The sequence below is a fragment of the Luteimonas panaciterrae genome (assembly GCF_020511115.1).
GTDB classification, from domain to species: Bacteria; Pseudomonadota; Gammaproteobacteria; order Xanthomonadales; family Xanthomonadaceae; genus Luteimonas; species Luteimonas panaciterrae.
The window spans coordinates 576,170-633,840 of record NZ_JAJAVH010000007.1; the positions used below are offsets into that span (position 1 = coordinate 576,170).

At 65.7% G+C, this 57,671-nt stretch carries 49 protein-coding genes and 1 tRNA gene (2 of these 50 running past the window's edge); 30 read left to right on the forward strand and 20 right to left on the reverse strand.

All coding sequences use genetic code 11. The features are described 5' to 3' along the window. Positions 1-523 carry the 5' portion of a bifunctional [glutamate--ammonia ligase]-adenylyl-L-tyrosine phosphorylase/[glutamate--ammonia-ligase] adenylyltransferase gene (gene glnE, locus LG367_RS10590; RefSeq protein ID WP_226469196.1) on the reverse strand. 2,270 nt of this gene lie to the left of the window's left edge, so only the first 523 of its 2,793 coding nucleotides appear in the window; it begins with the start codon at positions 521-523; the stop codon falls past the left edge of the window. Between the two features lie 205 nt (positions 524-728). Between glnE and LG367_RS10595 the strand changes: the two genes are divergently transcribed. From LG367_RS10595 to LG367_RS10615, 5 genes are all read left to right on the forward strand, one after another. After that, the gene (locus tag LG367_RS10595) at positions 729-2,834 is read left to right on the forward strand and encodes a TonB-dependent receptor (protein WP_226469197.1); all 2,106 of its coding nucleotides are present in this window, start codon (positions 729-731) and stop codon (positions 2,832-2,834) included. Positions 2,835-2,836: 2 nt separating this feature from the next. Next, positions 2,837-3,991: a PepSY-associated TM helix domain-containing protein gene (locus tag LG367_RS10600; protein ID WP_226469198.1), complete on the forward strand. Its 1,155-nt coding sequence runs from the start codon at positions 2,837-2,839 to the stop codon at positions 3,989-3,991. After that, on the forward strand, positions 3,988-4,188 hold the full coding sequence (locus LG367_RS10605; RefSeq protein ID WP_226469199.1) for a hypothetical protein: 201 nt from the start codon (positions 3,988-3,990) through the stop codon (positions 4,186-4,188). Before LG367_RS10600 ends, LG367_RS10605 begins: the two co-directional genes overlap by 4 nt. A 622-nt stretch (positions 4,189-4,810) precedes the next feature. Next, complete coding sequence (locus LG367_RS10610; protein ID WP_226469200.1) at positions 4,811-6,055, forward strand: DUF4331 family protein; 1,245 nt, start codon at positions 4,811-4,813, stop codon at positions 6,053-6,055. Next, the gene (locus LG367_RS10615) at positions 6,052-7,176 is read left to right on the forward strand and encodes a hypothetical protein (RefSeq protein ID WP_226469201.1); all 1,125 of its coding nucleotides are present in this window, start codon (positions 6,052-6,054) and stop codon (positions 7,174-7,176) included. Before LG367_RS10610 ends, LG367_RS10615 begins: the two co-directional genes overlap by 4 nt. Before the next feature lie 24 nt (positions 7,177-7,200). Here LG367_RS10615 and LG367_RS10620 read toward each other — a convergent pair whose 3' ends face one another. Then, positions 7,201-8,835: a phytoene desaturase family protein gene (locus LG367_RS10620; protein WP_226469202.1), complete on the reverse strand. Its 1,635-nt coding sequence runs from the start codon at positions 8,833-8,835 to the stop codon at positions 7,201-7,203. After that, entirely contained in the window at positions 8,832-9,965 is a 1,134-nt protein-coding gene (locus LG367_RS10625) for a UDP-N-acetylglucosamine--N-acetylmuramyl-(pentapeptide) pyrophosphoryl-undecaprenol N-acetylglucosamine transferase (protein ID WP_226469203.1), read from the reverse strand. The genes LG367_RS10620 and LG367_RS10625 overlap by 4 nt, the downstream gene beginning before the upstream one ends. Positions 9,966-10,399: 434 nt before the next feature. Here LG367_RS10625 and LG367_RS10630 point away from each other — a divergent pair, with 434 nt between their 5' ends. Then, positions 10,400-11,767, forward strand: a complete 1,368-nt coding sequence (locus tag LG367_RS10630) for an alkaline phosphatase PhoX (RefSeq protein ID WP_226469204.1) — start codon at positions 10,400-10,402, stop codon at positions 11,765-11,767. An 81-nt stretch (positions 11,768-11,848) separates the two neighbouring features. On the opposite strand, the gene groL is transcribed toward LG367_RS10630, so the two are convergent. From groL to LG367_RS10650, 4 genes are all read right to left on the reverse strand, one after another. Further along, the gene (groL, locus tag LG367_RS10635) at positions 11,849-13,489 is read right to left on the reverse strand and encodes a chaperonin GroEL (RefSeq protein ID WP_226469205.1); all 1,641 of its coding nucleotides are present in this window, start codon (positions 13,487-13,489) and stop codon (positions 11,849-11,851) included. A gap of 57 nt (positions 13,490-13,546) precedes the next feature. After that, positions 13,547-13,834 (reverse strand): co-chaperone GroES, encoded by a 288-nt coding sequence (groES, locus tag LG367_RS10640; protein ID WP_226469206.1) that lies wholly within the window; start codon positions 13,832-13,834, stop codon positions 13,547-13,549. Between the two features lie 213 nt (positions 13,835-14,047). Next, positions 14,048-14,806 (reverse strand): SDR family NAD(P)-dependent oxidoreductase, encoded by a 759-nt coding sequence (locus LG367_RS10645; RefSeq protein ID WP_226469207.1) that lies wholly within the window; start codon positions 14,804-14,806, stop codon positions 14,048-14,050. A gap of 76 nt (positions 14,807-14,882) precedes the next feature. After that, complete coding sequence (locus LG367_RS10650; protein WP_226469208.1) at positions 14,883-15,893, reverse strand: zinc-dependent alcohol dehydrogenase family protein; 1,011 nt, start codon at positions 15,891-15,893, stop codon at positions 14,883-14,885. 95 nt (positions 15,894-15,988) lie between these two features. Between LG367_RS10650 and LG367_RS10655 the strand changes: the two genes are divergently transcribed. Beyond that, positions 15,989-16,924 carry a LysR family transcriptional regulator gene (locus LG367_RS10655; protein WP_226469209.1) on the forward strand — a complete coding sequence of 312 codons (936 nt, stop codon included), beginning with the start codon at positions 15,989-15,991 and terminating at the stop codon, positions 16,922-16,924. A 53-nt stretch (positions 16,925-16,977) separates the two neighbouring features. Here the strand turns inward: LG367_RS10655 and LG367_RS10660 are convergent, their stop codons facing one another. After that, positions 16,978-17,481, reverse strand: a complete 504-nt coding sequence (locus LG367_RS10660; protein WP_226469210.1) for an acyloxyacyl hydrolase — start codon at positions 17,479-17,481, stop codon at positions 16,978-16,980. Positions 17,482-17,650: 169 nt separating this feature from the next. Between LG367_RS10660 and cutA the strand changes: the two genes are divergently transcribed. Further along, entirely contained in the window at positions 17,651-17,977 is a 327-nt protein-coding gene (gene cutA / locus LG367_RS10665) for a divalent-cation tolerance protein CutA (protein ID WP_226469211.1), read from the forward strand. A 41-nt stretch (positions 17,978-18,018) separates the two neighbouring features. Here the strand turns inward: cutA and LG367_RS10670 are convergent, their stop codons facing one another. After that, positions 18,019-18,984: an alpha/beta fold hydrolase gene (locus LG367_RS10670; protein ID WP_226469212.1), complete on the reverse strand. Its 966-nt coding sequence runs from the start codon at positions 18,982-18,984 to the stop codon at positions 18,019-18,021. A 487-nt stretch (positions 18,985-19,471) separates the two neighbouring features. Here LG367_RS10670 and LG367_RS10675 point away from each other — a divergent pair, with 487 nt between their 5' ends. The 14 genes from LG367_RS10675 (at position 19,472) to LG367_RS10740 (ending at position 36,562) form a co-directional block, all read left to right on the forward strand. Next, positions 19,472-21,916, forward strand: a complete 2,445-nt coding sequence (locus LG367_RS10675; RefSeq protein WP_226469281.1) for a protein-disulfide reductase DsbD — start codon at positions 19,472-19,474, stop codon at positions 21,914-21,916. Further along, complete coding sequence (locus tag LG367_RS10680) at positions 21,916-22,509, forward strand: TlpA disulfide reductase family protein (protein WP_226469213.1); 594 nt, start codon at positions 21,916-21,918, stop codon at positions 22,507-22,509. The genes LG367_RS10675 and LG367_RS10680 overlap by 1 nt, the downstream gene beginning before the upstream one ends. Before the next feature lie 227 nt (positions 22,510-22,736). Beyond that, positions 22,737-23,186: a type II 3-dehydroquinate dehydratase gene (gene aroQ, locus LG367_RS10685; protein WP_226469214.1), complete on the forward strand. Its 450-nt coding sequence runs from the start codon at positions 22,737-22,739 to the stop codon at positions 23,184-23,186. Between the two features lie 173 nt (positions 23,187-23,359). After that, positions 23,360-23,854, forward strand: coding sequence for an acetyl-CoA carboxylase biotin carboxyl carrier protein (accB, locus tag LG367_RS10690; RefSeq protein WP_226469215.1), 495 nt, complete (start codon positions 23,360-23,362; stop codon positions 23,852-23,854). An 87-nt stretch (positions 23,855-23,941) separates the two neighbouring features. Next, positions 23,942-25,309 carry an acetyl-CoA carboxylase biotin carboxylase subunit gene (gene accC / locus LG367_RS10695; protein WP_226469216.1) on the forward strand — a complete coding sequence of 456 codons (1,368 nt, stop codon included), beginning with the start codon at positions 23,942-23,944 and terminating at the stop codon, positions 25,307-25,309. Between the two features lie 449 nt (positions 25,310-25,758). Beyond that, positions 25,759-27,705 carry a hypothetical protein gene (locus LG367_RS10700; RefSeq protein WP_226469217.1) on the forward strand — a complete coding sequence of 649 codons (1,947 nt, stop codon included), beginning with the start codon at positions 25,759-25,761 and terminating at the stop codon, positions 27,703-27,705. Between the two features lie 51 nt (positions 27,706-27,756). Then, entirely contained in the window at positions 27,757-28,683 is a 927-nt protein-coding gene (gene prmA, locus LG367_RS10705; protein ID WP_226469218.1) for a 50S ribosomal protein L11 methyltransferase, read from the forward strand. Between the two features lie 68 nt (positions 28,684-28,751). Then, a complete protein-coding gene (locus LG367_RS10710; RefSeq protein WP_226469219.1) occupies positions 28,752-29,867 on the forward strand; it encodes a DUF3426 domain-containing protein in 1,116 nt (371 codons plus the stop codon). A gap of 107 nt (positions 29,868-29,974) precedes the next feature. Next, complete coding sequence (fis, locus tag LG367_RS10715) at positions 29,975-30,244, forward strand: DNA-binding transcriptional regulator Fis (protein ID WP_226469220.1); 270 nt, start codon at positions 29,975-29,977, stop codon at positions 30,242-30,244. A gap of 132 nt (positions 30,245-30,376) precedes the next feature. Continuing rightward, on the forward strand, positions 30,377-31,996 hold the full coding sequence (gene purH, locus LG367_RS10720) for a bifunctional phosphoribosylaminoimidazolecarboxamide formyltransferase/IMP cyclohydrolase (protein ID WP_226469221.1): 1,620 nt from the start codon (positions 30,377-30,379) through the stop codon (positions 31,994-31,996). A gap of 307 nt (positions 31,997-32,303) precedes the next feature. Further along, positions 32,304-33,590, forward strand: a complete 1,287-nt coding sequence (purD, locus tag LG367_RS10725) for a phosphoribosylamine--glycine ligase (protein WP_226469222.1) — start codon at positions 32,304-32,306, stop codon at positions 33,588-33,590. Positions 33,591-33,676: 86 nt separating this feature from the next. Next, complete coding sequence (locus LG367_RS10730) at positions 33,677-35,620, forward strand: MFS transporter (protein WP_226469223.1); 1,944 nt, start codon at positions 33,677-33,679, stop codon at positions 35,618-35,620. A 163-nt stretch (positions 35,621-35,783) separates the two neighbouring features. Further along, positions 35,784-36,155, forward strand: a complete 372-nt coding sequence (locus tag LG367_RS10735) for a CD225/dispanin family protein (RefSeq protein ID WP_226469224.1) — start codon at positions 35,784-35,786, stop codon at positions 36,153-36,155. After that, positions 36,155-36,562: a DUF2752 domain-containing protein gene (locus LG367_RS10740; protein WP_226469282.1), complete on the forward strand. Its 408-nt coding sequence runs from the start codon at positions 36,155-36,157 to the stop codon at positions 36,560-36,562. The genes LG367_RS10735 and LG367_RS10740 overlap by 1 nt, the downstream gene beginning before the upstream one ends. A gap of 431 nt (positions 36,563-36,993) precedes the next feature. Here the strand turns inward: LG367_RS10740 and LG367_RS10745 are convergent, their stop codons facing one another. Genes LG367_RS10745 through LG367_RS10760 form a run of 4 tightly spaced genes read right to left on the reverse strand, consistent with a single transcriptional unit; the run spans position 36,994 to position 40,113 of the window. Continuing rightward, complete coding sequence (locus tag LG367_RS10745) at positions 36,994-37,911, reverse strand: hypothetical protein (RefSeq protein ID WP_226469225.1); 918 nt, start codon at positions 37,909-37,911, stop codon at positions 36,994-36,996. Positions 37,912-37,952: 41 nt separating this feature from the next. Next, a complete protein-coding gene (nudC, locus tag LG367_RS10750; RefSeq protein WP_226469226.1) occupies positions 37,953-38,873 on the reverse strand; it encodes an NAD(+) diphosphatase in 921 nt (306 codons plus the stop codon). Between the two features lie 51 nt (positions 38,874-38,924). Next, the gene (gene erpA, locus LG367_RS10755) at positions 38,925-39,305 is read right to left on the reverse strand and encodes an iron-sulfur cluster insertion protein ErpA (protein WP_226469227.1); all 381 of its coding nucleotides are present in this window, start codon (positions 39,303-39,305) and stop codon (positions 38,925-38,927) included. Positions 39,306-39,336: 31 nt separating this feature from the next. Further along, positions 39,337-40,113 carry a DUF6776 family protein gene (locus LG367_RS10760; protein WP_226469228.1) on the reverse strand — a complete coding sequence of 259 codons (777 nt, stop codon included), beginning with the start codon at positions 40,111-40,113 and terminating at the stop codon, positions 39,337-39,339. Positions 40,114-40,245: 132 nt separating this feature from the next. On the opposite strand from LG367_RS10760, the gene LG367_RS10765 reads away from it, so the two are divergent. From LG367_RS10765 to LG367_RS10775, 3 genes are all read left to right on the forward strand, one after another. Further along, positions 40,246-40,842 carry a DUF4126 domain-containing protein gene (locus tag LG367_RS10765; RefSeq protein WP_226469229.1) on the forward strand — a complete coding sequence of 199 codons (597 nt, stop codon included), beginning with the start codon at positions 40,246-40,248 and terminating at the stop codon, positions 40,840-40,842. Between the two features lie 179 nt (positions 40,843-41,021). Next, the gene (locus LG367_RS10770; protein ID WP_226469230.1) at positions 41,022-42,878 is read left to right on the forward strand and encodes an EAL domain-containing protein; all 1,857 of its coding nucleotides are present in this window, start codon (positions 41,022-41,024) and stop codon (positions 42,876-42,878) included. Between the two features lie 10 nt (positions 42,879-42,888). After that, a complete protein-coding gene (locus tag LG367_RS10775; RefSeq protein WP_425490942.1) occupies positions 42,889-45,318 on the forward strand; it encodes a hybrid sensor histidine kinase/response regulator in 2,430 nt (809 codons plus the stop codon). 83 nt (positions 45,319-45,401) lie between these two features. On the opposite strand, the gene bfr is transcribed toward LG367_RS10775, so the two are convergent. The 3 genes from bfr to LG367_RS10790 form a co-directional block, all read right to left on the reverse strand. Then, positions 45,402-45,872: a bacterioferritin gene (bfr, locus tag LG367_RS10780; protein WP_226469231.1), complete on the reverse strand. Its 471-nt coding sequence runs from the start codon at positions 45,870-45,872 to the stop codon at positions 45,402-45,404. Between the two features lie 126 nt (positions 45,873-45,998). Continuing rightward, the gene (locus LG367_RS10785; RefSeq protein WP_226469232.1) at positions 45,999-46,220 is read right to left on the reverse strand and encodes a (2Fe-2S)-binding protein; all 222 of its coding nucleotides are present in this window, start codon (positions 46,218-46,220) and stop codon (positions 45,999-46,001) included. Positions 46,221-46,304: 84 nt separating this feature from the next. After that, positions 46,305-46,916, reverse strand: a complete 612-nt coding sequence (locus tag LG367_RS10790) for an RNA pyrophosphohydrolase (protein ID WP_425490943.1) — start codon at positions 46,914-46,916, stop codon at positions 46,305-46,307. A 167-nt stretch (positions 46,917-47,083) separates the two neighbouring features. On the opposite strand from LG367_RS10790, the gene LG367_RS10795 reads away from it, so the two are divergent. From LG367_RS10795 to LG367_RS10810, 4 genes are all read left to right on the forward strand, one after another. Then, positions 47,084-47,160: transfer RNA gene (locus tag LG367_RS10795), tRNA-Met, on the forward strand. Positions 47,161-47,178: 18 nt separating this feature from the next. Beyond that, entirely contained in the window at positions 47,179-47,535 is a 357-nt protein-coding gene (gene queD / locus LG367_RS10800) for a 6-carboxytetrahydropterin synthase QueD (RefSeq protein ID WP_226469233.1), read from the forward strand. 136 nt (positions 47,536-47,671) lie between these two features. After that, positions 47,672-48,070, forward strand: coding sequence for a phasin family protein (locus LG367_RS10805; protein WP_226469234.1), 399 nt, complete (start codon positions 47,672-47,674; stop codon positions 48,068-48,070). 261 nt (positions 48,071-48,331) lie between these two features. After that, positions 48,332-49,054, forward strand: a complete 723-nt coding sequence (locus LG367_RS10810; protein ID WP_226469235.1) for a hypothetical protein — start codon at positions 48,332-48,334, stop codon at positions 49,052-49,054. On the opposite strand, the gene LG367_RS10815 is transcribed toward LG367_RS10810, so the two are convergent. Continuing rightward, on the reverse strand, positions 49,048-51,726 hold the full coding sequence (locus LG367_RS10815) for a serine/threonine-protein kinase (RefSeq protein WP_226469236.1): 2,679 nt from the start codon (positions 51,724-51,726) through the stop codon (positions 49,048-49,050). The genes LG367_RS10810 and LG367_RS10815 overlap by 7 nt on opposite strands. Positions 51,727-51,744: 18 nt before the next feature. Then, complete coding sequence (locus tag LG367_RS10820; protein WP_226469237.1) at positions 51,745-52,308, reverse strand: ECF-type sigma factor; 564 nt, start codon at positions 52,306-52,308, stop codon at positions 51,745-51,747. A gap of 241 nt (positions 52,309-52,549) precedes the next feature. Here LG367_RS10820 and LG367_RS10825 point away from each other — a divergent pair, with 241 nt between their 5' ends. Then, complete coding sequence (locus LG367_RS10825; protein WP_226469238.1) at positions 52,550-52,894, forward strand: hypothetical protein; 345 nt, start codon at positions 52,550-52,552, stop codon at positions 52,892-52,894. Positions 52,895-53,021: 127 nt separating this feature from the next. On the opposite strand, the gene LG367_RS10830 is transcribed toward LG367_RS10825, so the two are convergent. Both LG367_RS10830 and LG367_RS10835 read right to left on the reverse strand, forming a co-directional pair. Further along, positions 53,022-54,566, reverse strand: coding sequence for an alpha/beta hydrolase (locus tag LG367_RS10830; RefSeq protein WP_226469239.1), 1,545 nt, complete (start codon positions 54,564-54,566; stop codon positions 53,022-53,024). Between the two features lie 102 nt (positions 54,567-54,668). Further along, positions 54,669-57,671, reverse strand: the 3' portion of a protein-coding gene (locus tag LG367_RS10835) for a multidrug efflux RND transporter permease subunit (protein WP_226469240.1). 147 nt of this gene lie beyond the right edge of the window; 3,003 of the gene's 3,150 nt are visible here — the last part of the coding sequence; the start codon falls outside the window, past its right edge — the gene reads right to left on this strand; the stop codon is at positions 54,669-54,671.

The following is a 57,671-nucleotide window of genomic DNA, read 5'->3' on the forward strand; positions in this document are numbered from 1 at the left end:
CGTAGGCGTAAACCAGATCGATGTCGGAACTGAAATTCAATTCGCCGCCGCCGAGCTTGCCGAGCCCGAACACGACCAGTCGCTGCGCACGGCCATCGCTTGCGCGCACATGGCCATGACGTTGCGCGAATTCCTGTTCGATCGCGGCGAGCGCCGTCTGCAGGCAGACTTCCGCCAGGCGCGTGCTACCCGCGAGCGTGGCCTCGACCGTGTCGTGGCCGAGCACGTCGCGCCAGATCAGCCGTACCGATTCGTTCTGGCGATAGCGCCGCAGCAGCGCGGGCCAATCTCCGCGATTGTCGGCATCGAGCACCGGTGGCGGTGATGCCTGCGCGCCGTCGTCGGCGGCCAGGCGTTCGAGCAGTTCGGGCCGTTTGGCCAACACGCCCGCCGCGAAGTCGCTGGCGATGACGACGCGCCGCAGCTTGTCCGCGAGCGCGGAATCCTTGCCGACATCCACCAGTGGCGCGGCGGCACGCTGCACCAGGGCATCCAACGAAGCGGGGAGGTTATGTTCGTTCACCCCGCGATTGTGGCATCGCCACGCGCCGCCCGGATCGCTTGGAAACCCCTGAGCACCGTATTAACATGCCGTGGCGGAGCCGCCTCGCCGCTGCTTCGAACTCCTCTTTCCGTCGCCAGCACGCCGGCCCTGCCGCATCGCCAGCTTACGCATCCTCCCGGATGCGCGGTCGAGGCACGAACAATTTTTTGTTGGTGTCCATCCGATGCTTGCGACTTCCCGTCGTTCCGTTGCCGCGCCCGCGGCTCGTTCTCCCCTCGCGCTCGCGCTGAACGTAGTGCTCGGCGTGCTCATCTCCGATCAGGTCGCCGCGGAGGAAGCGCCGCCACCGTCGGCGACCACGCTCGACACGGTTACCGTCATCGCCGACAAGCAGGGCCGTTCGCAGCGCGACACCGGCACTAGCCTCACGGTCGTGGACGGCCAGACGCTGCAGGCGCGCGGCCTGGACGACAGCCGCGCCGCGCTCGGCAACCTGGCCAATGTCACCAGCGCCGGTGTCGGCAATATCGCGCCGGCGGTACGTGGCGTGGATGGAACCGGGCCCGCCACCGGCTCCGACGCCTTCTTCGCCGGTACGCGCCCGCGTCTGAGCCTGAGCATCGACGGACGCCCGGCCAGCTACAACGAGATCGTGTTCGGCGGCGACTCGCTCTGGGACGTGCAACAGATCGAACTGCTACGCGGCCCGCAAAGCCTGCTGCAGGGCCGCAACGCCATCGCCGGCACGCTGGCGATCAAGACCCGCGATCCCAGCTGGGAATCCGAGGGCAGCGTGCGCGTGCTTGCCGGCAATCGCGATCGGCGCCAGGCCGCGTTCGCGGTCTCCGGACCGCTGGCCGGCGATCAGATCGCCTTCCGCATCGTCGGCGACGTGCAGCGCCAGCATAGCTATCTCGATTTCACGCCGATCCCCGGCGCCTCCGATCCAGGCGAATTCGAGACCCGCACGCTGCGAGGCAAGCTCCTGTTCAAGCCGGATGCGCTGCCGGACTTCAGCGCCCTGCTCACCTTCCAGCACGCGCAATCGCGCGCGCCGCAGTTGGAGTCGGTCTCGCGGCCGTTCGACGAGGACCGTACGAGCACGCCGGACATGCCGGTCTTCGACAACCGCAGCAACGTGCTGATCGCGGATACGCAGTGGCGCCTGAGCGATCGTCTGCGCTGGGACAACCTGATCTCGGCCACCGATCTGCACGTGAAGCGCGACGCGCCGGTGGGCACCGGCATCGCCACCATCGACAACCGCGAGTACGTGCTGGAACCAAAGCTGGTGCTCGAAAAGGGAGATGCGCGCACCAGCGGCATCTTCGGCGCCTACTTCTTCCGCGCCAAGCAGCACGAGATCATCGATTTTCCGACCAATGAACGCTTCCGCGACGAGATTCACACCGCCGCGCTCTACGGCGAGACCCAGATCGCGCTCCGCGACGATCTGGAACTGAGCCTGGGCGCGCGATACGAACGCGAAACCCATCGTCGCGTCGGTGGCGACGGCGCGGTGGTCAATATCGATATGGACAAGACCTACAGCGCCTTCCTGCCCAAGCTCGGCCTGAGCTGGCGCGCCAATGAGCACTGGACATTCGGAGGCCTGGTCTCGCGCGGCTACAACGCCGGTGGCGGTGGCGTCGTGGCGGCCTACGTGCCTCCCTTGTTCACGTTCCGGAACTACAGCTACGACCCGGAATACGTCGTCAACTACGAACTGTTCTTCCGCGGCGAACTGGCCGACGGCCGTGTGCAGCTCACCGGCAACATCTTCTACGGCGACTATCGCGACATGCAGTTGCCGTTCGATCTCGATCCGAGGCCGGGCGTATGGTCGGTCGAGGTGCGCAATGCCGATCGTGCCCGCAACTACGGCGCGGAATTCGGCGTGCGCTGGCAGGCGATGCCGTCGCTGGAACTGTATTCCGACATCGGCCTGTTGCGGACCAAGGTGACCGAATATCCGAACTCGGGCATCGAAGGCAACGAATTCGCCAACGCGCCCACGTTCACCTCCAACTTCGGATTTCTGTGGCGCGGCATTGGCGGCGGCGAATTCGGCCTCAACGCGCGGCATTCCAACGCCTACTACTCCGACATCGAGAACCGGCCGCTGGGCCGCACCGATTCCTACTGGCTCGTCAACGCCAAGGGCGGCTATCGTTTCGGCAAGACCTATTTCTTCGCGGGCGTCGACAATCTCTTCGACGACCGCTCCGCGCTGCAGATCTACACCTACAGCATCGACCCCAGCCCCTTCGACTCGGCCACGCTGATCCGCCCGCGTAGCTGGTACGTCGGCGTGCAATACGACTGGTGATCATGGACACGCGCAACGGTTCCCGCTGGTTCCGCCTCAACCTCTGGCTGCATCGCTGGACCAGCCTGGTGGCGACGCTGCCATTTCTGGTGCTGTGCCTGACCGGCACCGTGTTGATCTTCCACGAAGAAATCGACGCGGCGATGGGCGTGGTACCCACGGCCGAGGGCCTGGAAGCAGCACCGCACCGGCCGTTGGCCGAGTCGGTGAACAACATCCTCGCCGTCTCGCCCGGCGAGCGTGTGCTCAGCCTCGGCATCGATCCGAAGGATCATCCCGGCGTGCTGTTGCTCGTGACCGCGGCGAGCACCGAGAACACGTTCGACAACGCCAAACTACGCTTCACGCGCCTGGCCGATGCCAAGCCGACCGACGAACAGGCGCTGGACGCTGACAAGACATTGACCGGTTTTCTGCTGGAGCTGCATGCGCAATGGTTTCTCGGTCCGATCGGTGAACTCGTCGGCGCGTTGATCGCGCTGCTGGTGCTGCTGTCGTTGCTATCGGGCCTGGTGGTCTACGCGCCCTACGTCAAGCGTGTGGTGTTCGGCGTGTTGCGGCGCGGGCGTGGTCCGCGCTTGCTGCAACTGGACCTGCACAACTTCATCGGCGCGATCGTGCTCGGCTGGGCGCTGGCGGTCACCATCACCGGCTTTCTGCTCGGTTTCGGCAGCATCGCCACCGGCTTGTGGGCAAAGACCGAACTGGCGGAAGTGCGCCGCATGAGCGATGCGCGCACGGTCGATCGTCGCCATCCGCCGCTCGATACCGACGGCGCCTATCGCGCCGCGCTCGCGGCGGCGCCACGCGGCTGGCACGTCAACTCGATCATCTTTCCGGGCACCGATTTCTCCACCGATCGCCACTACACCGTGCTGATCAACGGCGACGGCCTGGATGAGCGCCTGTTCCGCGTGGCGCTGGTGGATGCGGTCGACGGCAGTGTCGCCGCGGTCAAGGAACTGCCGCTGTACATGAAGGCGATCGTGTTCTCGCAACCGCTGCACTTCGGCGATTACGGCGGGTTGGCGTTGAAGCTGTTGTGGACGGCATGCACCTGGCTGACGTTGTTCATCACCGGCAACGGTGCCTGGCTGTGGTGGAACCGCAGACGCAAGCGTCCGCGCGCCTTGACATCGGTTGGAGCACAGGCATGAACGGTCGACGGACGTTGTCACTCGTTCTCGTGCTCGCATTGATCTGCATCGCCGGCATCGTCGGCATGCTGCTGAGCGAGAGTGCTCTGGACTGGCTGTTCTTCGCGATGACGGCGGCGCCGTTGTTGATCGGCGCGTGGCGCTGGTGGGCATCGCGCGGCGACGGGATACCGCAGCGACAGAGAAGCGCGCGCTGACGCGCGAACTCGAAGGCGCGAACGCAGCCGCAAGAACGCCCTGAGCGCATCGCATTCGCCATCGATGCGCCCCTCATCGACCGGCCTCATTGCCGGCGATTTCAGGGAAGAACGCCGCATCGCAACATGCAAGCAAAAAAAAGCCCGGAGCGGCGGACCGCTTCGGGCTTTTGCTCCCTCCCCCACGTCGGGTGCGAGCGAATCGTGAAGGAGACGTTACCCACGATGCACGCTGCACTGCAAAAAAATACTGACGGGTTCAGGAAACCGCATCGGCCGTACATGCGATTTTTATCGTTCTAAACCGCGCCATTTCGCCATTTGCGGGTGCCCGCTCGACGGCCGCCGAGCGCCGCGACAAGCCGCGAATCACGCACGAAAACACCGCGTCGCAGACACCGCTGCGCAACGGTGTGCGCTGCACTCGGTTCTTGCGGCTTTCTGAAAACGGTTCCGACCGATCGGCGCGATCAACGCCTCGTCTCCGCCGAGCCATGCCGATCGCTAAAGATTTCGACAGCCAAAGAGGCGCCGATCCGTTGTCATTGCATACGACAGCAGCATCCACCGTATGGACGCTACTCCCGCCGGCGACGGCAGCCCCTCTTGCGCGCATCCTCCCATGACAACATCACTCATCAAGACCATCGGCTCCTGTGCGTTCGCGCTCGCCGGTCTGTCACCCGCGCTCTCCGCGCGATGCTCCGACCATCTGGACACACCCACCGTCATCGCGGATCCAGCCGCCGACATCGGTGATCTTTATGCCTGGATGTCACCGGATGGCAAACGCCTCAACCTGGTGATGGACATCGTCGGACGCGAGTTCTCCGACAAGCTCCAATACGTTTTCAGCATCGACAGCGGCAAACGTTTCGGCAAGACCACATCAACGACCACCATCGTCTGTCGCTTCGATACCGCCAAGACGGTCGAATGCCAAGGCGGCGATGCGGATCATGTGCGCGGCGACGCCGGCAAGGACGGCGGCATCACCAGCGCGGATGGACGTCTGCGCGTGTTCGCCGGATTGCGCGACGATCCCTTCTTCAACAACGTCAAGGGCACGCGCGAGGCCTACGATGTCGCGTTCGCGGCGCTCAAGAGCGGAGTCGCGAGTGATGCCGCGGGATGCCCGCAGTTCGACGCCACGACCGCATCTCGAATCCTCGACCGCTGGCACCATACCAGCGGCGGACCGGCGCGCGACTTCCTGGCCGGATGGACGGCGGCGGCACTGGTGGTCTCGGTCGACATTCGTGCGGTGAACCGTGGCGGCCCGCTGCTGGCGATCTGGAGCAGCACGCGCGCCACGCCCGCCTCCGAGCCGGCGCTGCGCACGGGCGCGAAACGACATCCAGCGCTCGGCGCTCCGATCGACCGCGTTGGACGCACGCTCACGGGCAATGCACTGATCGGCCCATTGGATCCGGAAGAAGTCAGCGACCGTCGCAAGGAGCAGTACAACCGTGCCGCGCAATCCGATTGGCCGCAGTTCGTCGCCGATATCCGCCGCACACTCGGGCTCTACGACGCATTCGACGGGGTCTGTGGCAATCAACGCCTCGCCAACCGTCGCACGCATGCGCCGCGGCGCTACGAGGCGATGGCGCGGTTGCTGGTCGACGATCGGCTTTGGGTGAACAGCGCCACGGGAGCATGCACGCGCTACATGGCGGTCGAACTCAATGCCAACGGCACGAAGAACGCGGATTGCGGCGGACGCACACCCAACTACGACGCCATCGACGTCTATCGCTCCCTGCTGGTGACAGGCCAGGAGCGCGGTGTCGATGACGGCGTGGATCGTGACGACCGGACGCACTCCAGCACCGAATTCCCATTCCTGGCGGCGCCCTCTCCATGAAAACGCATCCCTTCTCTCTCGTTCTCGGCGGACTGCTGACACTGGTCGCCCCGCTGGCACTCGCATCCGAAACCATGCGCGCCACGACAGCCGGCGCGATCGCCATCGCCAATCTGGACCATCTCATCGCTCGCCAGGGCAGCGACGCGGCGGTTGTCGATTTGCTGCTCGAACGCGCGCGATTCCTCGGCGACCACGACGCGCTGCAACGCGCGACCGTCCTGGCGGAAGCCCACTCGACGACCGCCGCCGATCTTCTGCACCGCGCGCAAGCCCGTGCGGCCGCGCATCGTTTCACTTCGGCGCTCGCGGATCTCGCTGCAGCCGAACGCATGGGCGCCGACACCGGAACCGTCGCCAATGCACGCGCCGCGATCCAGATCGCGACCGGACACGCGCGCGAGGCCGTGGAATCTCTGCACGCACGGACCACTTCGCATCCCGGATATGCTTCATACGCCATGCTCGCCGCCGCCTATGCGGAACTGGGACGCTATGAGGAAGCCGATAGGCTCTATGCCAGGGCCGAGGCCGAACTCGACACCACGTCACCCTTCCCGCACGCGTGGCTGTCGTTCGCACGCGGATTGATGTGGTCGGAGCAGGCGGGCGATGCCGAGCGTGGTGAGATTTTCTACGTGCAAGCGTTGCACTACCTTCCGCAATTCGCCACGGCCAACATCCACATGGCCGAGATCGAATACGCGCGTGGCGATCATGCTGCTGCGGCGGCAAGGTTGCGACGCGTACTCGCCATCACGCCGGAACCCGAAGCGCTCGGACTGCTCGGCGACATCCTTGTCGGCACCGGCGAGCATGAGCAGGGCCATCGCGCGATCGACGCCGCGCGCGCCGGTTACGAGGCACTGCTGCGCGATCAGCCACTCGCCTATGCCGACCATGCGGCCGAGTTCTATCTCGGTCCCGGCCAGGATTACACGCGCGCCTGGCAACTGGCGCGGCAGAATCTCGACAATCGGCCGACGCCGCGTGCCTACGAGCTGGCGATCGATGCCGCGCGCGCATCGGGGAATGCCGACACGGCGTGCGAGCTGCTCGCGCGTGATCGCGCCCGCTATGGGCGCGAAGCACTCCCCGCGAATGGGGGCTGCGGAACGTGAATCATCACGTCAACGCTCCGCGATTTAGCTTGGACGCGGACTGCGTCCAAGATCGCGCAGGATTTCACGCGCCGCGTTGCGTCCCGGCAAACCGGTGACACCACCACCGGGATGGGTGCCGGAGCCGCACAGGTAGAGACTGCGCAAGGCACCACGGTAATTGCCCTGGCCGAGCAGCGGGCGCGCGGAGAACAGCTGATCGAGTCCGAGCGAACCGTGGAAGATATCGCCGCCGATCAGGCCGAAACGCCGTTCGAGATCCAGCGGCGAAAGTGCTTCATAGCCCAGCACGCTGCGCTTGAAATTCGGCGCGTAGGCGTCGACGGTTTCGATCATCAGTTGCGCGACGGTGTCGCGGTGCGCGCCCCAGCCGCCGCCGACTTCACTGCTGTCGGACAACTCCGGACTCACGTGCTGGCAGAACAGGCTGGCGACATGCTGCCCAGCCGGTGCGAGCGTGTCGTCGAGCGTGGAAGAGATCACTACTTCGACGATCGGCGCACGCGCCCAGCCGGCGTTGTATTGCTTCGATTTCGCGTCGAAGTAGGCCTGCTCGAAATAACGCAGCGACGGCCCGATCAGGATGCCACTCTGGTGGTGCGGTTGCAGCTGTGTTCCCGGCGCGGCGGTGAAATCCGGCAATTCCGACAAGGCGACGTTCATGCGGAACGTACCCGATCCGCAGCGATAGCGCGCGATGCGCTCGGCGGTGTCGTCGTCGAGCGCGTTGCGCTCGACGAGCTTCGTGTAGAGCAGCTTCGGATTGAGATTGGACACGACGGTGCGGGCGCGGAATTCGCGTCCATCCGCCAGCCTCGCGCCAACCGCACCACCGTTCTCGACCAGCACGGATGCCACATCGGCATCGGTTTCGACGATGACGCCGCGCGCGGCACATTCCTTCGCCATCGCCTGCGTGATCGCGCCCATGCCGCCGATGGCGTGTCCCCATACGCCGCTCTTGCCGTTGACCTCGCCGAAGACGTGATGCAACAACACGTAGGCGGAGCCGGGCGTGTACGGGCTGGCGAAATTGCCCACCACCGAATCCCAGCCGAGCACGGCCTTCAGCGGTTCGGACTCGAACCACTGGTCGAGCATTTCTCCTGCCGACTTGGTGAACAGGTCGAGCAGATCGCGGCGACCGCGCATGTCCAGATGCTTGAGCTGCTTCGCCACCGCATACGAGGACAGCCAGTCGGCGAGCACGAAACGATCGCTCACGTTCGGCGGCGTGCGCGTCATCAACTCGCGCAGCACGACGACGATGCGGTCGAGCATGTCGTAGTACGCGGGCAACCGTTCCGCGTCACGCTGCGACCAGCGCGCGACCTCCGCCTGCGTGCCGGCTCCGCCGAGACGGAACGCGCGCCCGTCCGGCAGCGGCAGGAAATTCGCGTAAGGCCGCTCCACCACGCGCAGACCGTGTTCGGCTAGGCGCAGTTCGCGGATCACTTTCGGATTGAGCAGGCTGACCGTGTAGCTGGCGACCGAATTGCGGAATCCAGGATGGAATTCCTCGGTGACCGCGGCACCGCCGACGATGCCGCGCCGCTCCAGCACGCGCACGCGCAATCCGGCGGCGGCGAGATAAGCGGCACAGACCAGGCCGTTATGGCCGCCGCCGATGATCAATACGTCGGAAGTCTGTTCGCTCATTTCGCACCTCGCGCGGCCAGCATGCGCTCGACCTGATCGGCCAGATTGGCCGCCGCTTGCGGACGCGCCATCGTGCTGGCCACCGCGGCCGCTTGCGGGAGTTTCGTGTCGGAGGCGAACAGTTCCGCCAGCAACGCGGTCAAGGCTTCGACGCTGAGGTCCGGTTCCATCACGCACCAGCCGGCGCCGGCCGCGGCCATCGTTTCGGCGTTGCGGCGCTGTTCTTCGCGCGAACCACCTTGCGGGATCGGCACGAAGATCGCGGGACGACCGACCGTGAGCAGATCGGCGGCGGTACTCGCGCCCGCGCGCGTGATGACCAGATGCGCCTGCGCCAGACGCGCGCCCATGTCCTCGAAGAACGGGCGGATCGTGGCTTCCACGCCTGCTTCGCGCAATCGTGCAGTGATGGCGTCGGTGTCGTCACCTTTGTATTGCAGCGACACGTGCAAGCGTCGACGGATCTGCTCCGGCAACGCCAACAGCGCTGGCGGTACCGTTTCGCCGAAGACGCGCGCACTCTGGCTACCGCCGACGACCAGCAGATGCAATGGGGTTTCCATCGAGAGCGCGGGATACGGCGCGCGCGCGGCAAGGATGTCGCGCCGCACCGGATTGCCGGTCTCGACGATGTTCGCGGCATCGAAGCCACCGGCGCCGGACACACGCGGAAACGAGATGGCAAGCGCATCGGCGAAGCGCAGCAGCTGCCGGTTCGCCATGCTGAGTTGGGTCGCCTGTTCGTGCAGCAGCAGCGGCAGGCCGCGGATCTTCGCCGCCACTGCTGGCGCGAAGCTCGGATAACCACCGAAACCGGCCACCAAGGCGACACCTCGACGCTTCATGTCGCGCCGCGCCTGCCAGGCCGCGCGTGCGATCGTCAGCGCGGCGGCGAGCTTGCCGATCAAACCGCCAGCCAGACTGCGCGCGGGCAGCACCACGTAGGGCAGCCCTTCCAGCGCCTTCGTGTAGGCGGCACCGCGGCGCTCCGTGTAGATCACCACCTGGTGCCCACGCGCGAGCAGTTCGCGCGCCAGCGCTTCCGCCGGGAACAGGTGTCCGCCGGTGCCGCCCGCGGCGAGCCCGATCGTGCGTGAAGTGACGTCTGGATTGCGTGCCGGCTGCGTCATGGAAGGCATCGAATGGGAAGCCGGGCACTATAGCGGCGGGCGGCGCCGGCAGCCAGAAACAGGGGCTGCAGCGGCCATGCGGCACATGCTGGACGATCGATCATCAATCCTCGACACGCGGGCATTCCGTGCGTCTTCCCGCGCGACCACAGCGGCGGCCAGGCAATCCCGCCGCGCTCACGAGGTATGGACGCACAGCTAGCGCTGTTCACTTAAAAGCATGAACAGCGAAGCCCCGCATATCGCGAGGTTTCGTATTGAACAGTTCGCCCTCCGCTCGCCGAGGCGTTCACAAACATTGGCTTCACGAGCACGGGTGCTGCCACCCGACTGTCATGGTTGCGGAATACGGTCAGCCTTCCCCCAGGCAGCCCGGAGCACCCATGTCTCGGCAACCCAACCCTCCTGTTCTCAACGCACCTGTCCCCCTCGATATGCCCCGCCGGCGCGAATTCCTGCGCCAAACCTTCATTACCGCCGGCGCGATCAGCCTCGGCAGCTTCCTCGCCGACGACAGCGCCGCCGCCGTCTTGAAGCCCGAACACGGGCACGGACATGGCCACTGGCCGTGGCCCGGCGGCCGTTTCAGCCCCTTCTCGAAATTCTCGGAACTGCAGCCGCCCAACGCCGACGGCGTGATGCTGCCGCGGGGGTTCCACGCGCGCGTCGTGGCGCGTTCGAGCCAGCGCCCGAGCGCGGCCAGCACCTATTCGTGGCACGGCGCGCCCGATGGCGGCGCCACCTTCGCCACGCGCGGCGGTGGCTGGGTCTATGTGAGCAATGCCGAACTGCACGATGGCGCGGGCGGCGTCGGCGCGCTGCGCTTCGATCGCTTCGGAACGGTGATCGATGCATATCCGATCCTGCTCGGCACGTCGGTCAATTGCGCGGGCGGTCCGACGCCCTGGAACACCTGGCTGTCCTGCGAGGAGCATGCCAGCGGCCTGGTGTGGGAATGCGATCCCTACGTCGCCAACGGCCATCGTCCGGGCCGCTATCCGGACACCGACGGCCGCAGCCTGCCCGCGCTCGGCCTGTTCGAACACGAAGCGGTGGCGGTCGATCCGTTCCAGCGCGTTCTGTACATGACCGAGGATGCCGGTTCCGGTGGCGGCGGACGTGTCTATCGCTTCGTTCCCACGCATCGCGATTGGCCGCCGGGCCGTGGCGTGCGCCCCAAGTTGCGCGACGGGCGACTGCAGGTGCTACGGATCAAGACGTTCGCGGACGATGTCGATCCGAGCGCCCTCGACCTGGCCGGGCGCATCACGGTCGACACACCGCCGCAGCCGGTGGAATGGGTCGATGCGCTGGAACCGAATCAACCGCAGAGAGCCGTGCGCGACAGCTATCGCGCTGCGGGAACCACACCGCCCGGCCAGCATTTCCCCAAGGCCGAGGGCATGTGGTTCTTCAACGGCATCGTCTACTTCGTTACCTCGTTCAATCAGCGCATCTGGGCCTACGACACGCATCATTCGACGCTAGAGCTGATCTACGACGGCAATGTGGGCGACAAGAGCAAGCATTCGATCGACGAGCCGGACAACCTGATCGTCTCGCCGCTGGGCGACATCCTGGTGGCCGAGGATTCGGGCAATCTCGAGATCGGCGTGCTGCGATTGCACGACGGCACCTCGCAGCCGCTGATGCGGCTGATCGGGCATGACGACAGCGAGGTCACCGGCCTGGCGTTGTCGCCGGACGGGCGGCGCCTGTATTTCAGTTCGCAGCGCGGCGAGACCGGTCACGACGAGGATGGCATCACGTTCGAGGTCACCCTGCCGTTCCCGGCCAAATAATTCGATTCGGAAACGGCACAGGCAACAAAAAAGCCCCGCATCGCTGCGGGGCTTTTCTTGTGCTTCGCGGGAAGCAGCGGCTTAGAAATCCATACCGCCCATGCCGCCCATGCCACCGCCGGCCGGCATCGCCGGCTCGTCCTTCTTCGGCAGCTCGGCCACCATCGCTTCGGTGGTGATCATCAGGCCGGCGATCGAGGACGCGTTCTGCAGCGCGGTGCGGGTGACCTTGGTCGGATCCAGGATGCCGAACTCGACCATGTCGCCGAACTCGCCGTTGGCGGCGTTGTAGCCGAAGTTGCCACTGCCGTCCTTCACCTTGTTGAGGATGACGGAGGGTTCTTCACCGGCGTTGGTGACGATCTCGCGCAGCGGCGCTTCCATCGCGCGCAGGGCGATCTGGATGCCGTGGTTCTGGTCTTCGTTGGCACCCTTCAGGCCGCTGATGGCCGACAGCGCGCGGATCAGCGCGACGCCACCACCCGGGACCACGCCTTCTTCCACCGCCGCACGCGTGGCGTGCAGGGCGTCTTCGACGCGGGCCTTCTTTTCCTTCATTTCGATTTCGGTCGAGGCGCCGACCTTGATCACCGCCACGCCGCCGGCGAGCTTGGCCACGCGCTCCTGCAGCTTCTCACGGTCGTAGTCGGAGGAGGTTTCCTCGATCTGCGCCTTGATCTGCTTGATGCGGCCTTCGATGCCGGAGGTTTCGCCGGCGCCGTCGATGATCGTGGTGTTTTCCTTGCTGACCTGGATCTTCTTGGCGCGGCCGAGATCCTTGATGGTCGCCTTCTCGAGCGAGAGGCCGACTTCCTCGGAGATCACGGTGCCGCCGGTGAGGATCGCCATGTCTTCCAGCATCGCCTTGCGACGGTCGCCGAAGCCCGGCGCCTTGACGGCGCAAACCTTGACGATGCCACGGATGGTGTTGACCACCAGCGTCGCCAGCGCTTCGCCTTCCACTTCCTCGGCGACGATCAGCAGCGGCTTGCCGGCCTTGGCCACGCCCTCGAGGACGGGCAGCAGGTCGCGCACGTTGGAGATCTTCTTGTCGTGCAGCAGGATGTACGGGTCATCCAGCTCGGCCGACATCGACTGCTGGTTGTTGACGAAGTAGGCGGACAGGTAGCCGCGGTCGAATTGCATGCCCTCGACGACGTCGAGTTCGTTTTCCAGGCCCGAACCTTCCTCAACGGTGATCACGCCTTCCTTGCCGACCTTCTTCATCGCGTCGGCGATGATGTTGCCGATCGACTCGTCACTGTTGGCGGAGATCGTGCCGACCTGGGCAATGGCCTTGTCGTCGGCGGTGGGCTTGGAGAGCTTCTTCAGCTCTTCGACGGCGGCCACGACGGCCTTGTCGATGCCGCGCTTGAGGTCCATCGGGTTCATGCCGGCGGCGACCGCCTTGGAACCTTCGCGGATCAGCGCCTGCGCCAGCACGGTGGCGGTGGTGGTGCCGTCACCGGCGTTGTCGGAGGTCTTGGAAGCGACTTCCTTCACCATCTGCGCGCCCATGTTCTCGAACTTGTCGGCCAGTTCGATTTCCTTGGCGACGGAGACGCCGTCCTTGGTGATGGTCGGGGCGCCGAAGCTCTTCTCGAGCACGACGTTGCGGCCCTTCGGGCCGAGGGTGGCCTTGACGGCGTTGGCGAGCACGTTGACGCCGCGCACCATCTTCGCGCGCGCATCCTCACCGAAACGGATTTCTTTGGCAGCCATGGTTCAAAACTCCAGGGGATTTTTCAGATTTCGAAATTGGGGTGTGACGCGGCGCGATCAGCCGACGATGGCGAGGATGTCGTCTTCGCGCACGATCTTGTATTCGACGCCGTCCTGCTTGTAGGACGAGCCCGAGTACTGGCCGTAGATGACCTTGTCACCGACCTTGACCTTCGGGGCGCGCAGGCTGCCGTTGTCGAGCGCCTTGCCCTCACCGACGGCGACCACTTCGCCCTTGGTCGGCTTTTCCTTGGCGTTGTCGGGGATGAGGATGCCACCGGCGGTGACTTCGTCGGCTTCAACGGGTTTCACGACCACGCGGTCGTAGAGCGGCTTGAGATTCATTGCAACCCTCGCAAATGATTGAAAGAAAAGAATAAATTGACGAAACAAACGCAAATTTTAGCAGTCGAATGTGACGAGTGCCAAACTCGCGGGCAAGAAAACCCGGCGAGGCCGGGATGGCGTTGACATGAGGAGGGCGCCCCGGCTTTTCAAGGGGCGGGAGTCGTCGGCGACGCCGGGATGGTCCTATGCCGTCCTGGCGCACTCACGGGCTCAATGGGCGAAGTAGTGCATGCCGCCGTCGACGGGGATGACCGCCCCGGTGACGTAGTGGGCCAGGGGCGAAGCCAGGAAGGCGGCCACGCGGCCGATGTCTTCGGGATCGCCAAAATCGCCGGCCGGAATGTTGCGCGCGATGAATTCCTGGCGCTCGGCTTCGGTGGCATGCAGGCGAGCCAGGGTCTGCGCGCTCCTGATCCGCCCCGGCGCGATGCAGTTGACCGTGATTCCTTCGGACGCCACATCGCAGGACAGCCCCTTGGACCACAGGTGCAAGGCGCCTTTGGCGGCGCTGGCGGCATTGAGGCGGCGAGGCTCCATCGAACCGCTGATATTGATCACACGTCCCCAGCGGTGGGCGAGCATGCCGGGGAGCAGTAGCTGGGTCAGACGGCGTGCCGAGGCGAAGTTCAAGGCAAAGGCTTCCTCCCAGACCGTCTCGTCGCTCTGGAAGTCGGTGGGCCGGGAACCACCCGCGCAGTTGGCCAGGATGTGGATCGAGCCGAGCGCCGCGTGGGCCTGTGCCGCCACGCGAATGATCTGTTCGTGATCGGTGAGATCACCTTCCAGCACAACCGGCTCGGGATGACCGGCCGCGCGCAGCTCATCCGCCAAGTCCCGCAGGCCGTCGACGTCGCGTGCGGTGAGCGCGAGACGCACGCCCTCGCCCGCCAGCACGCGCGCCACTCCGGCACCGATACCGGAACTGGCACCCGTCACCAATGCCGCGCGTCCTGTCAGTTGCAGATCCATGATTCAAATTCCTCGTACAAAAAAGTCGTGATGTGTGAAATAGCGAAGGCATCGCGTCATCGCTTTCCATCGGCGATCAATCCATCCGGATCACTGGCTTGCCGATCGCACGGTTGCTGCCGATCGAGGCGATCGCCGCCACGGCGTCATCGAATCCATGCACGGCGCCGACCACCGGCTCGATGCGATGCCGTTCGACCGCGGCGAGAAAATCCTCGAGATCGCGGCGGCCGCCGACGCTGACGCCGTGCACGTTGAGCTGGCGCGACATGATCGGTGCGATCAGGTTGCCGTTGACCTCGAAGCCCTGCAGGAAGCCGACGATCGCGATATGCGCGTTGTCGGCCGCCGCATCGAGCAGAGCAAGCAGCGCATTACCGCCGACGACATCGACGATGCCGTCGACACCGCGGCCATCCGTCAGATCGCGCACGACCGCGGCCAGGTCCGGCGTGCGCTTGTAGTCGATCACGGCGCGCGCGCCGAGCGTGCGCAGCAACTCTGCTTTCGCTTCGTCGCTGGTGGTGGCGATCACGTCGATGCCGTCGGCGACGGCGAGTTGCAGCGCCATCAGCGAGACGCTTCCCGTGCCTTGCACCAGCAGATGCGCTCCGGGCCGCAGCTGCAACCGTCGCAGCGCCGTCCACGCGGTCAGGCCGGACACCGGCAATACCGACACCTGTTCGACATCCAGGAATTCCGGCGCCCGCAGCGCGGCGTTCGCCGGCAGGCGGATGTATTGCGCGAGCCAGCCATCGAGCGGGCCACCGAGCTTGCTGGCGTGATAGGCCGAACGAAAAGGGCCGTCCTGCCACGCGGTGGCATACAGCCCGACCACGCGATCGCCGATGCGCAGATCCTCGACGCCCTCCCCGACCGCCTCGATCCGGCCGACACCGTCCGACAAGGGCACGAACGGCCGCGGCAGCGACGACTGATAACGCCCGGTGGCGAGCGCGTAATCCCGGTAATTGACCGAGGCGGCCTCGACCCGGACCACGACCTCACCGGGGCCCGGCGACGGGGTGGGCAGCAGCAGCCGGCGCAGACTGTCCAAGGTATGGCCTTGGAGTTCGTAGGCATCCATGAGCGACCTCCGGGAAGTGAGGTGCGCAGCCTATTATTGAATCATTCGCTGATATACGATCATTAAATCAAATAATCATTGCTTAAAACTCAACAATGCTCGGCGGACTGTACGCGGAACTGGAAGCCTTCGAGACGATCCTCCAGCAGGGGAGCTTCACCGCGGCCGCGCGCCAGCTCGGCATCACCACCGGCGCGGTGACGCGCCGACTGCGGACGCTCGAAACCCGGCTGGGCATCCAGTTGTTGCATCGCTCGACGCGGCGGCTGAGCCTCACCGAACCCGGCCGCCACTACTACGCCGAGATCGCGCCGGCGCTGGCACAGATCGCCGCCGCCGCGGAACGCGCGCGCGATCTGTCGGCGCAGCCGCGCGGCGAACTGCGCGTGTCGCTGCCGATGAACTTCGGGCGGCTGTACGTGATGCCGCATCTGTCCGACTTCCTGCAACGATGGCCGGGCATCGAAGTCGACGCGCGCTTCGACGATCGCCTCGTCGACCTGGTCGGTGAAGGCTTCGATCTGGCGATCCGCATCGGCGCGTTGACCGATTCGCGCCTGGTCGCGCGGCGCCTCGCCGACACGCGACGCATCCTGGTCGCCGCGCCCGACTACCTGGAGCGTCGCGGCACGCCGAAGACGCCGGGCGATCTGGTCGAACACGACTGCCTGCACTACACCTTCTTCGACGCGACTTCGACCTGGACTTTCCATCGCGGCACCGAGCCCATACGCGTGCCCGTGCACGGCCGCCTGAAGTCGAACTACGGCATGCCGCTGGTCGACGCCGCGGTGCAAGGCCACGGCATCCTGCAGAGCGCCACCTTCGCGGTCGCGGAGGAGCTCGCCGACGGCCGCCTGCGCGAAGTGCTGCCGGACTGGAATCTGGTGCCGATCGGCATCTACGCCGTCTATCCCGGTCGCGAGTATCGGCCACGCAAGGTCGATGTCTTCATCGATTTCCTGCAGGAAACGATCGGCACGCCGCCGCGCTGGGATCGTCTCCTCGGCGCGGCGACGGCGCGCGGCTGATACAGGCGTTTCAGAAAGGCAATTTCAGAAACGTCATTTCATAAGCCGTCGTTTCAGAAACGCCAACCGGCCAACAGCATCGTCTCGCCACCATTCGGCTCGTGCAGCCTGGCGTTGGAGACGTGACGCACGATCAGCGAGAAGCGATCGTGACGCCACCCCGCACTGCTCACGAACTGCGGAGAGCCCGACAAGGCGTCGGTATGACCGGATTGCCCACCGACGCCGAATCCCAGCAGCCAGCCTCTGTCGAACTCGAGCCGCGCGCCGAGATAGCCGACCGTGACACCTTCGTTGAGGTCACGGTCGCCACGCACATGGCGGCCGTCGAAGTACATCGCGCCGACCTCGGCACGCAGCGTGGCGTATTCGAACCGGCGCCATTCGGGAACCCAAGCCACCGCGACGACGCTGGTCGCCTCGCCGCCGGTGGTGACGGAAACGCCGCCGTGGGCCTCGAACTGCGCGAAGGCGGCGGGACTGATCAAAGCGGAGCTCAGCAAAAGCAACAGCAGCGCCGCCGGTCGCCATTGTCTGGCGATGAGCTTGCGAATCACGGATGCCTCGATGGGGGAGGAGGATCACGCCGCGGTATCTGGGTGTGTGGGGCGCGCGATTAAAGCGATTCGCGGGCGTGTGACACTGAACACACTGTTCCATGCCGAGGGTTCGGGTTCGCTAGACTCACGCTGTTCTAGAACCGTGCTGCTCTTCAAGAGGCGCGCCATGTCCGACATACGCATCGTGTTCTGCACCTGCCCCGACAACGACAGTGCATCGCGCATCGCCGAGGCGCTGGTCGGCGAGCGGCTGGCGGCGTGCGTGAACATCTTGCCTGCCATTGATTCCGTGTATCGCTGGCAGGGCGCGATCGAGCGCGCCAGTGAAGTACAACTGATCATCAAGACGGTGGAAGCGCGCATGGATGCGCTCACCACCCGCATTCGCGCGCTGCATCCCTACGAATTACCCGAAGTCGTCGCGATCGAAGCCGCGAGCGGATTGCCGGCGTATCTGGACTGGGTGCGCGCGGAAACGACGCCCGAATCGTGATGCCTGATGCGGCGCCGGCCGTGGCCGGCGCCGCCACGGATTCAAGGACTGTAGAACGGCACCACGTCGCAAGGCGGGTCCACCGCATGCGCCGGATCGAGCGCGTTGCCGATCATCGCGACCGCCCTGCGCGTGTAGGGAATGGCGAAATGCGTGGAGAAATCCGCCAGGCACGGCACCCATTCCCCCAACTGCGCGTCTTGCACGTAGTAGGTACGCGCATTGCTCGCGCCAACGGGCGGCGTGGTGCCGGCGAGCAGATACATCTCGTCCCACTTCGAGGTGATCTGCACGAAGTCGACCTGATGCGCGAGGCCGTGATCGACGGCATTGAGCGAATCCCAGAAATAAGGCGTGAAGATTTCAACGAGCGAGGGAATCGGCGCGATGTCCGCCAGCAGTTGATAGGCCTCGGGCCGCACCAGCTTGAGCAGACGATACAGCAGGTCCTCGTACTCATCACCGAATCCGGCGGCGTCGATCCGGAAAGGCGACGACAGCAGCACCATCCTGTGCACGTCATCGGCGCCACCAAGATGCTGCATCACGTATCGCGGCAACACACCGCCCTGGGAATGGCCGACGATGTCCACCTTCCGCGCACCGGTGGCGGCGAGCACGCGCTCGATGAAGGTCTTCGTCTCCTGGGCACTGTCCGCCACCGGTCCGATGCCGTTGATGCCCGGCGGGATGTCATACGGAGGCTGGCGCCCGTAGTTGAAGGCGAACACGCAATGGCCACGATTGCGCAGATAGGGCGAGACGCTGGTCCAGTTCACCGACGCGGTGAGGAAGGTCGAATTGACCAGCACCACCGGATACGGGTGCTCGGCACTGGGTTTGCAATTCCAGTCGTTGGCGCCTGCGGGATCGCCGTTCCAGTTCGTCGCGGCGACGAGGGTGAAGGGATAGAGGGTGCCGTAAGGCGCCGGCAGGCGCGCGGCCGCGCCTCCCGGAAAAACCAAGGACGCGAACAGCAGGATCAAGGCTGTGATTTGCCTATGCATGTTGCCCTCCCGAGGCAATGTTGCGAATTGTTTTTTTGACCTGACTAGGTATTCACCACGCATCGACATGAAGCAGCGGCATCGTGATGCGGTGGCGCGCGATCGGATGCGATCGCGCGTTTGGATCATGCATCGCCTGCGAGAGAGCCGATTAGCGTGAGATGTCAGCGCACATAGCCTTTCAGGCCATCCGTCATGTCCCGTCTGTCCTATCCCGAAGCACACGCGGAACGGCCGGCGCTACCGCCCGAATCCGGCGCCGGCCGGAACATCGGCTCATGACAGCAGGCAGGCGCATGAGTAGGCTTGCAGGCCCGCCCGTCCCGATCATGCCGAACTTGCCTGCTCCGAATCGGCCAATTCCCCGCCCTCGCCCTTCCTCCGGCCGAACTCCCGCTCGCGTCGACGGTCGAAGCGTGGAGCCGCGCACGGACGTCTTGCAGCCGGGCCGCCATATATCCCGTTCCGGAGCCGAGATTTGAAGCCGATGTCGTGGCGTTTGCGACGTTTTGTCGCCCTGGTCGCTCTTGCCCTCTCCCTGCTGCCGATCGCCGCCTGGGCCGCGATCGACGAGAAGGATCTGCTGCCCGTCGACGAGGCCTTCGCGCTCACGGCGAAGGCGACCGAGGACGGCCGCATCGAATTCAGCTGGAAAATCGCCGACGGCTATTACCTCTACCGGCATCGCATCAAGGTCTCGGCAACCGACGGTGCCAAACTCGGCGCGATCGCGGTGCCGAACGGCGAACCGCACGAGGACGAGTTCTTCGGGCGCGTCGAAACCTATCGCAAGCAGCTGACGGGTCATGTGCCGGTCGTGTCCGCCGGCGGCTCTATAAAAGATGGCGGCAGCATCGCGCTGAAGATCGGCTACCAGGGCTGCGCCGATGCCGGTGTGTGCTATCCGCCGCAGACACGCACGTTGACCGTCGCGCTGCCTGCGGCCTCGAACGCCGCCAGCGACACCGCCGGAACCAACAACACGGGCGATGGCAGCTTCGCCGCGCTCGGCGCTGCGCTGGGCGGACGCCGCCCGCTCACTCCCGCCGCGGACGCTGTCGCCGGCAGCGATCCGCTGCCCTTGCCGCCGGAACAGGCATTCGGCTTTGAAGCCATCGCCGATGGCGGCGACACGCTGCTGCTGCGCTTCACGCCGGCACGCGGCTATTACCTGTATCGCGACAAGACGCAGCTCAAGCTCGCCGCCGACGGCATCACGCTCGGTGCGCCGCGCTGGCCGAAGGGCGTACTGCATCGCGACGAGCACTTCGGCAATGTCGTGGTGTATTTCAATCAGGTCGAAGTGCCGCTGCCGCTGCGTCGCACGAAGGCTGGCGCGCAACAAGTGGTGCTCACCGCGAGTTTCCAGGGATGCCAGGACGAGGGCATCTGTTATCCGCTGATGACGCGGAAGATTTCGGTGGCGTTGCCGGCGGGCACCGTCACCGCTACGGAAGAAATCCCGACGGCATCCGCGACCGCGACGAGCCAGCCCGACGCAAGCAATGATCCATCCGCGGCAACTGCGGTCGCATCGTCATCCGCCGAAGCAGCGACTGCTTCCCCAGAGCTCGCGACAACATCCACGCAGACGAACGCGCAGGATGCCGTCGGCGCCGAACAAGCCGAGGACGTCAGACTCGCGGCGGGCCTCGCCGGCGACAATCGCTGGCTCACGCTGCTCTGGTTCTTCCTCGGCGGCCTCGGCCTCGCCTTCACGCCCTGCGTGCTGCCGATGATCCCGATCCTGTCCGGCCTGATCGCGGGCCAGGGCACGCGCCTGGGCACCTCACGCGCGCTGTGGCTGTCGTTCGTCTACGTGCTGGCCAATGCACTGGTGTTCACGGTGGCCGGCGTGATCGCGGGCCTCGTCGGCGCGAATTTGCAGGCCGCCTTCCAGACCCCCTGGGTGCTCATCCTGTTCGCCCTGCTGTTCGTGGCGCTGGCGCTGTCCTCGTTCGGCCTTTACGAGCTGCAGCTGCCGGCGTCGCTGCGCGCGAAGCTCGGCAACATCAGCGACAAGCAGCGCGGCGGTTCGATGCTTGGCGTCGCCGCGATGGGCGCGCTGTCGGCGTTGATCGTCGGTCCGTGCGTGGCTCCGCCCTTGGCGGCGAGCGTGCTCTACATCAGCCAGACCCACGATCCGGTGCTTGGCGGTACCGCGCTATTCCTGCTGGCGATGGGCATGGGCGTGCCGCTGCTCGCTTTCGGCGCGGCCGCCGGTCGCGGCATGCCGACCAGCGGGCCGTGGATGACGACGGTGCAGCGCGTCTTCGGCTTCGTGTTTCTCGCGCTCGCCGCATGGATGCTCTCGCGCATCCTGCCCGAGCCGGTGACGCTCGCCCTGTACGGATTGATCGCGCTGGCGGCAGCGGCGTGGGCGTTCGCGGGCACGCGTCACGACAGCGAGCGTGTGCGTTGGCTCGCCCGCTTCGCCGGGTTGGTGCTGGCGATCTTCGGCGCGGCGCAATTGCTCGGCGCGCTCAGTGGCGGACGCGATCCGTTGCAACCACTGGCCGGCGCGCCTTTCATCGGCACGCCCGGCGGCGGCGCGCAGCATCGCGAACTTGCCTTCCGCACCATCAAGTCCACGCAGGATCTCGACCGCGAACTCGCCGCCGCGCAAGCCGCCGGCAGGCCGTTGATGTTCGACTTCTATGCCGACTGGTGCGTATCGTGCAAGGAAATGGAGAAGTACACCTTCACCGATCCCGCGGTGCAGTCGGCGCTGGCCGACTTCGTGCTGCTGAAGGCCGACGTCACCGCCAACGACGAAGTCGACCAGGCGCTGATGAAGCGCTTCGGCATCATCGGACCGCCGGGCACGTTGTTCTTCGCGGATGCGACCGAGAAGCGCGGTCTGCGCCTGGTGGGTTTCGAAAAAGCCGAGGCCTTCGTCGCGCGCGTGCAGCGCGCGCACGGGGCGAAGTGATGCGTTCGGGCACGAAAATCGTGCTCGTGGCGCTGGCCGCGGGCACGCTCGGCGCCATCGCCAGCCTCGCCATGAACGGGCCCGGCCCCTTCCTCGGCAGCGAACTCGGCCAGCGCCTCCTGCAATCCTCGATGGACGCGAGCGCGCCGCCCGTGCCGGCCGGCATCAGCATCGCCAAGCGCGGCGAACCGATCGCGGGCTTCATCGTGCCGTCACTCGATGGCCGTAAGGTCGAGGTTCCCGCCGCCTATGCCGGCCGACCCGTGCTGATCAACGTCTGGGCCAGCTGGTGCGGTCCCTGCATCGAGGAAATGCCGGAACTGCAACGCTTCCATGCACAACAGGGCGACAACGGTACGCAAGTGGTCGGTATCGCCCTGGACGAGGCCGCCGCCGTGCGCGACTTCCTCGGCCGCGTCCCGGTGACCTATCCGATCCTGGTCGACGCCGCCGGCCCCGCCGATGCCGGCGTGCGCCTGGGCAATCCCAAGGGGGTCCTGCCCTATTCGGTGCTCGTTTCTGCCGACGGTCGCCTGCTCAAGCAGCGCATCGGGCCGTTCGGCAAGGGCGAGATCGACGATTGGGCTGAGTGAGCGCGATTAGCCGATGCCCTATCGGCATCGGCTGCGCTCGCGAACGTCCGGCCATGGATGTCCGGGCCGGACGACCCGGAGTTTGATTGTCGCGCCAAGGATGGCGATCGAAAATCAAACAAGCGCTTAAATCGCGCGAATCGCCACAAACTTCGTCGATCTGGACAGCATCCCCCACTTCCCGCAGACTGCGCGCCTGTCTCGACGTCCCCCGACAACCGGTTCCGATGGCCAAACTGCTGGTTCTGCACGGCCCCAACCTCAATCTGCTCGGCACCCGCGAGCCGGAGGTCTACGGCCGTGCCACGCTCGCCGAGATCGACGCCGGGCTCCGGGCCCAGGCCGTCGCCGCCGGCCATGCGCTGGAGAGCCTGCAGTCCAACGCCGAGGCCGTCCTGGTCGATCGCGTCCAGGCCGCCCGCGCGGACGGCACCGATTTCATCCTGATCAACCCGGCCGCCTTCACCCACACCTCGGTCGCCTTGCGCGACGCGCTGGCGGCGGTGGCCATCCCGTTCATCGAAGTGCATCTGTCCAACCCGCACAGCCGCGAGCCGTTCCGGCGCACCAGCTACTTCAGCGACCTCGCGGTCGGCGTGGTCTGCGGCTTCGGTGCGGACAGTTATCGTTACGCGCTGGAGGCCGCCATGGGGCGGCTTGGCAAAGTTGACAGGTAGACGCGCGATCAAGATGTCCGTTTCCTACTCTCCAACCATGCCGCCGCCCTCCATGGCGCGGCTCCGTGACTTGCGGGCCGTCCGGCCCGGCCATCCATGGCCGGGCGTTCAGGTCCGCTGTCGATGCCGATAGGGCATCGACAGAGCGCGGCCCTTCACCCACCGAGGCCATCATGGACCTGCGAAAAATCAAGAAGCTGATCGATCTGCTCGAAGAGTCGAATCTGTCGGAAATCGAAATCAAAGAAGGCGAGGAGTCCGTGCGCCTGGCGCGCGCGCCTTCGCGCTTGTTGGAGCCGGGCGGCTACGCGGTCGCCGCGCCCACCGTCGTCCATGCCGGACCGCCTGCGGCGACGCCGATGCCGATGCACTCGCCCACCGAAGCCGCCACCGGCGGCAGCAAGTCGGCCGACCCCAATGCGGGACTGCCGGCCGGCCACGTGGTGCGCGCGCCGATGGTCGGCACCTTCTATGCCTCGCCTGCTCCTGACAAGCCCGCCTTTGTCAGCATCGGCGCCACGGTCAAGGCCGGCGATACCCTCGGCATCATCGAGGCGATGAAGATGTTCAACCCCATCGAGGCCGACGTCTCCGGCACCGTGCTCGCCATTCAGTGCGAGAGCGGACAGCCGGTCGAGTTCGATCAGCCGCTGTTCGTGATTGGGTGAGCGGGGATTTCGCGCGGCACTGCCGCGAGCCCGCGAATGCCCATCGGCCATGCCGATGGGCCGGAACGACTACATGGGAAATGAAACATGCTTGACAAGGTAGTAATCGCCAACCGCGGCGAGATCGCGCTCCGCATCCTGCGCGCCTGCCACGCCATGGGCATCCGCACGGTCGCGGTGCATTCCACCGTCGATCGCAACCTCAAGCACGTGGCGATGGCCGACGAGTCGGTGTGCATCGGCCCCGCGCCCTCCTCGGAGAGCTACCTCAACATGCCGGCGCTCATCGCCGCGGCGGAAGTCACCGACGCACAGGCGATCCATCCCGGCTACGGCTTCCTCAGCGAGAACGCCGACTTCGCCGAACGCGTCGAGCAGAGCGGCTTCATCTTCATCGGCCCGAAGGCCGACACCATCCGCCTGATGGGCGACAAGGTCGAAGCGATCCGCGCCATGAAGAGCGCCGGCGTGCCTTGCGTGCCCGGCAGCGGCGGCCCCCTCGGCGACGATGCGGCCACCAACGTCAAGATCGCGCGCGAGATCGGCTATCCGGTGATCGTGAAGGCGGCCGGCGGCGGCGGCGGACGCGGCATGCGCGTGGTGCACACCGAGGCCGCGCTCAACAACGCCATCGCCACCACCAAGTCGGAAGCCAAGGCCGCGTTCGGCAACGACATGGTGTACATGGAAAAATTCCTCGAGAACCCGCGCCACGTCGAGATCCAGGTGCTGGCCGACGGCCAGGGCAATGCCATCCACCTCGGCGAACGCGACTGCTCGATGCAGCGCCGCCACCAGAAAGTAGTGGAGGAAGCGCCCGCGCCCGGCATCACGCCGGAACAGCGCGCCGAGATCGGCCGCGTCTGCGTGGAAGCCTGCATCCGCATCGGCTATCGCGGCGCCGGCACGTTCGAGTTCCTCTACGAGAACGGCCGCTTCTACTTCATCGAGATGAACACCCGCATCCAGGTGGAGCATCCAGTCACCGAGATGGTCACCGGCATCGATCTGGTGCGCGAGCAGTTGATGATCGCCGCCGGCCACAAGCTGTCGATCAAGCAGGAAGACGTTGTGCTGAGCGGCCATGCCATCGAGTGCCGCATCAACGCCGAGGATCCGGACACCTTCCTGCCCTCGCCCGGCCTCGTGCAGCACTTCCACGCCCCCGGCGGCCCCGGCGTGCGCGTGGATTCGCACGTCTACGAAGGCTATCGCGTGCCGCCGAACTACGATTCGATGATCGGCAAGCTCATCGTCCACGGCGCCACGCGCGCGCAGGCGATCGCGCGCATGCGCGTGGCGCTCTCCGAGATGGTCGTCGACGGCATCAAGACCAACATCCCGCTGCAGCAGCGCATCCTCGCCGACGGCGGCTTCCAGCAGGGCGGACAGAACATCCACTACCTCGAGAAGCGGCTGGCGGAGCGGAAGGAGAAATCGCTCTCGATCGTCTGATCTTCGAGTTCCCGATCCAAGGTCCGCGAGAAGGAAGCACCAACGCAGGACCTGCATGCACTCGACGCGTTGCTCGTCACACGCGCACCCGAAGCCGCGGCACGGATTCGACGCGCCTTCGGCGATCTCCGCCTTGCGTGAAGTTACGCACTGATCCGGCGAATCGCCTTCGACAAGGCCGCGGATTTTTCTGGGAAAACCAATTGGCTGTGCGTGATCATCCACAACGATGATCTTCGCGATGGCGCCGTCCAGAACGCCATCATGACCGCCGCGAACGCTCGAACATGCCTTCCGCCGCATGCGGAAGAAGTACCTTGCACGCCCTATTGTGACCCTGCGCGGCAACTACGCCATTCGTCACATACAAAACGTGACGAAAACCTTCATCCCGGCGTCCTTATGCTCCCGGCCCCTCATGGACTCACCCACGTTGAGAGGACCGCAACATGTCATTCCGCCGCAATCTCCTGTTCCTCGCCACCTTGGCGACCATTGGCTCCGGCGCCGCCTACGCGCTCGTCCGCGGCAGTGCGCCGATCACGCCCACCGTCTCCGCGACGGAGTCGGCGATCACCCAAGGCGGTGACGTCGGCATCCGCTGGAATCGCGAACTGGCGGGCGACCTCGGCATCCGCATTCAACCGGCCGCAGGCGCATCGCAGGGCAAAGATGACAGCGAACATTTCGCCCTGCAGCCGGCACAGACGCTGCGCTTCGGCGTGCGCTCGGGCTACGTGCGGGAATTCTCCGGCGGATCGTTGCAGGCGCGCGGCGGCTTCGTGCTGGCGCTGCGCAAGGGACAGCTCGACCTGAGCGGCTTCCGTCTCGTGCCCAGGCAGAACGGCAAGGATCGAAGCGCGCTGGCGTTCGATCTCGTCGGTGCCGACGGCATCGCCTGGTTCCAGGTCGATCGCATCATGCATGAACTGCGAGAGGACGGTTCGCTGTCCGTTCCGACTTCGGATCTGCGCATCAGCCGGCGCCTCGCGCAACGCCTGGGCATGCCGGAAGTCGCCGGCTGGACGATCGGTGAAGTGCAGCTGCAATTGCCCGCGCGCTCGACCACCGGCGCTCGCACGGCGAACGCCGCGCTCGCCGGCGGCATCCACTGGGCCGGCGATCCCGCGCCCGACGGCGGCACCTATCAGAACGATCTCTTCATGCAGCAGACCACGGTGCAGTACACGCGCTGCAGCGGCTGCACCGGCGAATACGGCAGCGGCCGCGTCGTGTTCACGCCTTCCTCCACGCTCAAGAACAACGTCAACGCCGGCAGCCTGCAACCGACGATCGCCAACGATCCGCTCGGCACCAGCAGCGCGCGCTACACCGCCGGCATTCCCTGGTACAGCAAGTTCTCCGGCAATTTCGCGCCGTACAACAACGATCAGCACCCGTACCTGACCTGGAACATGTACCGCTACAACCCCGACGGCAGCCTCGAGCAGATCGGTCGCTCCGGCATCAAGCACGCCTTTCTCACCACCAACGGCGAATGCCTAGACACCGACGACCACGATTCCCACATCCTCGGCCGTGGCTGCATGGATACATACTCGACCAGCCACAACGACAGCAACAACGGCTTGTCGCCGCGCTCGGAACTTCTGCCCGCCACTGGCCAATGGGGCCGTTGCGGTTCGAGCTTCGACACCAACTGCGACGGCACCGCCAATGCCTCGCCGGCGACGGACAATTTCTACCAGCGCCTGATCGTCAACGAATCGCAGATCGCGCCCAGCCGCAACAACGGCGCCAACTGGCTGTTCGAATCCTGGTATCTCGCGCGCGGCGACATCAACATCTACAACTCGATGTCCACCAAGCAGATCACGCACCGATGGACCGGCAGTGCGTGGAGCGTCAACGAGATCCAAGAGAAGCTCGGCGCCGCCATCGATCATTGGTTCGCCGCCGATGCACTGCCGGCATCGAACAAGAAGAATCAGGAACTGGTCGTCGACGGTGCGCACGCCAAGGTGGCGGTGAAGGCATTCAATCTCGGTAACGGCTACTGGCGTTATCACTACGCGGTGATGAACTTCGATTTCACCTTCGCGCAGACCTCCGGCACGGAACCGAACCTGCGCATCATCTCCAACCAGGGCTTCGACAGCTTCGCGCTGTCCACCGCCAGCGCCGCGCAGGCGACCGACCTGCTGTTCCGCGACGGCGATTTGAGCGCCGGCAACAACTGGTCGTTCTCCAACAGCGGCGGCAGCCTGAAGTGGAGCAACGTCAGCGGCACCGCCAGCACCTTGTGGTGGGGCACGTTGTACGCGTTCTCGTTCACGTCGCCGAAGGCGCCGGTCGCGGGCACGGCGACCTTGTCGGCGAACAACGCGGCGACCCCGCGCCAATACACGGTCGCGACGCTGGTGCCGGGCGCCTAAGACAGGCAGTTGAGGCTGTTAACGGTCGCGGCTCCCGGTTAACCTGAGCGGATGCCGTTTCTAGAACTCAGCCTCCGCTGCCGCGAATCCGAACAACCCCGCTACGAACGCGCGCTCGACGACGTCGGCGCGCTGGCGGTGACGATGCTCGACGCCGATGCGGACACCTCGAACGAGCACGCCATCCTCGAACCCGGCGTCGGCGAGACGCCGTTGTGGGATTCGATCACGCTGACCGCGCTGTTTCCGCACGATGCCGATGCCCTGCTGCTGCTCGCCGCGCTGGAAGCCTTCGATCCCGAACTGGACTGGACGCAGGCGGGTTTCCGCAGCGTCGAGGATCAGGACTGGGAACGTGCCTGGATGGACCAGTACGTGCCGCTACGCTTCGGCGAACGCGTCTGGATCGTGCCGTGGAATTGCGATGTGCCAACGGAAGCGCAAACGCCCGAGGCCGCGGTGGTGCGCCTCGATCCCGGCCTCGCCTTCGGCTCCGGCACGCATCCGACCACGGCGTTGTGCCTGCGCTGGTTCGATGCACTGGCCGCGGATGGCCGGCTACAGGGCCAGACCATCCTCGATTTCGGCTGCGGCAGCGGCATCCTGGCGCTGGCGGCGCTGAAACTGGGCGCGGCGAAGGCGGTCGGCGTCGACAACGATCCGCAGGCGCTGATCGCCACGCACGACAACGCCGAACGCAATGGCGTCGGCGACGCGCTCACGGTGCATCTGCCGCAAGACGAACCGCCCGCGGCGACATACCCGATCGTCGTCGCCAACATCCTCGCCTCCGCGCTGGACGCACTGGCCGACCTCCTGGCCGCGCGCGTCGCGCCCGGCGGGCACATCGCCTTGTCCGGCATCCTCGACGGCCAGCAGGACGCGCTGCTGCAACGCTACGCCGCCTGGTTCGACGACCTGTACGTCAGCATCGACGGAGACTGGGTACGCATCGACGGCGTGCGCCGCGCGACCTGATCTCAAGTCGCTTGATCTTTAGCCCGCATGATCCCGCGGTGCGCCGGCTGTGATTGAATAACCGCCCCATGTTCATCAACTGCCCGCAATGCCGCGCCCTGGTCGCCACCGACCTGGCGACCGGCCAACCGCCCGAGCGCTGCCCGCGCTGCTCCGCGCGCCTGCGCGAAGCACCCGAAAGCGTGACGGCGGCCGAAGCGACGCAACCAGATGCGGGCACGCCCCCACCGACCGGACAGTCGAAGGCAACGACGGAAAATCCGGCGCCGAAACCCGACACCACCCCGAACACCGCTTCGCAGGATGCCGCTCTCGTCGTCACCCTGCCGGGCACCGCGCCTGCCACGCCACCCAGCGCGCCGGCGTCGAAATCGTTCCTGCATAACTTCTCCAACTTCCTGAAAACGCCGTCGCCGGGAGTGGAGGCGGCAACCGCGAATGCCGTCGCCGCCGATGTCGCCGAAACGAACGATGAAGTCGCCGGTGCTGTCACTGCGACTGCCGTCGCAGCGACTTCCGACAACGAAACGATCGACGACATCGCTCCCGCGCCCGAACCCACACAGCCGGCACAATCGCCGCCGGATGACGACAAACCCGCGCCCGTAGCCGCATCAGTTCCGGCAACACAACCGACACGCGGCAAAGAAGCAAAAACACAAGCAAAATCCGCGCCCAGTTTCGTGCGTTCCGTCGACATGCCGGGAACAGCGCAAGGCACGCATGGCTGGAAATTGCCAGCCGCCATCGCCGCGCTCGCACTGCTGTTGGCATTGCAATTGCTTCTGGCCGATCGCAACCGCCTCGCGGCGGATGCAGGCTGGCGTCCGGTCGTCGCCGCGGTCTGCAACGTGTTGCGCTGCTCGCTGCCGCCATGGCGCGAGCCCGCCGCTTTCGTATTGATCGATCGCGACGTGCAGGCGCATCCGAAGAAATCCGGCGTTCTGCGCGTCACCGCCACGTTCCGCAACGATGCGCGCTGGGCGCAGCCTTGGCCGCGTCTGCAGCTCATCTTGTCGGACATCGACGGCAATCCGGTCGCCGCGCGCGTATTCACCGTGCGCGAGTATCTCGGCGCCGCACCGCAACAATCATTGCTCGCCAGCGGTCAGACCGCATCCATCGCCATGGACGTCGTCGAACCGGCGGCGCGCAGCGTGGCTTTCGATTTCGCATTGCAGTAATCGACGCTTACGCTCTGACGCAGATCACATTGGCGTCCCCGCCTCGGGCGCGCTAGACTCGTCCCCCCGTCGCGAACGGCGGGTGCGAAGATTCACGGGAAGCCGATTTGAACGCCGAACGCTCCGACAACGCCAGCCGCATCGGTGCCCGCGCGCCGCTGCGCGAGCACGTCGCGAATTCGGTGCGCCGTTATCTCGGCGACTTGAACGGCAGCGATACCGACAATCTGTACGAGATCGCGTTGCGCGAGCTCGAGATTCCGCTATTCACAGAAGTGCTGAACCATTGCGACGGCAACCAGAGCCGCGCCGCCAGCATGCTCGGCATTCATCGCGCCACGCTGCGCAAGAAGCTGCGCGATTACGGTTTGGACTGACTCCGCGCCTCGGCAATGCTTTTGCGCGTCATTCCCACCTTCGGCGAATAACGAGCCACGGGAAGGCCCATCCGGGCCACCCCAGCCCGGCTCCTCTATAATTTGCGGCCTCGCCGCCGTCCCCCACCCCACATGTCCAACGACCGTCTGCCCATCCGCCGGGCGCTGCTGTCCGTGTCCGACAAGACCGGACTGATCGATCTCGCCCGCGCGCTCGCCGCGCGCAACGTGGAACTGCTCTCCACCGGCGGCACCGCCAAGGCGATCCGCGAGGCCGGAATACCGGTGCGCGACGTCTCCGAAGTCACGGGCTTCCCCGAAATCATGGACGGCCGCGTCAAGACGCTGCATCCGAAAATCCACGGCGGCCTGCTCGGCCGCGCCGGCACCGACGATGCGGTGATGGCCGAACACGGCATCGCGCCGATCGACCTGCTGGTGCTGAACCTGTATCCGTTCGAGGAAGTCTCCGCGAATCCGAACAGCTCGCTCGAGGAGATCGTCGAGAACATCGACATCGGCGGCCCGGCCATGCTGCGCGCCGCGGCGAAGAACTACGCGCGCGTCGCGGTGGCCACCGATCCGGCGCAATACGCCGGCCTGCTCGAGGAACTGCAGGCGAGCGACGGCACACTGTCGGCGAAGACACGCTTCACGCTCTCCGTCGCCGCCTTCAACCGCGTCGCGCAGTACGATGCCTGCATCAGCCACTATCTCTCGTCGTATGTGGATCCCTCCACAGAAGCCCACACATCCTTGTGCGGACTTTCCATAAGGGCCGACGGCACGCGCGCGACGTTCGCCGCGCAGGCGAACGGCACCTTCGTCAAGGTGATGGACCTGCGTTACGGCGAGAATCCGCACCAGCAGGGCGCGTTCTATCGCGACCTGTATCCCGTGCCCGGCACGCTCGCCACATTCACGCAGCTGCAGGGCAAGGAACTGAGCTACAACAACCTCGCCGACGCCGACGCGGCCTGGGAATGCGTGCGCCAATTCGAAGCACCCGCCTGCGTGATCGTCAAGCACGCGAACCCCTGCGGCGTAGCGACGGGCGCGGCTTGCGGCGATGCTTATGAACTTGCCTACGTCACCGATCCCACCTCCGCGTTCGGCGGCATCATCGCCTTCAACACCACGCTGGATGCGGCGACCGCGAAGGTCATTCTCGACCGCCAGTTCGTGGAAGTGCTGATCGCACCGGACTACGAGCCGGGCGCGCTGGACTACGCGAAGAAAAAGGCCAATGTGCGCGTGCTGCGCATCCCGCATGGCGACGGCCGCAACAATGTCGACGTCAAGCGCGTCGGCTCCGGCCTGCTGATGCAAAGCGCCGACATCCGCGAAGTGACGCGCGACGAACTGAAGGTCGTGACCAAACGCGCGCCTTCCGAAGCCGAGCTCGACACACTGCTGTTTGCCTGGCGCGTGGCCAAGTTCGTCAAGTCCAACGCGATCGTCTATGCGAAGGATCAGCGCACCATCGGTATCGGCGCGGGACAGATGAGCCGCGTCGTCAGCGCCAAGATCGCCGGCCTCAAGGCCGAGGAAGCGGGGCTGACGGTGGCGGGATCGGTGATGGCATCCGATGCCTTCTTCCCGTTCCGCGATGGCATCGACGCGGCTGCCGGCGTCGGCATCCGTGCCGTCATCCAGCCTGGCGGCTCGATGCGCGATGGCGAGGTGATCGCCGCCGCGGATGAACATGACATGGCGATGGTGTTCACCGGTGTACGGCATTTCAGGCACTAATTTCAGTGCTTCTCACGCTTTGTAAGGTAGAAGTAGCGGGCCTTACCACGCACCTTCGAACGTCCGGAAAGTTATCCACAGCATTATCTGCAACACATCCCTTTTCTTGTATGTATTTTAAGGACCGGCTTCCCCTAAGGACCGGCCTGTGGGCACTAATCGCATACTTCAAAAAGCAAACCGAAAGGGTTATCGCTGGGAAACTACAGAGCGAAATGAGCGCCTGTCCCTGTGGCTTCGTTTTCTCCGGCATATCTTTCTTTTGTTCATAGCTGTCAGTTATCTCCATCGCTGAGGGACTCTTCTCATGAAAATCCTCGTCATCGGTTCCGGCGGTCGCGAGCACGCTCTGGCATGGAAGCTGGCGCAATCCCCGCGCATCAGCGAAGTGATCGTCGCGCCCGGCAACGCCGGCACGGCGCGTGAGGACAAATGCCGCAACGTCGATGTCGCGGCCACCGATCTCGATGCGCTGATCGATCTGGCCAAGCGCGAGGCGGCGGCGTTGACTGTCGTCGGCCCGGAAGGCCCGCTCGTGGCCGGCGTGGTCGATCGCTTCCGCGCACAGGGTCTGCGCATCTTCGGGCCGACCGCCGCCGCCGCACAGTTGGAAGGTAGCAAGGCTTTCGCCAAGGACTTCCTGGCGCGACACGGCATTCCCACCGCGCATTACGCGGTGCATACAGACGTCGACGCCGCCCTTGCCTACGTCCGTACGAAAGGCGCACCCATCGTGATCAAGGCGGACGGCCTGGCCGCCGGCAAGGGCGTGATCGTGGCGATGACGCTGGAAGAAGCGGAAAACGCCATCACCGACATGCTCGACGGCAATGCTTTCGGCGCCGCGGGCGCGCGCGTGGTGATCGAGGAATTCCTCGACGGCGAGGAAGCCAGCTTCATCTCCATGGTCGACGGCACGACCGCACTGCCGATGGCGACGTCGCAAGACCACAAGCGCGTCGGCGACGGCGACACCGGCCCGAACACCGGCGGCATGGGCGCGTACTCGCCCGCGCCGGTAGTGACGCCGGACGTGCATGCGCGCGTGATGCGCGAAGTCGTGATGCCGACCGTGCGCGGCATGGCCGCCGACGGCGCGCCGTTCACCGGCTTCCTCTATGCCGGGTTGATGATCGACAAGCAGGGCGCGCCCAAGGTGATCGAGTTCAATGTGCGCTTCGGCGATCCGGAAACGCAGCCGGTGATGCTGCGCCTGCGCTCGGACCTGCTCGATCTGGTCGAGGCGGCGATCGACGGCCGCCTGCACGATGCCGAGGCCGAGTGGGACGCGCGCCCGTCGCTGGGCGTGGTGATGGCGGCGGCGGGCTATCCCGGCACGCCGCGCACCGGCGACACCATCAACGAGTGGGACGTGCCCGACGTGGCCGACACCAAAGTCTTCCACGCCGGCACCAAGCTGGCCGACGGCAGCGTCGTCACCACCGGCGGGCGCGTGCTGTGCGTCTGTGCGCTGGGCGAGACGGTCGCCGAGGCGCAGAAGCGCGCGTACGCGGAGGTGGCGGGCATTTCGTGGCCGGGTGAATTCCACCGGCACGACATCGGCTGGCGGGCGATCGAACGCGAACAAGCATGACCGCGCCCCCTGCGCCATACGCCAGGGGTAGCCGCGCAGGAAACAACGGATTCCGTTAGGCTTGCGCGCAATTGCGCGGAGGCCGCATGGCACACAACCAGTTCGAACTGCTGCGGCAACGCCGCTTCCTGCCCTTCTTTTCCGTCCAGGCGCTCGGCGCGTTCAACGACAACGTGTACCGGCAGGCCATCATCGGCCTGCTCGGCTATCTGGCCGTCGCCGATGCCGACCGCACGCTCTACGCCAATCTGGCGCCGGCCATCTTCATCCTGCCGTACTTCCTGTTTTCCTCGATCGCCGGCCAGTTCGCGGAGAAGCTGGAGAAGTCGCGCCTGATCCGCGTCACCACGATGATGGAAATCGTGATCATGTCGGTGGCGGCTGTTGGCTTCCTGTTGCAGAACATGCCGCTGCTGCTGGTGGCGCTGTTCTGCACCGGCGTGCAGTCCACGCTATTCGGGCCGGTGAAGTATTCGATTCTGCCCTCGGTGCTGAAACCCGAGGAGCTGACCGGCGGCAACGGCCTGGTGGAGATGGGCACCTCGATCTCCATCCTCGTCGGCATGATCTTCGGCGGCCTGATCTTCACCATCGCCGGCAGCCATGGCACGGTGGTGGCGGCCGTCGCGATCATCCTGCTCGCGATCACCGGCAATCTCGTCTCGCGCATGATCCCGCAGGTGGATGCGGGCGCGCCGGGTCTGAAGATCAACTGGAATCCGATACCGGAATCCATCGCGATCTGGGGACTCACCCGCAAGCAGACCGCCGTGCGCAATTCGGTGCTGGGCGTGTCGTGGTTCTGGTTCATCGGCACCGTGCTCACCGCGCAGCTGCCAAGCTACGCCGTCGTCAATCTCGGCGCGATGCCGAGCAATACCACGGTCTATGTGTTCTGCCTGGCGCTGTTCTCCGTCGGCACCGGCGTGGGTTCGCTGTTGTGCGAAAAGCTCTCCGGGCGCACGGTGGAAATCGGCCTGGTGCCGCTGGGCGCGTTCGGCATCAGCGCGTTCCTGATCGATCTGTATTTCGCGCGCAGCGGTGCGCCGCCCGTGACCGGGCTGACGTTGAGCAGCTTCCTGCATACGGCCGGCACCTATCGCCTGATGATCGACCTGGTCGGTATCGGCCTGTTCACCGGCTTCTTCGTGGTGCCGCTGTTCGCGCTGATCCAGAGCCGCACGCCGAAGGACGAGATCTCGCGCGTCATCGCCGGCATGAACATCCAGAACGCCGCCTTCATCGTGCTGGCGGCGGTGCTCGGCATCGCGCTGCAGATGAAGGAGCTGACGCTGTTCGGCCACCGCATCGCCATGCCCGGGCTGAGCATCCCGCAGGTGTTCCTGGCACTGGCGATCGCCAACGCGCTGGTGGCGATCTACATCTTCACGCTCGTGCCCGAATTCCTGATGCGCTTCCTGAGCTGGGTGCTGGTGCGCGCGCTCTACCGGCTGCGCCTGCACGGCATCGAGAAGAACGTGCCCGATGAAGGCCCCACGTTGCTGGTCTGCAACCACGTGAGTTACATGGACGCGTTGATCCTGTCGGCGGCGATCCCGCGACCGGTGCGCTTCGTCATGTATTACAAGATCTTCAACATCCCGGTGATGAGCTGGATCTTCAAGCAGGCCAAGGCGATCCCGATCGCCGGCGCCAAGGAGAATCCGGAGCTGATGCAACGCGCGTTCGACGAGATCGACGCGGCATTGGCGGACGGGCAGTTGGTCGGCATCTTCCCGGAAGGCGCGTTGACCAAGGACGGCGGGATCGCGCCGTTCAAATCAGGCGTGGAACGCATCCTGGAGCGCACCTATGAAAGCGGGCGCCCCGTTCCGGTGGTCCCGATGGCGTTGCGCGGCATGTGGGCCAGCATGTGGAGCCGCCGCGACACTCGCCTGGGTCGCATGCGCGTGCCGCGGCGCTTCCGCGCGCACATCGAGGTCGCCGTGGCAGCCCCCGTGGACGGCCATACGGCGACCGCGGAAAGCTTGGAAACAGCGGTGCGCGCCTTGCGCGGCGATGCGGCATGAGTCCGTCGCGCGGATGCGCGACGTCCGATCGGGTAACTTTGCCTAGGCGCCGCGCTCGGTTAGGCTAAGCGCAGGGGACATCCAAGCGGCGGAGCGCCAGGTCGAGGACCGGCGCCCATTCGATCCCCTGCCTTATTCCATTCATCGATAACGGAGATCGACCATGAGCAGCCTGCCGCCCTCACCTCCGCCCGCTCCCGGGCAATCCTTTGGCGCCGCCGCGCCGCTACCGCCGGGGAGCGTGCCGAACTACCTCGCCTGGTCGATCATCTCGACGGTCCTGGGCGCCTGCCTGTGCTGCCCGCTGGGCCTGCTCGGCATCGTCGCCATCGTCTTCTCCAGCAAGGTCAACGGCCTGCTCGCGCAGGGCAACCTCGAAGCCGCGCAGCGCGCCTCGAAGAACGCCAAGACCTGGTGCTGGGTCGCGACGGCACTGGCGATCATCGGCCTGCTGATCAACGTCTACTTCTACGCGACGGGTGGCCCGGCGGCCTACCAGGAGTGGATGCGCCAGATGCAATCCATGCAGCAGTGATCGCATCGCGTCCACTGCAAGCAACCCTGGCGACGGCGGCGGTGGGAACCGCCGCCGTCGGCATTTGGGTGCTGCGCAATTTCGATCCGAACGTCCCGGGCATCTTCCCCCCGTGCGTGTTCCACGAACTGACCGGCTACTGGTGCATCGGCTGCGGCATCACGCGCGCACTGCACGCCCTCGTGCATGGCGACATCGCACACGCGTTCTCGATGAATCCACTGGCCATGACGCTACTGGCGATCTCGCCCCTGCTCACCGCCTGGAAATTCGGCTGGCGCCCACGCTGGCTGCACCCGCTAGTCGCGCTACTGTCGGAGCCGAAGCTTTGGTTGATTCTGTTGCCGACGTACTGGGTCGCACGCAATCTGCCGTGGTGGCCCTTTACTTTGCTAGCGCCGAATTAACAGCAATCACTAGCTGTTGCAGCTTGCTTCTAAAAAATCTTTGAGTCGCCGCCACATCCGGAGACCCGGAGGGTGGCGCACAGGGATGTGCGCCGTTTTTCGACCGAGCCAGGATGGCGAGTCGAAAAATCCCGATAGCAGTGATGCGGTGGGGCTGCTTTGTCGGGAAAAGCGTTTTTCTTTGGTTCGTTTCTTTTGGGGCTTACCAAAAGAAATGAACTCGGCCGCGCAGCGGACGAAACGCTTTTGCTCTTCAAAGGCAACAGCCTAAAAGCAAAGACGCTGGATTCCGGCTTGACCAGCCATCCGGCTGTTAAAAACCGCCGGAATGACGAGCAACAGCAACATCAAAATGGATCCCAGCTTCCGCTGGGATGACGAGCCAAGGCAACGTCCATGGATTCCCGCCTACGCGGGAATGACGAACCTCTTCAGCTCACCCATCCCCCGATCACAAACACCGCCAACACCGCCAACCACACCAACAACACCCGCCAAACCAAACTCATCGCATCCCGCAATTCCGGCAACTCCGACACCCCGGCCACCAGCGCGGCCGACTTGGCCACCACGCCGGACTCGGTCTCATCCGCCGCCTCTTCCGCAAGCTCGCTCTTCACACTGGCTCGCGCCGCCGCTTCCAGAAACCCGGCATCCAGCGAGAACGAGGCGCCACCGGCTTCCTTCCAGGCACCGAAGACGGAGTCGAAATTCCCCACCAGCGCCATCGCCAGCGTCATCACCTGCGCCACCGGCCAATCGAGGATGGCGAGCAAGGTACGCGCGCCGGCAACGGTCTCCGGCGGCAAGACATGCGTACCGTCGCCTTCGGCGGTGATCGCGGTGAGGCGATACAGCAATGCGCCCACCGGCCCGAGCAGCATGAACCAGAACAACACCCCGAACCAACGCTGCTTGGCGTTGCGGAAGACGGCGCCCACCAGTGACGGACCATCCAGCGATACCGGCTCGCCCGGCGGCCACAAATGCGAGGCCGCATTGTGGCGAGCCACCGGATCGCGCGCCTCGGCGATCGCATCGACCTCGCGATCGAGATCGCTCGGCCCCCAGGTGTAGAACAGCACGGCGATGCCGAACAGGATCGCCGCCAGCCCCAGTACCGGGCCGTCGTCGAGCGCGAACTGGAAGAACAGCACCAGCAGCAACGGCGGCAGCAGCGCCAGCACGATGCCGTACTGGCTGCGCCAGAAGCTCTCCTGCGGGAATTTCGAATCCAGCCAGCGCGTCCAGGCGTGGTACCAGCCGTAATGGCGGACGGCGGGCGCCAGCGACGGCGCGAGATGGCCAAGCGCGAGGGCGACGACGGTGGCGATGAGGGTGACGAACATGGCCCGAGTTTAATGCACCGGCGCGACGGCCTGCATCGCGGTCAGCGGCGGGCGCGCATCTCCGCGTGCCAGCGGTCGATCAGCCAGCGCGAGATCGAAATCGAGGGCGACAGCAGCAAGGGCACCTCCTCTCCGCGCTGGCGCGAATCCGAGGCGCGGATCGCCGCATCGATCTCGTCGAAGGTGAACCAGCGTGCGTCCTCGAGTTCATCGTCGACCACCGGCTCGTCCGGCTCGGCCTCGGCCAGGAAGCCCAGCATCAGCGACGAGGGGAACGGCCACGGCTGCGAGGCCAGATAGCGGCAACTGCGCACGCGCACGTGGCTTTCCTCGAAGACTTCGCGCGCCACCGTCTGTTCCAGCGATTCGCCCGGCTCGACGAAGCCGGCCAGCGTCGAATAGCGCCGCGGCGGCCACGCCGCCTGTCGGCCAAGCAGCAATCGCTCGCCATCGCTGACGGCGACGATCACCGCCGGATCGGTGCGCGGATAGTGTTCCAGCCCGCATTGCGGACAGCGTCCGAGCCAGCCCGCCGACACGAAATCCAGCGCGGTGCCGCAGGCGCCGCAATGACGATGCCGTGCGCGCCAGTGCAGCAGCGCGCGCGCTTGCGCGAACGCGGTCGCCGCCGGTGCCGGCCAAGCCGCGGCCGCGGTACGCAGATCCACGCGCTGCACCAGTTCGAGCATGATCTCCTCGGCGCGCAGCGCGAACCAGGCGTCCTCACCCTGCAGCCCCAGAAACAAGGCGCGCGCCGGATCGATGTCGGCGAAGTCGTCGCCGCGCAGCACCAACATTCCGCCTTCGGCATCGGCGCCGGCTCTGCCCTCCTCGTCGATCGCGAGCAGTTGAGCGCGCGACCACAGCGCCACCAGCGCATCGGCATCGCGGCGCAGGTGTTCGGCACGGTCGAGCGCGCCTTCGACGAAGGCGTAGGTAGTGGCGTTGGGCTGTTGCGTCATGGGCGATCGTCGGCTCGAATCTGCCAGTAGAAGCCCGCGCAGGAGCGGCCGTTAGACGGTGAACGAGGACCCGCAGCCGCAGGTCGATTTCGCGTTCGGATTGCGGATCGTGAACTGCGCGCCGTGCAGGCTCTCGACGTAGTCGACGGAAGCGCCCATCAGATATTGCAGGCTGAGCGGATCGACCAGCAGCGTCACGCCGTCGGTGTCGATGGCGAGGTCGTCCTCGCCCTGTTGCTCGTCGAACTCGAAGCCGTACTGGAAGCCGGAGCAGCCGCCGCCCTGGATGTAGACGCGCAGCTTGAGCGCCGGATTGCCTTCCTCGGCGATCAGCTCGCGCACCTTGGCCGCGGCCGAGGGGGTGAAGTCGAGCGGACGCTCCAGCGATTGGTAGCCGGGCGCGGCGGGCATGTTGGGGGTGGTCGCTTCCATGCCTACAGGATGGGGCGCCGAGGGTGCCGCTTCAAGTTCCGGTGGCGGAACGCTCGGTCGCGGCGGCTTCGGCGGCCGCCTCGGTCCACGGGAACGACTGTTCGACCGCCGAACCGCCCTGCGGATCGAGCCGCACGCTCACGCGCAGCGGCTTGAAGCCGGGCGGCAGCACGATGTCGCCCTCGACCTGCTGGAAATACTTGAACGAATAGGCAACTCCGGGCGCGTTCGGTTGCTGACGGAGATCGGCCCAGCCCAGGCGCTGCAGCTTGCCCTCGCGCGTGCCTTCCACCGACAGGGCCACGTTGCCGCTGCTGACCGCGCCGCGGTTGAGGTTCTGGGTCAGGGTGGCGGTGAAATGCCAGGCGACGTCGCTTTGCGGCTGCAATTGCAGCTCGTGCACGGTGAGCCCGCGCCGCTGCCCGGTGGCGCCGACGAAGCGCTCGTAGAAGGCGACATCGGCACGCAGGCCGGAAATCTCCTCGTCGCGTTCGGCCAGCGTGCCCTGCAGGTCGCGGTTGGCGTCACGGCTGATCTGGTCGGAGCGGGTCAGCGTGGCCACCTGCTGCTGCAGGGTCTCGATCTGCGCCTGCTGCTCGCGCAGGCGCGCGCGCGGATCGCCCGCCGCCGGCACGAACACCCGCCACAGGCCCCAGAAGCCGAACAGCAAGGAGAGGATCACGATCGCGCCCCAGTGCCAGGGCTTCAGGCGCCGCTTCTTGGCGGCCGGAGCGGGCGCCGGTTGCGCGGGGGGAGCGGCGGCGGCGGGCGTCTGCGTCCCGGCCGCGGGTTGTTCAGTTTCTGACATCACACCGGTATAGCGAGCAGCCCGAACCGGCGTCAACCTGCATCCGGCAGGGAGCGCGGTAGCCACTCAGGCTGCGCTAATCTGCGCGCACGCATTTTTGCATCGCCACACTGGGGCCTAGGGAGAGCTGCGATGTCGGAAGCCCATCTGTTCGCGATCGGCGTGCTGCTGGCATGGCTGGCCGGCATCCGTGTCTATCTCACCGTGTTCGGGATCGGCATCGCCGGCTATTTCGGCTGGCTCGACCTGCCGCAGGCGCTGGAAGTCACCAGCTCGCCCTGGGTGCTCGGCGTATCCGGGGTGCTGGCGCTGGCAGAGTTCTTCGCTGACAAGATTCCGGGCGTCGATTCCGGCTGGGACCTCCTGCACACCCTGCTGCGGGTGCCGGCCGGCGCCTTCCTCGCCGCCGCCACGCTGTCGCCGGACGGGCATCTGGGCGCCGGCATGCTCGCCACCGGGGCCGGCGTGGCCCTGACCAGTCACGTGATCAAGGCCGGCTCGCGGGCGCTGATGAACACCTCGCCCGAGCCGGTCAGCAACTGGACCGCCTCGGTGACCGAGGACGCCGTGGTGGTCGGTGGGCTGGCGCTGGCGTTCGCGCATCCGTGGATCGCGCTGGCGATCGTGGTCGCGGTCAGCCTCTCGTTCGCGCTGCTGCTGTGGTGGATCTGGCGCAAGCTGTTCCGCCGCGCGCCGAAGCGGCCGGTCGAGGCGGGGACGCGCGCCTAGCGAGGCCGACCTTTGGGGCTCGGCGCCGGGGCCATGACAAACGCCCAAGAACGGCAGCCGCTCACATCAAGGCACATGAATGCGCCCATCGCGGTGCCGAACCCGTCCTGTCCGCGTGGTTCGATGCTGTAGGCTGTATCACACTATCGCGACAACGACCGATCAGGGGATCAGGACCCGTGCCCGTCACGCCAACGGCCGCTGCTGCCGACGCAGAGCGCAAACATGCCGCGCGCGCAGAATTCCCGCCGCCGCACTACTGGCGGCGTTGGGGCGTGTCGGATGCGCCACCGGCTCAGCTCCCGGCACTCGACGCTGCCACCGACGATGCAGCGGCATCCGCGCCCGCGCTACGCGCCGCTCCGCCCGTCGAACCCGAAGGCGAAGCACCCTATCGCGTCCTGCTGATCGAGGACGACCGCAGCCAGGCCCTGTTCGCGCAAAGCGTGCTCAACGGCGCCGGCATGGACGTGCGCGTGATCGGCTCCGGCACCGAGATCCTGGCGGCGCTGCGCGAGTTCGGCCCCGAACTGGTGCTCACCGACCTGCACATGCCCGGCACCAGTGGCATCGAGATCACCAGCGCGATCCGCGCCGATCCCGCCTTCTCGCAGATGCCGGTGGTGATCCTCACCGGCGACACCGATCCGGACCAGCAGCTGGAAGTGCTGCAGGCCGGTGCCGATGACGTCCTCTCCAAGCCGGTGCGGCCGCGCCACCTGATCGTCGCCGTGGCCAGCCGCGTGCGTCGCGCGCGTGCCTGGCAGCGCCAGCGCGACGGCGAAGGCCGGCATCCGCTCACTGGGCTGTACACGCGCGCGGCGATGCTGCAGCGCCTGGACGCCGCCATCCACGCACAGACCCCGAGCGGGCTGTATTTCGTCGAGATCGAAGGCGTCGCCACGCTGCGCGACCGCTACGGCTACTTCGCGCTCGAAGCGGCGTTGATCGAAGCCGGGCGCGCCATCGCCGCCATCGCCGACGACAACGCGGTCGCGCGTCTCAACGAGAATTCGTTCCTGGTGCTCGCGCCCGATGCCGGCGCCGCCGCGCAGCTGGATCGCGCACGCGCGCTGCGCGACGAACTCGGCCGCCGCGACATCACCATCGGCGACGAATCCGTCCGCCTGCGCGCCCTGATCGGCTACACCCCGCTGCCGCACAGTTTCGAGGATGCCACCAGCGCACTGGCCGCCGCCGAACAGGCCCTGCGCCTCGCGCGCGCGCAGCCGGCGGGCATCGCCGTGCACGTGCCACCGGCGAAGGAACGCGGCACCGACAGCGCCGGCATGCGCCTCGTGCACGAAGCGATGATGCATGACGGCTTCGAACTCGCCTATCAGCCGATCATCGCCGTCGCCGGCGGCGGCGAGGCGCAATACCAGACGCTGCTGCGGCTGCGCGACGGTGAAGGTCAGCTGCATACCGCCGGCGAGATCCTGCCCGCCATCGAGGCGACCGGCGCGCTGCAGGAAATCGATCGCCGTGTCATGCAGCTCGCCGTCGCGGTCTTGCGCCGGCGCAGTCGCGAAAAGCAGCCCGTGCGCCTGTTCGTCTCGCAATCGGCGCGCAGCCTGGGCCGCGGTGGTTACGCCGACTGGCTCCTCGCGCTGGTGCGCGAGGAAGGCATCGACAGCGGCTCGCTCGTGCTCGACGTGCGCCAGGACGACGCACTGATCCACACCATCGCATTGCAGGAATTCTGCGCCGCAATGGTCACCGCCGGCGTGCAGCTGTGCCTTGGCCAGTATCGCGCCAGCGACGAAGCCAATGCCCTGCTCGCGCAGTTGCCGCTGAGTTTCGTGCGCCTGTCGGCGCGCTACTCCAGCCACCTCGACGACGTGCCGCTGCGCGACGAAATGCGCGCGGCGATCGAGCGCGCGCACCTGCTCGGCCTGCAGGTGATCGGCCAGCAGGTGGAGAACCCACAATCGGCGGCGACGCTGTGGGTGAGCGGCGTCGACTACATCCAGGGCAACCTGGTGCAGCAGGCCGCCGACACGCTCGATTTCGACTTCCAGCACTCGATCCTCTGAGCGCCTGCGCATGGACTTCCGGGCATCGCCACCGCCTCCGGTCCCGACTTGGCTGGCACCCGCGGCGGCCGGTGGCGCGGCATTGCTGCTGCTCCCGGGTTTTTTCGGCATCGGCGGCGCCTGGCATGCCCTGGCGCTGCTGCTCACGCTGATCGCCGCCGGCGCGGCCGCCTACGGCATCAAGACCACGCGCGAACGCGAGCATGCCGAACGCGAACTGCAGAACGAGATCATGGTCCGCGACGCGGCCCGGCTCGACGAGCTGCAACGCGAACTCGAACGGCACACGCAGCTCGAACGCGAACTGCGCCATGCGAAGCAGGCGGCCGAATCCGCGTTGATGTCGAAGGACGAATTCCTCGCCACGATGAGCCACGAGATCCGCACGCCGCTCAACGGCATCGTGCCGATGCTCGACCTGCTGATCCACGCCCCGCTCGCGCCCGACCACATCGAACTGGTGCGCACCGCCTACACCTCGTCGCAGCAGATGCTGCGCATCGTCGACGACATCCTCGACTACTCCAAGCTCGAAGCGGACAAGCTCGAACTCGAATCCACCAGCTTCAATCTGCGCGAAGTGCTCGACGGCGTGATTCGCCTGATGGAACGCCCGGCACAGAACAAGGGGCTGCGACTGCACCTGCAGATCGATCCGTCCGTGCGACTGCCGGTACGCGGCGATCCGGTGCGGCTGCGTCAGGTGCTGAGCAACCTGGTGAGCAACGCGGTGAAATTCACCGAACGCGGCTCGGTGACGGTGAGCGTGCGCCGCATCGGCGAAACCGGCGCGCAGCACCTGCTGCATTTCGAAGTGCGCGACACCGGCATCGGCATCGCCCAGGATGCACAAGCGCGACTGTTCCAGGCCTTCACCCAGGCCGATGCCTCGACCACGCGCCTGTACGGCGGCACCGGACTCGGACTGGCGATCTGCAAGCGCATCGTCGACCTGATGGGCGGACGCATCGGCGTGGAATCCATGCCGAAACAAGGCGCCGCGTTCTGGTTCGAAGTGCCGCTGCTGAAGGCGCAGGGCGACATTCCCGGCGCGGCGCCCGACGCCGCCGATCGCGGGCGCGTATTGCTGCTCAGCACCGATCCGCGCCTGCGTCTGCGCCTGTCGCTGCTGCTGCCGAACTGGGGATTGCGCGTGGCCGCGGTGGAGACCACGCAGGAAGCCATCGACCGCCTGCGCAACTCGATCAGCCTCGGCTCGGATTGGGCGTACTCGATCGTGCTCGCCGATCTTGCCGGCATGCGCAACACCGTGCCCGCGCTGCAGCGCTATCTGGCGCGGCAGACCGTTTCGAAGCGCCTGCATCTGGTCTGCCTCTACGGCGACGAACCGGTCGGCGACGACCTGCGTCGCAGCGCCACCCTGCTCAGCCGCAATGCGCCCGACGACGATCTGCGCGATGCGCTGACCGCGCTGGATTTTTCCGAAACGGCACAGGCTTCGGCCGACGAATGCGCGAAGCAGGCGGCAGCGGCATCGCTGCAGGATGCCCGTGTCCTGCTGGTGGAAGACAACCCGGTCAATCTCATGGTCGGGCAGCGCCTGTTGAGCGTGCTCGACATCCGCAGCGACACCGCCGGCAATGGCGAGATCGCCCTCGCCAAGATGGCGGAAGCGCCTTACGACATCGTGCTGATGGACTGCCAGATGCCGGTCATGGACGGCTACACCGCCACGCGCCAGTGGCGCGAACGCGAACGCGCGGTTGGCGGCAGGCATCTTCCGATCATCGCGATGACCGCCAACGCGATGGCCGGCGATCGCCAGAAGTGCCTCGACGCCGGCATGGACGACTACCTGCCCAAGCCCGTGACACGCGCCGAACTCGAAGCCTGCCTGCAGCGCTGGTGGAATCCCGAAGCCGCTGACGACACGACGCCTGAAGACATTCCGTTCGACGATGCGGATATCCAGCCGAGCGACGTGCGCATCGACATCAACGATCCGAAGCTGAGCGGACTGGCCGGCGAGGATGCCGATACTTCCGCCGCTCCATTGCCGTCCCCTGTGGACGTCGCCACACCATCATCTTCTGTCGAGCCGGAAACTCGCCAACCGGAGAGTCCCTTGCTAGCACCCGCCATCGACAACGAAATCCTCGAAGACCTGCGCGGCCTGCTCGGCGGCGAATTCGATCGCCTGGTCGATCTGTTCCTCGAAGATGCGCCGCAATTGATCGGCACGATGCAGGCGGCGGCTGTCGGCCCGGATTTCCAGCGGCTATACGATGCCGCGCATGCGCTGAAGAACTCCAGCGCCAACCTCGGCGCGGTGCCGCTTTCGGATGCGACCAAGTACGTGGAACTCGGTGCGCGCACGCAATCGTTGCCGAACGCGAAGGCAGACGTCGCGAGAGTCGCGGCCGAATTCGTGCGTGTGAAACATGCACTGCTGGCGCTGAAACGCAAAGCGACGGCCTGAAGTATTCCGGCACTCGCGCTCGTCATTCCCGCCTTCGCGGGAACGACGAATCAGGGGCAGACAAACTCCGCCCCGCTAGAGAATCAATCCTCGATCTTGCGCTGCAGATAATTCTGCTCGCCGACGCGCTGCATCAGGTCGAGCTGCGTCTCCAGCCAATCGACGTGCTCTTCCTCGGAGTCGAGGATGTCGTTGAACAGGCGGCGGCTGACGTAGTCGTTGACCTTCTCGCAATAAGCGATGGCCTCGCGCAGCAGCGGGATCGCTTCCATCTCCAGCGCCAGGTCGCACTCGATGATCTCGCGCGGCGACTCGCCGACCTTCAGCTTGCCCAGTGCCTGGAAGTTCGGCAGCCCTTCGAGGAAGAGAATGCGATCGGCAAGCTTGTCGGCATGCTTCATCTCGTCGATCGATTCTTCGTACTCGTGCTTGGCGAGTTCGTGCAGGCCCCAGTTCTTCAGCATCTTCGAATGCAGGAAATACTGGTTGATCGCGGTCAGCTCGTTGTAGAGCGCCTGGTTGAGATACTTGATGACTTGTGCGTCGCCTTTCATGGCCGACCTCTGCAAAACCCGGGACGCGGCCACTCTAGCGCCATGAAAAAAACCATGACGAAACGCGAATCGTGCGCATCACGCACGAACGGGACACACGCACTAACGGGACGCGCACGATCGGGATCAGGCGGCGCTGAGCACCAGCGGGAAGGGAACGACGTTGCCGCCTGTGCGCGGAGCCTCATTGCGTGTCTCGTCGAGAATTTCACATGCCATCGACACGCAGCTGCCACAGGTGGCGCCACAACCGGTCCGCATCGTGAGTTCGGCCATGCTTCCGCAGCCGGCCTGGGCCGCCTGACGGATTTCACGTTCGGTCACACCATTGCAGAGACAGACGTACACGGTTGCGGGCTCGGGACACCTGGGAACTGACGCCCATTCCGCCACCAATGAGAATGATTGTCAATTCTTAACGTGACTGAAGCTTCAGCCAGAGCCGGGGTCCGGTTTCTGTCCGGTCTTGGCGCTCCCCGCCGGACGATGCCGGGACCGCTGTGACCGATGCCGGCCGACGGCCCGCGCCCAGGCCTCGATCTGGGCGTTCGGGATGGCATGTGCCCCGGCGATCTGGCGCGCGAACGGCGCCAGGTGGCGCAGGGCGCTGGCGTAGACGCCACGCTTGAACGTCACCACGTGCTCGAGCGGGTACCAGAAGTCCACCCAGCGCCAGTGGTCGAACTCGGGCTTGTCGGTCAGGTCCAGGCGCAGGTCGGTGTCGCAGCCGGTGAACTGCAGCAGGAACCAGACCTGCTTCTGGCCGATGCAGATCATCCGGTCATTGCGGCGGATGGCCCGCGGCGGCAGGCGATAGCGCAGCCAGCCCGGCGTCACCCCGAGCACGGCCACGTGCTCCGGCAACAGGCCGGTTTCCTCGCGCAGCTCCCGGTACATCGCCTCCAGCGGCGTCTCGTCGGTGTTCATCCCGCCCTGCGGGAATTGCCACCCGTCGCGCCGGACACGCCGCGCCCAGAAGACGCGACCGTCGGGGTGCATCAGCACGATGCCGACATTGGGTCTGTAACCGTCCGGATCGATCACGATGCGGACTCCAAATCTTTCACTGCCCCGACTCTGCCATGCCTGGCGTGAAGCGACAAGCTATGTGCCTGTTCACATTCTGGAAGGCCGGCATCCCTGGATGCGCATTGACGCCGGTCGGCGCGACATGGACAATTCGCGGTTCGCCGCGACCTCGCGCGGCCGATGGCTATGTAGCTCAGCCGGTTAGAGCACAGCACTCATAATGCTGGGGTCGGTGGTTCGAGTCCACCCATAGCCACCATTCGCCTGTCGTCCTGCCATGGACATCTTCAAGACCTTCACCATCGAAGCCGCTCACCGGCTGCCAAACGTGCCGCCCGGTCACAAGTGCGCGCGCCTGCACGGGCACTCGTTCCGCATCGAACTGCACGTCTCGGGCGAGCCCGGTGCCGAGACCGGGTGGGTGATGGATTTCGGCGACATCAAGGCGGCGTTCCGGCCGCTCTACGAGCAACTCGATCATCACTACCTCAATGAGATCGAGGGGCTGGAGAACCCGACCAGCGAGCGCCTCGCGATCTGGATCTGGGAGCACCTGAAACCCGCGCTACCGGCGCTGAGCGAGGTCGTCGTACACGAGACCTGCACCTCCGGATGCCGCTACCGGCCTGCCTAACTGATTGAATTCACTGGCGCCTGAACGATTCAGGCACTGCTCACTGGGATTTGTTGCGCCGCAACAAAAGCCGCGCTATGCTGCGCCGCAACATACTCCCGGCAATCCCTGCCGGCCCATCAAGCAGGAGTCCGCCATGTCCTACCAGTTCAACGAGCAGTTCACTGCCGTGTCGCGCCAGTTCGCCGACACCGCCGCCCAGGTCAACCGCCTGGCCCTCGAAAACGCCGAAAAGGTGTTCGGTCTGCAGCTCGCCGCGTTCGAAGAGAACGCCAACGCCACCTTCGCCTTCCTGGGTGAAGTTGCCGGCGCCCGCGATTTCGACAGCCTGAAGGCCGTGTGGCCGAAGGGCCTGCAGGTCGCCCGCGAGAACGCTGAGCGCGTCGTCAGCACCAGCCAGGAAGTGTTCGGCCGCACGCTGAAGACCAACGAAGCGATCGCCGAGATCGCCAAGTCCCAGATCGAGTCGACCACCGCCAAGGCGCAGGCCGAGGCCGAGCAGGTCGTCAAGGCCACCACGGCCAAGCGCAAGTAAGTCAGCAAACAGGTCAAATCGCCGGGCAACCGGCACGCGGTCTCTCTCCCCGCGTCTCAAACCCGGCAACGCAAGTTGCCGGGTTTTCTTTTGCCTGCGCGTCCGTCACGGCATCCGTCACCGGCGATGCGATTCGGGCGCGGTGATCCGGTTTCGCTCCGGTTTCCGTCTTAGTGTGTACGGCTCGGGAATCCCGCCCCGCCTCGTAATGAAGCAAGCCGCTTCCGATCGAGCCGGCCTCACACATCAAGGAGAGAGATCATGCGTTCGCTGATTTTCGTGTTGCTGCTCGCGCCGATGCTGTCGTTTGCGAATCCGATTTCGACGGTCGGAGGCAACCGCGAGTTTTGCGACGATCAACCTCCCGACAAGATTGCCGACGAAACCAAGGGTGGCGGATGCGAAGTCGACATGGTGGCCCTGGACAAGGCCAGCAGGGGGACCGAATCACTCGATCGGCTGCACGACCTGATGTTCGACGACGCACTCCTGACTCGGTTGAACGGCGCGCTCTGGTTTCAGACCTGGAAACTGGATCTCGATTCCGGGGCCGGGCTGGAGAAGGAAGAAGCGATGCTGATCGAGCTGTCCTTCGTCTCCGACGCGGGCCCGAGCTTCGGTGGACACCTGCTCGCGATTTCATTCGCGCGCAACCGGAAAGATGCCGCGATCGTGGCGACCTGGCTGACCACGCCCTACGCCGGATGGTCATTCGCCAGCGAAGAAGCTTACGTGCCCCAGAAGCTGGTCAGTGCCGTTCTACCTTTGGGAATGGTCGATGCAGGCTGGTTTCCGGACGTCGACATCGGATTCGATGAAAAAGGCGTGTTCATCGGCGTCGAGGGGGGCGAGTCGCGATTCTTCGCATTCCCGGACAATGCGCATTGGAGACCGTACCGTCTGCGCAATGGCTTCGTGATCGGCTCTCAGATCAAGTCGAGCATCGGCGCCAAACTCAACTGGCCGCTGCTGTACGGCTATTGAATTGCGCGACCCGTCGTCGAATCTTCCGTCCGCTGGAAACAGTTTTCGACCCTGCGTCGCTTGGGATCGGTCTCCGGGAACTCGGCGCGAATCACAGTCAATGCTTGCACTAGCTGCTGCCGGCTGGCGGCGGTGTGATCGTCGCGGCGAAGGCAGAGGATTTCGGCACGCGCGAAGGCGAGATTCGTGACCTGTCCGGGCAGGCGTTCGAAACTGTCGCGCGCCGCGATGGCGGCCGCGCGCGCTTCGTCGTCACGTCCCAGATCGTGCAGCGCCATAGCCAGGCCAAGGCGATGGATCGCCAGATTGAGATGGCCGGGCGCCAGGGTCTGTTCGGCAATGGCAACGGCATTGTGCAGGTGTTCGGAGGCCGCGGCGGCATCGCCCAGCGACCAGTGCAGCATCTCCCCCAGGTTGTATTCGGCCGCGGCAACGCGCTGATGTCGCGGCCCGTTGAGTTCGCGCTTGATCGCGAGCGAGCGTTCGAAGTACTCCACCGCCTGGGGATAGCGCCCCTGCTTCTGCGCGATCGTCCCCAACGCGCTGAGATCCCCCGCGGTGGCGCTGTGGCGCTCTCCGAACACCTGAAGGTGGATGCGCAAGGCCGCCTGGGCCATATGTTCGGCCTGATCGAATTGCCCCTGATCGCGACGCAGCAAGGCGAGCGTGTAGAGATCGCGCGCCACCGCGGGATCGTCACCGTCCGCATCGGTCGGCACTGCCAGGCTCGTCTCGAGCAATTCCTCGGCACGTGCATCCTGACCCGCGGCGAGCAGCACTCTGGCCAGTTGCTGTTGCGCTTTGCGCGTGCGCGCATCACGCACACCGAAGCGCCGCGCGTAATCGCGCACCAACTGCTCCTGTAACGCGAGCGACTGTTCGAGACGTCCGCCGGCCTGCAGCACGGAGGCACGCAGACCGAGCAGATCGAAGCGTTCCGCATCCATGTCCGATGTTTTCGGCAGGCTCGACAACGCTCGCGCGATGTCGGATTCGGCGATCGCATAGCGCCCCAATGCCTGCGCCGTGCGTGCGTGCTGGCGATAACTCTCGCGCAGTTGTGCGGAATCAGCCTGCGGGAGTCCTTGGCGCAAACGCAACGCAGTCGCCGAATAACGTTCGGCGTTGGCGTAGTCGTTGCGGACGAGATAGACCTCGGCGATCGCGGCAGACAGCGCGGCGCGGGTTTCGGCATCCTTGACCCGATCGCCGGTCAGGCGCTCCGCGCCTCGCGCAAGCAGCTCGCGCGCGCTCGGGTCGCGCCCACGCGACTGTTTCGGGTCGGCGGCGCGGAACAGATCGATCAGGAACGTGGTCACCTGCTCCGCCTGCGTGCGCCGCGCGTCCGCGTAGTCGCGCGATCGCGCCAACTGCCGGGACTGCAGCACAAGGCCGGTGACGAGCGCCAGCGCGCAGACCAGGGCGACGCCACCGATGGTCACCGCCACCGCGTTGCGGCGGATGAACTTGCGCAAGCGGTAGCCGCGCTCGTCGCGCCGTGCGGCGATCGGCCGCGATTCGAGCACGGCGCGCAGGTCCGCCGCCAACTGCTCGGCGCTTGCGTAGCGTTGCGTCGGCTCCTTGCGCAATGTGCGGGCGATGACCGCATCGAGATCGCCGCGAAACTGTCGCCGCAACATGTCGGGACCGGAGACATGGCGCGCATCCGCCACTTGTTCCGCTTGCCGCGGCTGTTCGCGCTGCAACCTGGCGAGCACCTGGCTCGCCAGCGGCGGAATCGTCCTGGTGATGTCCTCGACGAACTGGGCCGGCGAGCGATCGCGCATGGGCAGCGGCGGCTCGCCCGTGCACAACTCGAACAGCAGAGCGCCGAGCGAATAGACGTCCGAAGCCGTGCTTGTCGCCGCGCCGGTGATCTGTTCGGGCGCCGCGGTGGCGGGTGAAAAGTAGCGCTGTGCATCCAACGTCGCCTCGGCGACATCGCCGGCATCGCCTGGCAGCGGCTTGGCGATGCCGAAGTCGAGCAGCTTGACCCTGCCGTCTCCATCCACCAGCACGTTGCCCGCTTTCAGATCGCGATGCAGGACCAGGCGCTGATGAGCGTATTCGACCGCGCCGAGCACATCCAGCATCAGGCGGACACGCTCGCGGATCGGCAGCCGATGGCGATCGCAGTACACCGTGATCGGCACGCCGTCGACGAATTCCATCGCGAAGTAAGGCTGCCCTTCCGTCCATTCGCCGAAATCGATCAGGCGTGCGATGTGCGGATGTTCCAGCGTGGCCAGGAGGCGGCGTTCGCGACGCAGGCGCTGTCGCGTCTGCGGCAACAGGCGATCAAACAACCCCAGTTTCAACGCGACCGTTTGCACGCCTCCGTCGATCTCACGCGTTGCGCGATAGACGCGGCCCATGCCGCCGATGCCCAGTTCCTCCTCGATGCGGAACGGCCCGATCCGCGTTCCCGGCGCGAGCCGGCTGGCATCGATGAGGTCACTGCCCGCGCCTGCCCATGCACGCAAGGCCGGATCGTTCTCGTCAGAGCCAAGGTCCTCGTGCGCGTCCAGCAGGCGTTGCACGGCGCGGCGCAATTCGGCGTCCTCGCCGCATGCATCGCGCACGTATGCTTCGCGCGCATCGCCCTCGACATCGAGCGCGCGCGTGAACACATCAGCGGCGCGCGACCACACGATGGTCTGCGTAGATGTCATGCCGCGCTCCTGGCCGCGTCAGGACAACTGCTGGTGCAGCCACGCACGCGCGAACTGCCAGTCGCGCTTGGTCGTGGGCAGCGAGATGCCGATCGCTTCCGCGGTTTCCTCGATCGACAGCCCGCCGAAATAGCGCAGCTCCACTACCTTGCCGGCACGCGCATTGATCCGCTCCAGGCGCTGCAGCAGGCGATCCAGATCCAACGCGTCGAGGAGATCGGACACCGGAGCGGCGACATCGTGCCCCGCCCGCAATGTGACATGCATGACGCCCCGTCCCCGCTTCAACGCCGTGCGCTCACGCAGATGATCGACCAGCAGGCGCCGGATGACGTGGGCGGCGATCGCGTAGAAGTGCGCGCGGTTCTGGAACGGCATCGCGCGCTGTTCGACCAGCTTGAAATAGGCTTCGTTGGCCAGTTCGGTCGCCACCAGAGTGATCCGGCCCCCCTGGGAGAGTTGCTTCTGCGCCAGCCGCCGCAGCACCGGATAGACCTGCTCCAACAGCAGGGCTTCCGCTTCGGAGTCGCCGTCGCGCCACCGGGACAGCAGCTGGGTAATGTCTGGCGAGGTCGCATCCATGAGACGTCCGTGAAAAACAGGCCGTAGGTCCGGAAACATCATATCCCGTCGACCTCGGCCGATTCGTGCGGTCCACCGCACGCGCCGCCGACCTCGAGCCGATCGTGAGCCGGTTCGACATCGGTCTCCGAGTACCGGACACGCATGAGCTGCCCGCCGCATCGCGGAGGGACATCGGCCCGCAAACCGCCGGTGGCTTTTGCGCACACCCGATCCGCAACCTTCGCATACGGAGAACGCAATGAACTATCTGTCCAAGGGCACACTCCCGGCCATCGGCCTGGCCCTGCTGGCCTGCTGTTCCACCGCCAACGCGGCACTGGTCCAGACCACGCGCTACACCAGCTACAACTCCAATCAGGCCAACACGCAACTCGAATACACCGCCTGGTGCCAGGCAGGCGAGGTCGCCACCGGCGGCGGCTACACCATGTCCTACGCCACGGGCGTCTTCGTGTACGCGGACGCCCCCACCAGCAGCGGAAGCACGCAGGGCTGGAGATTCCGCTTCATCGTCGGCGGATTCGAGTGGCCGCAATACCGCGTGTTCGGCGCCGTCTATGTGAACTGCCTGCGCGAGCAATGAATTCACGGCCGGGCTCACAGCGCCCGCGGGAGTCGGAGTTTCCATCGCAGGAACGCCGTAACGTTCGACACGCACGGATGACTGGCAATGCAAAGGGCCGGCGGTACATGCTACCGCCGGCTCTTTTTCAGTGCGATGCCTCGGCATTCCGCGGCGGCGGAAAATCCGGCAATTCGAATTTCGGCAGCGGCAAGGTGACCTCGGCGGGCAATCCTTCCATCCGCCCTGTCTTCAGGAAATCGAGGATGGCTTGCTTGGTCGCGGGTTCGTTCCTGAGCAGATAGAACGCGCCATCGTGGCCGCCCCGATGCACGAGAATGGCGTGGCCGTTCGGGAAGTACGGCAACAAGCCAAGCGTGTTGTCGATCGGCGTCGAGGCATCCCAATCGCCGTGCACGAGCAGGACCGGTACCGGATTGACGATCGGCTTGCGGATTTCATCGCCCATGTCGCGCGTCGGCCAATCCGAAGCGGAAGCGATGTTCGCCTCGAAATTCCAGGTACCCAATAAATCGGTGGCCGGGTCGGTGCGCAATTGATGCTCGCGCTCGGCCGTCACGCCGAGGCTGCTGTCGGCCAGCGGGCCGATCAGGATGCTGTCCGTATCGCGGCGATCCGCCGCGACGTCCCGTGCCCATTCCTCGTAATGCCCGTGGTAGAGCGACAGGATGAAGGCCGGCCAGCCCTCGCCTTCAGCCGTGTGCGACAGCAGCGCGAGCTGCAGATCCTCCGGACCTAGCACTACTGTTTCGGAACGGCTCGCTCCGGAACGGCCCGCGTCGTCGCGGATCGTCACGCTGACCGGGCCTTTCGCGAAGCGCACATGCAATGCGCGCACCGCGCCCATCATGCCGCCGGGCGGCAGGTAAGGCCTCAGGCCCGGATCGCGATCGGCGTCGTAGGCGATCCGCTGCAACACCGCGAAGATCTGCGACGGCATGTCGTAACCGTTGTTGAGCGGTTCCACGCCCGACAGCACGGCGCGCGCGACGATCTCCGGATACAGCCGCATCACCGCCAGACTCCATTGCGAACCGAAGCTGCCGCCGAACAGGCTGATCTTGTCGTAGCCCAGCGCGCGTCGCAGGGCATCGACGTCGGTCGCGAATTCGCCGATGTCGTAACCGGACAGATCCTTGTCGGGATTCTCGGCGATCGCCGCCTTGGCGAGATCGCGCATGGCCATCGTGGAGGCCGCGACCGAAGTGGGTTCACCCAGAGGAGCGGCCTTGCCCTTGCCGATCAGCATCTCGCCACGCATCGTGTAGCCGCGCTGCTCGATCACGACCAGATCGCCGGCCTGGCTCAGATTCAGCCAGGTGCGCAGGCGCCCCATGTCATTCTTGGCGAACGCACCCAGCACGCTCAGCCCCGGACCGCCCGGCAGCCAGAACACCGGTGGCGCGTCAGTCGGCCGCGACGACCGGGATGGGGATTTGATGCGCGCGAAACCGACGCCGATCAGACGGCTGTCAGGATTGCGCCGGTTCTCGGGGACATACAGCGTCCCGATCTCGTAGGCGACCGCATCGCCTTTCTCGTCGTGGATCGTGCCGGGTTCGATGACGACATCGCCGGCGCGATGTGCGGCGGCATCCTGCGTCGATGCCAGCAATGGCAATGACCACGGCAACAGGATCAGCAGAAACCACTTGGGAGCGATCCGTCCCATCGACAATCCTTCGACGCGAGTGGTATTTCGGGATGTACCGCGATCAACGCGCGGAGCGGATATCCGCTCCGCGCGCCTTAAGCTGAAACGCCGATCGAATCGCTAACTCGCCTTGTGCCCGGGCGGAGCTTCGTCGAGCTTGTCGCCCAGCGCCCTGCGCACGATCACGTAGAACACCGGAATCAGCAGCAGACCGAGGAAGGTGGCGAACAGCATGCCGCCGACCACGCCCGTGCCGATGGCGTGGCGGGAGTTGGCACCGGCGCCCGAGGAGAACATCAGCGGCATCACGCCCATGATGAAGGCGAAGGAGGTCATCAGGATCGGGCGGAAACGCAGTTTGGCCGCTTCGATCACGCCTTCGGCGAGCGTCCTGCCTTTCTTGCGCTCGTCGATGGCGAATTCGACGATCAGGATCGCATTCTTCGCCGCCAGACCCATCACCGTGATCATGCCGATCTTGAAGTAGATATCGTTCGGCAGGCCACGCAGCAGCGTGAACAGAACGGCGCCGAGCACGCCGAGCGGCACCACCAGCAGCACCGCCACCGGCACCGACCAGCTTTCGTACAGCGCCGCGAGGCAGAGGAACACCACCAACACCGACAGCACCATCAACGCGGTCGCCTGGTTGCCCGAGAGGATTTCCTGATACGACTGGCCCGTCCAGTCGTAGCCGAAGCCCTTGGGCAAGTCTTTCTGCACGATGTTCTGCATCGCGTTCATGGCTTCGCCGGAGCTGTGCCCAGCCGACTGCGAACCGACCACTTCCGCCGCGGCATAGCCGTTGTAGCGGGTGAGCGCGGGCGAAGCGGTGATCCAGCGGCTCTTCACCACGTTCGACAGCGGGATCATGGCGTTGGTGCTGGCATCGCCTTCCGTCGTCGAGGCCGCGTTCGGGTTGGGCGTGTAGAAACGGCTCAACGCCTCGGGACCGGTACGGAAGGCCTCGTCCGCCTGCATGTTGACGCGCTTGATGCGGCCGCCGTCGGTGAAGTCGTTGACGTAGAACGGCGCCAGCATCAGCTGGATCGCGGTGTAGATGTCGGACACCGACAGCCCCATCGCCTCGGCCTGCACGCGATCGACGTCGAGCTTGAGCTGCGGCGCATCCGCCAGCGTATTCGGACGCACGCCCGTGAGCACGGGGTTCTGGCTGGCCTTGCCCAGCAGCATGCCCAACGCCTGGCCGAGCGCGGCACGGCCTTGGCCGGTGCGGTCCTGCAGGTACATGTCGAAGCCGCCGAACTGGCCGAGGCCGTTCACCGTCGGCAGGTTGACCACGAAGATCTGCGCGTCGCGGATGCCGAACGCCTTCATGTTGACCTGCTGGATGAATTCATCCGCGGTGATGTCGCGTTCGTCCCAGGGCTTGAGCTTGATGAAGGCCATGCCCGCGCTTTCGCTCTGGCCGATGAAGCTGAAGCCGGAGACGGTGAACACGCCCTCATAGCCATCCTGCTTCTCGACGACATGCAGCAGCTGGTCCATCACCTTCTCGGTGCGCTCGAGCGTGGCGCCCGGCGGCAGCTGCACGATCGCCAGCGCATAGCCCTGATCTTCTTCCGGCAGGAAGCTGCCGGGCAGTCGCGTGTACACGAAGATGCACAGCGCGGTGAGCAGCCCGAACACGATCATCCACAGCGGCGCATGACGAATCGCGCTGGTGATGTGGCCGACGTAGGTGTTGCTGACCCAGTCGTAGGCCTTGTTGAAGCCGCGGAAGATCGGATTGCGGCTCTCGTGATGACCGGTCGGCTTGAGCATGGTCGCGCACAGCGCCGGCGTGAAACCGAGCGCCAGGAACGCCGAGAACGCCATCGCCAGCGCGATGGTGAGCGCGAACTGCTTGTAGATCTCGCCGGCGCTGCCGCCCTGGAACGCGCTGGGCACGAACACGGCCGCCAGCACCACGGTGATCGCCACCACCGCGCCGCTGATCTGCCCCATCGCCTTGATGGTGGCGTCCTCGGGCGAGAGGCCTTCCTCGGTCATGATGCGTTCGACGTTCTCGATCACCACGATCGCGTCGTCCACCACGATGCCGATCGCCAGCACCATGCCGAACAGACTGAGCTGGTTGATGGTGAAGCCGATGAAGTACATGCCGACGAAGGTGCCGAGCAAGGCCACCGGGATCACCAGCGTGGGAATGATGGTCGCGCGCAGGTTCTGCAGGAAGATCAGCATCACCAGGAACACGAGCACGATCGCCTCGATCAGCGTCTTGACCACTTCCTCGATCGAGACCTGCACGAAGGTGGACGTGTCGTAGGGCGCGAACCAGGTCACGCCCGGCGGGAAGCTGGCTTCCAGTTCCTTCATGCGCGCCTTCACCGCCTCGGCCACGCCGAGCGCGTTGGCGCCCGGAGCGAGCTGCACGGCGAAGCCGGCGGCGGGCGCGCCGCTCCAGCGCAGGCTGGCGGCATACGACACCGCGCCCTTCTCGATGCGGGCGACGTCCTTCAAGCGCACCGCGCTGCCGTCGTTGTTCGCGCGCAGGATGATGTTGCCGAACTCTTCCGGCGTGCTGAAGCGGCCCTCGGCCGAGACCGTGGCGGTGAACGCCTGTCCCTTCGGCGACGGTGCCGCGCCGATGCTGCCGGCGGCGAACTGCACGTTTTGTCCCTGCACCGCAGCCAGCGCCTGCGTGGCCGACAACCCGAAGCCGCGCAGCTTCTCCGGGTTGAGCCAGATGTTCATCGCGTACTCGCCGCCGAACTGCTGGGTGCCGCCGACGCCGGGCACGCGCGCGATCTGGTCGAGCACGCGCGAACCGACGATGTCGGCCATCGCATGCTCGTCGAGCGCGCCCGTGTCGCTGCGCAGCGCCAGCACCATCAGGAAGCCCGGGTTCTGCTTGGCCACCACCACGCCTTGCCGGGTCACTTCCGAGGGCAGGCGCGGCGTTGCCAGCGAGACCTTGTTTTGCACCTGCACCTGAGCGATGTCGGGATCGGTGCCGGGCTTGAAGGTGAGCGTGATCGAGGCGCCGCCGGTGGCGCTCGAGGAGGAACTGAAGTAATCGAGGTTGTCGATACCTGTCAGTTCCTGCTCGATCACCTGCGTGACTGCGCCTTCGACGGTCTCCGCGCTCGCACCGGA

Coding starts and splice junctions, on each gene's coding strand:
- LG367_RS10595 (WP_226469197.1), top strand. CDS start 729: ATGCTTGCGACTTCCCGTCGTTCCGTTGCCGCGCCCGCGGCTCGTTCT.
- LG367_RS10600 (WP_226469198.1), top strand. CDS start 2,837: ATGGACACGCGCAACGGTTCCCGCTGGTTCCGCCTCAACCTCTGGCTG.
- LG367_RS10605 (WP_226469199.1), top strand. CDS start 3,988: ATGAACGGTCGACGGACGTTGTCACTCGTTCTCGTGCTCGCATTGATC.
- LG367_RS10610 (WP_226469200.1), top strand. CDS start 4,811: ATGACAACATCACTCATCAAGACCATCGGCTCCTGTGCGTTCGCGCTC.
- LG367_RS10615 (WP_226469201.1), top strand. CDS start 6,052: ATGAAAACGCATCCCTTCTCTCTCGTTCTCGGCGGACTGCTGACACTG.
- LG367_RS10620 (WP_226469202.1), bottom strand. CDS start 8,835: ATGAGCGAACAGACTTCCGACGTATTGATCATCGGCGGCGGCCATAAC.
- LG367_RS10625 (WP_226469203.1), bottom strand. CDS start 9,965: ATGACGCAGCCGGCACGCAATCCAGACGTCACTTCACGCACGATCGGG.
- LG367_RS10630 (WP_226469204.1), top strand. CDS start 10,400: ATGCCCCGCCGGCGCGAATTCCTGCGCCAAACCTTCATTACCGCCGGC.
- groL (WP_226469205.1), bottom strand. CDS start 13,489: ATGGCTGCCAAAGAAATCCGTTTCGGTGAGGATGCGCGCGCGAAGATG.
- groES (WP_226469206.1), bottom strand. CDS start 13,834: ATGAATCTCAAGCCGCTCTACGACCGCGTGGTCGTGAAACCCGTTGAA.
- LG367_RS10645 (WP_226469207.1), bottom strand. CDS start 14,806: ATGGATCTGCAACTGACAGGACGCGCGGCATTGGTGACGGGTGCCAGT.
- LG367_RS10650 (WP_226469208.1), bottom strand. CDS start 15,893: ATGGATGCCTACGAACTCCAAGGCCATACCTTGGACAGTCTGCGCCGG.
- LG367_RS10655 (WP_226469209.1), top strand. CDS start 15,989: ATGCTCGGCGGACTGTACGCGGAACTGGAAGCCTTCGAGACGATCCTC.
- cutA (WP_226469211.1), top strand. CDS start 17,651: ATGTCCGACATACGCATCGTGTTCTGCACCTGCCCCGACAACGACAGT.
- LG367_RS10670 (WP_226469212.1), bottom strand. CDS start 18,984: ATGCATAGGCAAATCACAGCCTTGATCCTGCTGTTCGCGTCCTTGGTT.
- LG367_RS10675 (WP_226469281.1), top strand. CDS start 19,472: ATGTCGTGGCGTTTGCGACGTTTTGTCGCCCTGGTCGCTCTTGCCCTC.
- LG367_RS10680 (WP_226469213.1), top strand. CDS start 21,916: ATGCGTTCGGGCACGAAAATCGTGCTCGTGGCGCTGGCCGCGGGCACG.
- aroQ (WP_226469214.1), top strand. CDS start 22,737: ATGGCCAAACTGCTGGTTCTGCACGGCCCCAACCTCAATCTGCTCGGC.
- accB (WP_226469215.1), top strand. CDS start 23,360: ATGGACCTGCGAAAAATCAAGAAGCTGATCGATCTGCTCGAAGAGTCG.
- accC (WP_226469216.1), top strand. CDS start 23,942: ATGCTTGACAAGGTAGTAATCGCCAACCGCGGCGAGATCGCGCTCCGC.
- LG367_RS10700 (WP_226469217.1), top strand. CDS start 25,759: ATGTCATTCCGCCGCAATCTCCTGTTCCTCGCCACCTTGGCGACCATT.
- prmA (WP_226469218.1), top strand. CDS start 27,757: ATGCCGTTTCTAGAACTCAGCCTCCGCTGCCGCGAATCCGAACAACCC.
- LG367_RS10710 (WP_226469219.1), top strand. CDS start 28,752: ATGTTCATCAACTGCCCGCAATGCCGCGCCCTGGTCGCCACCGACCTG.
- purH (WP_226469221.1), top strand. CDS start 30,377: ATGTCCAACGACCGTCTGCCCATCCGCCGGGCGCTGCTGTCCGTGTCC.
- purD (WP_226469222.1), top strand. CDS start 32,304: ATGAAAATCCTCGTCATCGGTTCCGGCGGTCGCGAGCACGCTCTGGCA.
- LG367_RS10730 (WP_226469223.1), top strand. CDS start 33,677: ATGGCACACAACCAGTTCGAACTGCTGCGGCAACGCCGCTTCCTGCCC.
- LG367_RS10735 (WP_226469224.1), top strand. CDS start 35,784: ATGAGCAGCCTGCCGCCCTCACCTCCGCCCGCTCCCGGGCAATCCTTT.
- LG367_RS10745 (WP_226469225.1), bottom strand. CDS start 37,911: ATGTTCGTCACCCTCATCGCCACCGTCGTCGCCCTCGCGCTTGGCCAT.
- nudC (WP_226469226.1), bottom strand. CDS start 38,873: ATGACGCAACAGCCCAACGCCACTACCTACGCCTTCGTCGAAGGCGCG.
- erpA (WP_226469227.1), bottom strand. CDS start 39,305: ATGGAAGCGACCACCCCCAACATGCCCGCCGCGCCCGGCTACCAATCG.
- LG367_RS10760 (WP_226469228.1), bottom strand. CDS start 40,113: ATGTCAGAAACTGAACAACCCGCGGCCGGGACGCAGACGCCCGCCGCC.
- LG367_RS10765 (WP_226469229.1), top strand. CDS start 40,246: ATGTCGGAAGCCCATCTGTTCGCGATCGGCGTGCTGCTGGCATGGCTG.
- LG367_RS10775 (WP_425490942.1), top strand. CDS start 42,889: ATGGACTTCCGGGCATCGCCACCGCCTCCGGTCCCGACTTGGCTGGCA.
- bfr (WP_226469231.1), bottom strand. CDS start 45,872: ATGAAAGGCGACGCACAAGTCATCAAGTATCTCAACCAGGCGCTCTAC.
- queD (WP_226469233.1), top strand. CDS start 47,179: ATGGACATCTTCAAGACCTTCACCATCGAAGCCGCTCACCGGCTGCCA.
- LG367_RS10805 (WP_226469234.1), top strand. CDS start 47,672: ATGTCCTACCAGTTCAACGAGCAGTTCACTGCCGTGTCGCGCCAGTTC.
- LG367_RS10810 (WP_226469235.1), top strand. CDS start 48,332: ATGCGTTCGCTGATTTTCGTGTTGCTGCTCGCGCCGATGCTGTCGTTT.
- LG367_RS10815 (WP_226469236.1), bottom strand. CDS start 51,726: ATGACATCTACGCAGACCATCGTGTGGTCGCGCGCCGCTGATGTGTTC.
- LG367_RS10820 (WP_226469237.1), bottom strand. CDS start 52,308: ATGGATGCGACCTCGCCAGACATTACCCAGCTGCTGTCCCGGTGGCGC.
- LG367_RS10825 (WP_226469238.1), top strand. CDS start 52,550: ATGAACTATCTGTCCAAGGGCACACTCCCGGCCATCGGCCTGGCCCTG.
- LG367_RS10830 (WP_226469239.1), bottom strand. CDS start 54,566: ATGGGACGGATCGCTCCCAAGTGGTTTCTGCTGATCCTGTTGCCGTGG.